We start from the raw sequence: 57,671 nt of genomic DNA on the forward strand, positions 1-57,671 counted from the left end.
CTTGACAGGGTTATGTGCATACCCGGTTCTTTTTTTATTATAAAATAATCGAAATATTTTGAAATAAAGGTATGTTATAACAGAAAAATGGAGAAGGTGATTTTAGAGGAGGTAGAGTGAGGAATGATTCAAGTCAAACTCTTTGACTATGAGCACGAAAAAGATTTGGAGCAGGAGATGAATGAGTTTTTGCAAGAATTAGATGAAAGACAAATTATTGATATTAAATACAATGTAGCAGCCCTTGTTGACCCTGATGAAGAACAGATCTATTGTTTTACAGGGATGATTATTTATCGGGAGAAAAAATCATGAGGAAGAACAGTAGTTTGATAGTATGTGTTCTTCCTACATTTTTTATCTTGAGAAAGTGGACCAACGACCCAAGGGAAGAGGACACTTATCAGGGGAAAGAGGACCACCCTTAAGAGAAACTGGACACATTTCGTGAAAAAGCAGAGTATCTGGACACATTCCCAATGAATGTGAACAGAACTCCGTAACATTTAGCATTTATCACTACTTTTTGCCCACAACGTAATCAATTGCTATTCAACGCCGCATTCATTCCGGCTAAGCGACCGGTAACAAGGGCAGCGGTAATATTGTATCCTCCCGTGTAGCCATGAATGTCTAAAATTTCCCCGCAAAAATAAAGTCCTTTCATCAGTTTAGATGCCATCGTTTTTGGTTCGATTTCTTTAACGGATACACCACCACCCGTGACGAACGCTTTTTCAATCGGTAACGTACCGTTGACTTGGAAGTCGAACTGTTTACATAAAGAAACAAACTGCCGCAGCTTATCTTTCGGAATGGTTGCACCTTGGGCATCAGGGTCGATGTCACTTTTTTTAATTAAAAATAGTAAGTAACGTTCAGGTAACATTCCTTTTAACATGTTTTTCACACTTTTTCGTCCGTCTTCTTTCATGCGGCGAATAACGTCTTGGAAAAGCTGTTCTTCGTTACGATCTGGTAAGGCATCAATGCGCATGGTTACGTGCGATAAATTCCACTTTTTCATCGCCTGGACGACAAATTGGCTGCATCGTAACACCGCCGGTCCGGAAATGCCAAAATGGGTAAAAATCATATCCATCCGATGGGTCACTAGAGGTTTTCCTTTCGGATTTAATACACTAAGTGCAATGTCTCTTAACGATAATCCTTGTAGCACTTTTTGTTGAATAAACTCCTCATCCGATGTGACAGGGACTTCGGTTGGAAACAGTTCCGTTACCGTATGGCCCGCTTTTTCTGCCCAGGCATAGCCATCGCCTGTTGAGCCAGTGTGTGGTACCGATTTTCCACCGACCGCGACAATTACCGATGAACAGGATAAAATTTTACCGCTTTGTAATTGAACTCCTACTGTTTGTCCATTGTCGTATAACACATCAGCGACCGGACAATTTGTTCGAATGTCCACCCCTAACTCTTGTAGTCTGCGCAGGAGGGCGTCAACAACAGACTGTGCTTTATCGGTGACAGGAAACATTCGACCGTGATCTTCTTCCTTCAATTGAATCCCTAAGTTTTCGAAAAAACGAATAATGTCTTCATTATTAAAAATAGAAAAGGCGCTGTACAAAAATCGCCCATTTCCTGGTATATGCTTAACAATTTCTTCCACAGGGAGGCGGTTCGTCACATTGCATCTTCCCCCACCGGAAATGGCTAACTTTCGACCTAATTTATTTCCTTTATCAACAAGCAGCACTTTCGCTCCATGTTCTCCTGCAGCGATGGCGGCCATTAAACCAGATGGGCCACCGCCAATGACAATTACATCGTACTTCATATTGTTCACCATCTTTTGTAAAAATGTGTGTTCGAATTGATTACAAAAACCAACCTTAATTGTATAAGTCTTAGCCTAAAAGATGCAATCATTCATAAAAAAATTGTCTTTCTTATGTTGAAGATGTAAACTACTGATAGTGTTTTTTCTAAAAGACTCGCGTAGGATGTGGAGTAACATGTCATCAAAATTAGTACGGGGAACGTTTCTACTTACGTTAGGAAGTTTTATCTCCAAATTTCTCGGAATAATATATTTAATTCCGTTTTATCAAATCATCGGTGGGGCGGGACCTGCAGCATTATATATGTTCGGGTATACACCTTATACGATCTTTATAAGTATAGCAACCGCGGGAGTTCCGCTAGCTATTTCCAAATTTATTTCTAAATATAACGCTCTTGAGGAGTATGAAGTGAGCCGACAGTTATTTAAAACTGGCATATTACTGATGAGTATAACGGGGCTTGTATCATTTTTATTGATGTATTCATTGGCACCGGTTTTCGCCTCGATAGTCTTACCGGAAAATAATAAAGTCTACACAGTAGCTGATGTTACCACTGTCATTCGGGCCGTTAGTTTTGCCCTTCTACTTGTACCAATCATGAGTGCGATCCGTGGTTTTTTTCAAGGACATCAATCGATGGGACCAACTGCTGTATCACAAGTAGTGGAGCAAATTGTGCGGATCGCATTCTTACTAGTCGGTACATACGTTGTTCTTCGCATCATGGACGGTGAGATGGTGACTGCAATTAGTGTGGCAACTTTTGCGGCCTTTGTGGGAGCGGCGGCAAGCTTAGCTGTTTTAGTTGTGTACTGGGTGAAACGAAAGCCTTATTTGGATGAATTACTCACGAAAAGCAAAGGACAACTAAACCCGTCGATTCCGAATTTGTTAAAAGAAATGATGATGTCTGCGATTCCTTTTATAGTCGTTGGGATTGCGATGTCTTTATATCAACTCGTAGACCAATCTACTTTTCTGCATGCGATGAGACTAAGTGATGTGAATGATGAAACGGCAAAAAACGCGCTTGGTGTGATGAACTTTACAACACATAAACTCGTTGTCCTTCCTGTCACGTTTGCGACTGCTTTCTCGCTTACACTAGTTCCTCTTATTACAGAATCATACGTTAATCAAGAGCGAGAAAAGTTAGTTCACAACTTGAATCAAGCTTTTCAGATGTTGCTATTTATTACGGTTCCTGCCGTAGTAAGTTTAGTCGTTCTAGCTGAGCCGATTTATGCGGTCTTTTATGAACAAAGTGAATTCGGTTCCCACATTTTAGCTGTGTATGCGCCAGTTGGCTTACTTTTTGGTGGGTTTTCCGTCACAGCGGCGATTTTACAAGGAATTAACCGACAACGATTTACACTGTTAAGCTTTCTTGTAGGTTTTATTACAAAAATTGTGTTAAACGTTCCGCTTATTTATTTGTTCCAAACTGAAGGAGCGATTTTGGCTACAGCCATTGGTTACGGAATAAGTGTTTCGTTGAATTTGTGGGCTATTAAACACTTTGCCCATTATTCGTTTACGTTAGTTATGCGCCGAGCCATCTTTATTTCGGCAATGAATGTCATCATGGGAATCGCAGCATTCGTCAGTTTAAAGCTCATCAGTCCGCTCTTCCATTTTTCGAGTAAATTTCAGTCGTTGATTGTTGTTTGTATCGCTGGAACCATCGCAGTTCTCGTCTACGTATATATCGGGTTAAGGTCCAAACTTATGGATCGATTGTTCGGGCAGAAAGTTACGAAATTACGAAATAAATTAAAAGCTTTTGGTTAATGGAGGAACATATGAGAATTGATAAAATATTAGCCAATATGGGTTATGGAAGCCGAAAAGAAGTAAAAAAAATGTTAAAGGATGGGGCAGTCAAAGTAAATGGCACTGCTATCACGGATGCCAAAACGCATGTTAATCCAGAAGAAGATACAATTGAAATATTTGGGGAAGAAATTCGTTATCGTAAATTTATTTACTTAATGATGAATAAACCGGCAGGCGTCATTTCGGCCACAGAAGACTTCTCCGAACAAACGGTAGTGGACTTGTTAGAAGTGGAAGATGCAGTTTTTGATCCATTTCCGGTTGGTAGATTAGATAAAGATACGGAAGGCTTATTACTGTTGACGAATGATGGGCAACTGGCTCATCAACTTTTGTCTCCGAAAAAACATGTCCCCAAAACGTATTTTGCCATTATTGAAGGGGAAGTCACTGACGAAGATGTTGTGGCATTCAAACAAGGGGTCATGCTTGATGATGGGTATGTTACGAAACCAGCCGAACTAAAAATTCTATCCTCAGGTCTCCGTTCCACGATTGAACTAACGATTACGGAAGGAAAATTCCATCAGGTTAAACGAATGTTCCAAGCGGTTGGGAAACGGGTAAAGTATTTGAAAAGGATTCAAATGGGACCGCTTCCTTTGGACGAATCGTTACAAGTAGGAGAGTATCGGGAGTTAACGGATGAAGAGGTCCAAATGCTGAAGGAATATAAACGTGAGGGATAATAGCCCTTTATCTTAAAGAAAATGTCATTTATAGCTATTGAAAAAACAAAGAAGGCTGACGAATCATCAAGTGATCATTCGTCAGCCTATTTTATATGTGAAGCATCTAGCTAGTTTATTGATCTTAAGAAGACATTTTAACTTTTCTGTTTGTTGTTGTCCATTTGCCACGACTTGGGCTTTTCACCAAGTTGTTGTATGCTAACACATTCAAATCTCTTTGAATGGTGCGAGGAGTGATACCAAATTCATCTACAAGTTCCTGAGTTGTCACCGTACCATTTTCTTTAATAAACATGTAGACGGCTTTGATACGAGTAAGCATACGGTTTGTTGAAGGTTTCAAAAAACCACTCCCTCATCTTTATTCCATAGGCAAGGACGACGGACGACACCTCTCGTTGAATAATCTTCAACAAACTATATGTAATTTTTGTTAGGCAGACAACTCCTTTACATAACAATATTGTCATTAGATGTCTGACAATTCTTATTTTACCGTTCTCCATGAAAAAATTCTAGTAAAAAGCGAAAATTTACAAAAATTTTATTCAGTGTACAGATTTTAACTATTTTAGGAAAACTTTCTTTACGTTCAGTATATGTATTTTTTAGGTAATTATGTTTGACTTGAACGTTGACATTTATTTTATTCGAGAGGATGATAAGGGTACAATAATGACATATGAAAAAGAGGGAGGGTGTACATATGACTATTCATTGGATGGAAGAAGTGGAGAAACGAAAAGACGATTTAATACACGATTTACAACGACTGTTACAAATCCGTAGCGTTCGAAATGAAGAAACCGCTTCTCTGGATGCTCCTCTAGGAAAAGAGGTAAAAGAAGCACTACAATTTATGTTAGACTTAGGGGAAAAAGATGGTTTCCAAACGAAAAATGTTGATCATTTAGCGGGACATATAGAGTTTGGGGAAGGGGGAGACTTACTAGGAATTTTATGCCATGTAGACGTTGTCCCTGAAGGAGATGGCTGGAGCGTTGATCCGTTCAAAGGGGAAATAAAGGACGGAAAAATTTTTGCTCGCGGTGCCATTGATGACAAAGGACCAACGATAGCTGCGTATTATGCTATGAAAATTGTGAAAGAGTTAGGACTCCCGTTGGAAAAACGGGTGCGGATGATCATCGGTACGGATGAAGAAAGTGACTGGCGATGTGTAAAGCATTATTTCCAAAAAGAAGAAATGCCGACGATCGGTTTTGCGCCTGATGCCGATTTTCCGATCATTCATGCGGAAAAAGGGATTTGTGACTTCGATTTTATTCAAGCGAAAGAATGGACAGACGATGAAGGGGCATCCGTTCAACTCCTGTCCTTCCGCTCCGGAAGAAGATATAATATGGTGCCTGATTTTGCTGAAGCGAAGTTAGTCGTACAAGAAGGTTCTACCGAACTTATCCAACAGTTTCAATTGTATATGAAAGATCACAAACTAGTAGGAAAAGCCTTTATCGATAATGGGGAATTAACATTGCAATTAGAAGGGGTCTCTGCTCATGGTATGGAACCGAATAACGGAAGAAATGCGGGCATATATTTAGCTAACTTTTTATCTTCGTTTTCACTTGATCGTTATGGTGCTCATTACGTGCAATGGATTACCGACTACTTTTACGAAGATTCCCGTGGGAAGAAGCTTGGGATTTCTTACGCTGATGACATAACTGGCGATGTAACGTTAAATGTAGGAAAAATGGAATACAAAAAAGGAGAACGAGGGCGGATTGGGGTAAATATGCGCTATCCAGTTACGTTTTCTTACGAGGAAGGAATGAAAACCATTCACCAAAAAGCGCAGGAAGAAGACTTTATTGTAGAAGTTATCGATCATTCTCCACCGCATCATGTGGCCAAAGACCATGAGCTCATTCAAACATTACGACACGTGTACGAACAACATACCGGTGATCGGTCCGAGCCATTAGCCATTGGTGGTGCGACGTATGCTCGTTCACTGAAGTCTGGGGTGGCGTTTGGAGCGTTGTTCCCGGGAAGAGAAGATGTTGCCCACCAAAAAGACGAGTACATGTTTATTGAAGACTTATTAAAAGCGACCGGAATTTATGCACACGCTATTTATGAACTTGCTGGGAAAAAATCATAATTGTTTTTACACTTTAAAAGGGGAGAGGAACATGGAGAAAGTGATTGTGAATGGACAATGGGTCGACCGACAAGCGGCAGTCGTCGATGTAGAAGACCGTGGATATCAATTTGGTGATGGCATTTATGAAGTGATTCGAGTGTATAACGGTAAATTATTTCAAGCCGCTCCCCATTTGCAGCGACTTGTAGAAAGTGCGAAAAAAATTGGTATTGAACTTCCGTTTCAACTAGATGACCTATTACAAAAAATGAACCAGTTAGTAAAAGAGAACAATTTAGAACTTGGAATTGTGTATTTGCAAGTAACAAGAGGAGTTTCTCTTCGTCAGCACGCTTTTCCGAAAGAAAAAGTGAAACCTAGCCTTGTCATGTATACACGGAGTTATCCTCGGCCGGAAAAAGAAATGGAGCAAGGGGTCAAAGCTCATTTAGTGGACGATATTCGTTGGCTGCGTTGCGATATTAAAAGCTTAAACCTACTTGGCAGCGTCTTAGCGAAACAGCAAGCAAGTGAACGTGGGTGTATGGAAGCGATTATGCATAGGGATAACGTGGTTACGGAAGGTTCGTCGTCCAATGTTTTTATTGTTAAAGAAGGAACAATTATCACCCATCCAGCTACCAACTTCATTTTAAATGGCATTACTCGACAAACAGTGCTGCAAATTTGTGAAGCGAAACAATGGGCGGTGGAAGAACGAGCGTTTACAACGGAAGAGTTGCTCACCGCTGACGAGGTGTTCATCACAAGTACGACCTCTGAAGTTATGCCGGTGATTGCCATTGATGAACATCCTATTGGGGAAGGAACACCTGGTCCGATTACCCAGATGTTACAAGCGATTATCGATGAAGAAATACAGCGAGAATGCAAGTAATTTAAGCCCTGTTTGGTACAACCAAACGGGGCTTTTTTATCGCTCATAAAAATTTTACGATTCGAACTGGAATAAATCGCTAGATAAATACCTTTCACCCGTATCGCACGCAATACAAACAACAACATCATCCGGAGTTAACGTTTTCGCTACTTGAATAGCAGCGAAACAAGCGGCGCCTGAAGATGGTCCGACTAAAATTCCTTCTTGGGACGCCATTTGCCGTGCAGTCTCATACGCTTCTTCATCTTGAATGCGATGAATGTGATCATACACGTTTTGGTTTAAAATCGGTGGGATAAACCCTGGGCTTGTCCCAACTAGTTTGTGTTTTCCTGGCTTTCCTCCTGATAACACCGGTGAACCTGCCGGCTCTACAACATGAATTTGTAGGTCCGGATAATGTTCTTTTAACACTTCTCCCGTCCCGGTAATCGTCCCCCCCGTACCAGCAGTGGCCACAAATGCTGTTAAATCTTTTCCAACTATATTCATGGCTTCAATAATTTCTAGAGCCGTTGATTTTCGATGGGCGTTTGGGTTCGCTTCGTTTTCAAATTGCATTGGCATAAAACTATTTGGGATGCTTGCTGCTAATTCTTGAGCTTTCAGAATCGCTCCCGGCATTTTTTCGTCACCTGGCGTTAAGACCACTTCTGCTCCGTACGCTTTCAATAAATTAATTCTCTCCTGGGTCATGGTGTCAGGCATGACTAAAATCGCTTTATACCCACGTGCCGCGGCATTCATTGCTAGACCAATACCGGTATTTCCACTCGTTGGTTCAATGATTGTTGCTCCTGGTTTTAGTTTGCCAGCCTTTTCGGCTTCCACAATCATGTTAAAGGCAGCACGGTCCTTTACACTTTTACTTGGATTATAAAATTCTAATTTTACATATATCGTCGCACCATTTTTTGGTGCGATGCGGTTCAATTTCACGAGTGGTGTATCGCCGATTAATTCTGCGATATTATTTACAACCTTCATCCAACAGCCTCCTTATTCTCACAATATATTCATAATGATACCTGTTGGACGACATCCAATCAAATATACGTACTTCCGATAATATTTGGTAAAATAGAAAGTAAGATTTGGTAAAGTAGGAGGAGCGTATGAATCACTCATTTCATTATTTTTTCGCTTTGTCACTACCATCGAATATAAAAGAACAAATCCGTGAATGGATGGATTCATATAAAACAGAGTTATCCTTCTATAAATGGGTACATCAGGAAGACTATCATTTAACATTAGCCTTTTTAGGTGCGGCTACGGACGATCAGCTATATAAAGTGACTTCCAAAATGGAAGAAGCACTTGCCATGATTCCGTCATTTCCGCTCACCATTTCTCATCTTGGCACGTTTGGAAATCAACCATCGCCACGTATTTTTTGGATTGGAGTAAACGAAGACGAACGGTTACATCAAATACGTGAAAAAGTGTATCAAGTGTGTGAACAGGTCGGTTTTCCATTGGACAAACGACCGTTCCGCCCACATATCACAGTGGCACGAAAGTGGATAGGCGATCACCCGTTTTCAATCAAACTTGTTCAACAAACTCCTTCCAAAACAATGGATTGGACGTTTCAGGCTGACACGGTCACGTTGTATCGAACCCATATGAACCGGACGCCTAAATACGAAGCCGTTTGGCAGAAGAAACTATCATTTTCATGACAAGAAATTTTTACGTTCATACAGGATTGTTGCTCGTAGAAAGGAAAGGGATGAATGGATGGCACAATTAATTAAACTACAAGACTATGTTTCCCGTTACGAGATTGATATTTTCAAGTATCCCATTCAATTCGTTCGTTTGAAAAAACAGCATTGGACAAAAGTGTTCGACCTGTGGAAAAATGGGTATCTTCATGAGCCAGTCGAATTGTGTGAATGGGAAGAACAAGAAAACGATGAAAAAAAAACGTGGAAGAATCGATTGTTTCATTTGTTCAAACGGGAAAAAGAAGAGGAAGAACGTGATCATGCAGTTGATATAAGGAGAGAAGAGGAGTTTGCCTTTGATTCTAGCCGTGCGGAAGCCATTACTTCTGAACAAGAGTTAAAACAACATTTTCTCGATCAGCTATTTCATTTTCAACTCAAATGGGCGAGTTCGACCTTCTCAGAAAAATCGTACGTTGATTTAAGCTATTACAGTGATGAAACGTTACGATTTTTATTACAGCGTTTTCCGGATACGGTGTTACTGATGTATCATCCAGTATTTAAATTAAAAAAAGCACCGGTCGATTTGGAAGTTTTACTAATTACTCCGACGCATTTATGGTGTATCACGTTTTTAGAAGAAGAGAACGAAGCTACATTTGTTGGCTCAAAAGATCGATTTTGGGTGAAAAAATGGACGGATACGGAGAAAAAAGTATTGAATCCACTCATTTCACTTAATCGGATGGAGCATATTGTTACCTCTATCTTTAAAAAAGCTAGTGTAGAATTACCGATTCAAAAAGCTGTTATTTGTCGAAATGGTTATATTGATTACCCAACGGCACCTTATGATGTAAAACTGATTGATAAACGAGTATTTGACGAATGGTTTCAGCACATGCGAACCGTTCGTTCCCCGTTAAAACACATGCAATTAAAAGGGGCAAAAAGCTTACTCGACTATTGTCATACCACTTCTTTCAAAAGAAATTCAGCTGTATTAGATATGGATATTGAAGAACATTGGGATGAAGAGGAACTAGAACAATGAAGAAGCTCATATTTATCGTGAATCCGAAAGCAAAAAACGGGAAAGCCCTTGGTACGTGGCGGAAGGTAAAAGCTCGATTAGATGCTCGAAACGTTCCGTACGAAGCGTATTTTACCAAGTATCCAAACCATAGCCCACGTTTAGTAAAAGAGATTTTAGCCCATCATAAATTGCAGCAAACAGTCATTGTCGCCATCGGAGGAGACGGGACGGTCCATGAAGCCATCAATGGCTTAGTCGGTTCGGAAAATGTCGCATTTACTACTATTCCTGCAGGGTCAGGAAACGATTTCGCCAGAGGGTTTCATCTCTTATTTGATGTAAAACAAGCAACTGATCAGATTTTGCAACTGCTACATACCGACGGTCAACCTGTTGATATTGGGGAATATAAATGTTCTCAGTACCAAAAAGGGTATTTTGTGAATAATATAGGAGCAGGACTCGACGCGCTTATTGCCAAAAAGGCCAATGAGTCTCGCTTAAAAAAATGGTTAAATAAGTTAAATGTTGGAAATCTTATATATGTATTTTATTTTTTAAAAGAAATTATGACATATCGCCCGGTTCATGTACGAATTACTGTTGATGAAACCGAATACGAATTTTCAAATACTTGGCTCGTAGCGGTATGTAATCAACCATACTATGGGGGAGGAATGAAAATATCCCCTCAATCCAACTATAACGATGGATTGTTAGATTTAGTCGTCATCAGTAATATTCCCCGTTATCAACTGATTACCCTTTTTGCGAGCGTTTTCTGGGGCGGACATACGGGGTTAGACGGTGTGACCGTACTGAGGGGAAAAGAGTTTCATATTGAGAGTGAACGACCACTATTCATCCAGGCTGATGGAGAAACGGTAGGGAATACCCCTTTTCATGTTCGCTGTCGATCGAAGGCGTGGACGTTATTACGATAAAAAAAGTAGGTGTGAGGAATGAGTGGTGTGAACCGTTTTTTTCAAGCATATTTAGACGACATCTCGACCATTACGATTTTATTGCCATTTGATTATTTTGGCGGTCATTCTTCCACCTTTACCTTAAAGCAAGATCACCAAACAGTTCCGCTATCAATTGAACAAATTCATCATTTACACGATGCTATCAAATATGTTTGTAAATGTCCGATCACTCCATCATTTTGGAAAACGGTATATGTCATGGATGAAAGAGGCATTAAAACCAATTTACAAATCGGTGCTGTCATTCGAACAGCCATATTTGATGAAATGTTTTATTACGATGGAGATGATTTAGGGGCAAATTATCATCCGGAAGAAACCACTTTTAAAGTATGGGCGCCGACGGCTACGGAGGCGACCCTTATTATAAAAAAAGACGTATTCAGTGAAGAAGAACTGGTACCAATGACGCGTAAGGAGCGGGGGGTTTGGCAAGCGATCGTTTCAGGAGATGTAGAAACATATCTATATCAATACGAGGTGTGCGTAAATCAAGTTCGAAATCGCGTGGTAGACCCATACGCCAAATCGGTTTCGTTAAATAGCGAATGGGGCTATGTCGTGGATATGAAAAAAACGAAAAGGCCTGTAGTTTCACTTCCACCTTTATCCTCCCCATTAGACTCCATCATTTATGAGATGCACGTCCGTGATTTCACGAAACATCCGAATAGCGGTATTTTAAAAAAAGGAAAATATTTAGGAGTAATTGAAAAAGATCGACAAGGAAAAGGCGGTTCGAAAACTGGTCTCGATTATTTAAAAGAATTAGGAGTCACACATGTGGAGTTGTTACCAGTAAATGATTTTGCTGGAGTGAGTGATGATCAACCTGACAAGCAGTATAATTGGGGATATAATCCGCTCTTTTTTAATTGTCCGGAAGGAAGTTATGCTACAAATCCATCCCATCCGTACAATCGAATTGTGGAATTAAAGGAAATGATTCATACGTTACAACAAGAAGGTATCCGCATCATTCTCGATGTCGTGTATAACCACGTTTATTTGCGTGAAGAGTCTTCTTTTGAGAAGCTTGTACCAGGGTATTATTTTCGCCATGATGCGTACGGTCATCCAGCTAACGGCACTGGTGTAGGCAATGATTTTGCTTCCGAACGGTTAATGGCACGTAAATTTATTTTAGACTCGGTTTCTTTTTGGTTAAATGAATATCATGTGAATGGCTTTCGGTTTGATTTAATGGGCATTTTAGATGTAGAAACGATGCAGGAAATAAGAAAACTAGCCGATCAATATGATTCGTCCATCCTTTTAATAGGGGAAGGATGGGATTTACCAACCCCGCTTCCATCGGAACAAAAAGCGTCAATGAACAACCATGAAAAGTTACCAGGCATCGGATTTTTTAATGATCGTTTTCGAGATGTGGTAAAAGGAAGCTCTTTTGATTTAAATCATCGCGGTGTAGCGCTTGGAAATACCTCTAGTTTAGATGATGCGATTGAAGTGTTTACAGGAAGTGTAGGATATAAGCAAAACGGTCTTTTTTCATCCCCAACACAAACGGTCAATTATGTTGAGTGTCATGATAACCATACATTATGGGACAAATTGATTCATATTTTTTCGGAAAATGATAAATGGCTAGAACAACGCCACCGACTAGCAACATCGTTTGTACTTCTTGCTCAAGGTATCCCGTTTTTGCATAGCGGACAAGAATTTTTTCGGACAAAATACGGAGACGGAAATAGCTATAAAAGTCCAGATGAGGTGAACTGGATAGATTGGGACCGTATGGAACAAAAGAAAGAGAATGTAGAATATGTAAAAGGGCTCATTCGTTTACGAAAAAGTCACGGAGCTTTTCGGTTATCAACTAAAGAATTGATTCAATATCATTTAGATGTAGAGGCGATTGATGGTACGTTGACCGCTTATTTTAAACAAGTAGGTGCGTACGGAAAGTGGGAATATTTGTATTTGATTATTCATCCCCTTGAATGGGAGCGGGAGTTCGTCTTGCCAAATCAACGCAAATGGTATTTAATTAGTGACGGAACAACGTTTTTTTCCACACCGGTTCCATGGACAAAAGAGGTATATCAAGTACCTCCTGTACGATGTGTCATTTTCGGTGGAAATAAATAAGATTGTCGAAAATTGAACCTACTTGACGAGGAGAGTCTATTAGAGATAAAATTTATTGAGATAGCTATTGTCGTGTTTGTCGAAAAGTATCAATAGCTGTCTTTTTTATTTCAGCTAGATTTTATAGCGAAACAATTGAAGGTGAAGGAAGTTGGAACATTTATTTGGTCAAGGGTGGGAAATCAGGCCAGCAGGAGGAGCAACTGGAGAAGCTTTTTTTGCCCAATATCAAGAGCAAAAATTGTTTTTAAAACGAAATTCCTCACCATTTTTAGCTGTACTCTCCGCTGAAGGAATTGTCCCTAAATTAATTTGGACAAAGCGACTTGAAAATGGAGATGTGATTACAGCTCAAGAATGGTTAAATGGCCGGGAATTAGAACCCAATGAAATGAAGCATGAACGAGTGGCAAGGCTACTTAAAAAAATACACAGCTCAAGTCCCTTGTTGACGATGTTGAAACGGCTAGGGAAGACACCTTTTGAACCAGAAATGATGCTAGCTGAAGTGGAAACGAGATTAGATCGAGAAACGTATCAAATCTCGATTGTTCAGCAAGCCATTCAATTTTTACAAAAGGAGTTACCTTGCATTAAGCCGGATGAATACGTCGTTTGTCACGGAGATGTGAATCATAACAATTGGTTATTGTCTGAACGTGATGAGCTTTATTTAATTGATTGGGATGGAGCGATGATTGCTGACCCAGCCATCGATATCGGCCTGTTGCTTTATTGGTATATTAATGAAGAGCAATGGGAAGAATGGCTTTCCCAGTATGGCTTGCCGTTAACGAAGGAGTTAAAGGTTCGGATGAAATGGTACGTCATCTCCCAAACGCTATTATCAATCCAATGGCATAAAGATAAAGGGCGCGTTCGGGAAATGCACTATTGGATTGATTATTTGCATTCCATTTTATAAAAGTTGATTCATTCCATCGATCCATTGCGATAACTGATTTTGGTGTGAATGAATATGCACTTTTAAATCTGAGGAATTCTTCCCATCTTGACTGTATCGATAAATTTCTTGCAAGATTGGCTTTATATTTTCATGGATATTTGTATTTACCATTAGAGATTTAATTAATCGTTCCAACTGTTCGCATTCGGCTATCGATCCACAACAATCCATTTGTTGGTTCGTTAATATATCGAGTAACAACTCTATTTGGTTGTTATGTGTTAATGGCATTTGGCCACAACCTTTCATGAAAGATTCGGAATTCACATTTAGCTTGTGAATTCCGTTTTTAATTATTCATGTAAAATCGAATTTCGGCTTGCGCCATAAAAAAAGGCGTGGTATGGTTTGAACGATAAAACGAAAATGAGGTGTCACTATGCGTTTACGGAACAAGCCTTGGGCAAAAGATAAAATCAAACAGTATCCGCAATACATTATTCCTACTCCAGAACAATATAAAGGAAAATGGAACGAACTATTTGGGAATACCAATCCATTGCACATTGAAATTGGGACTGGTAAAGGTCGCTTTATTACCGAAATGGCGAAAGCAAATCCCCATATTAACTATATTGGAATTGAACTGTACGAAAGCGTGATTGTTTCCGCATTGGATCGCTTAATTGAAGCAGAATTACCAAACGTAAAGCTGTTAAATGTAAATGCAAAAGACTTAAAAGAGTATTTTGCAAAAGGCGATGTCGAGCGGATTTACTTAAACTTTTCGGACCCGTGGCCGAAAAAACGACATGCTAAACGTCGGTTAACTTATAAATCTTTCTTAGAAATTTACGAAGATATTCTCGTTGATGAAGGCGAAATTCATTTTAAGACCGACAATCAAGGGTTGTTTGAGTATTCATTGATCAGCTTTTCTGAATATGGGCTCTTATTAAAATTTATTAGTTTAGACTTACACAACAGCGACTTTGAAGGTAATATTATGACCGAATACGAAGAAAAGTTTTCGTCGAGAGGACAACGGATTTATCGCTGTGAAGTGAAATATGTAAAACGGTAACCGATGGGTCAGCGCCCGTCGGTTTTTTACATTAAAAAATCGGCCCTTCTATCTGAATTTGCTGAATGTTACAATTATAATAGAAAAGGAGGATAGGATAATGGACAAACTCACACACGGTTCATTAACTTTTACATGGTTAAACGGTGGGGTCACTCATTTAGATGGCGGTGCTATGTTTGGGGTTGTTCCAAAACCGCTATGGTCGAAAAAATATCCTTGTAACGAGAACAATCAAATTGAGTTACGGACCGATCCGATTTTTTTTGAATGGAATGGCAAAAAAGTGATGATTGAGTCAAGTATCGGTGTAGGGAAATTAACTGATAAACAAAAACGGAATTATGGAGTTACCGAAGAATCGTCTGTTGATCAAAGTTTGGAACAACTAGGCTTTACACGAGAAGACATTGATATTATTTTAATGACGCATTTGCATTTTGATCATGCATGTGGATTAACGATGTGGGAAGGAGACAAACTTGTTTCGGCTTTTCCAAATGCAAAAATTTATACATCCCGAGTGGAATGGGATGAAATGAGAGATCCGAACATTCGGTCCAGAAATACGTATTGGAAAGAAAACTGGGAGCCCATTGCCGACCAAGTGATTACTTTTGAAGAGGAAATGGAAATTGATGTAGGTTTAAGAATGGTGCATACGGGCGGTCATAGTGACGGGCATGCTATCATTCTCTTGGAGCATGAAGGTGAAACCTTTGTTCATTTAGGAGATTTGTTACCAACCCATGCGCATCGAAATCCGTTATGGGTGTTGGCATTCGATGATTATCCGATGGATTCGATTCACCAAAAGCAAAAATGGATTCCTTATACGATTGAAAAAGATGCATGGATTTTGTTTTATCATGACGCATTTTATCGTGCCATTAAATGGGATGAAGAGGGAAATATCACACAATCCATTCCACGCACAAAATAACCCCCTAGTCTTTCGGGGGTTTTTTGTTTGTTAAATTTTATAAACATCCATAATAGCGCCGGTATAAGCATCCGCTATAAACTCGTATTGCTCCACACCATCAGACACCGTACGGGAGATCCCTCCGCGGTACACTTTCGTTTGTAAAGCCGATTTCGTATACGGTTCCGGTGTTGTCATAATCCAAGAGCCATGAACAGGTCCTTGCGCCTTAAACATTTTTTTAACTTTATTTAGGACGAGTTCAGAAGAAACATACGTTTTTTCATTGATGGCTCGTTTAACGAAATACGTAGCGGCTAATCCTAGAGTGAGACCGTAAATAAATGATTTCCACTTCAATGAATCGTTCCTCCCATCCCTAAATTTTGATGAGGATGTATATCCGCACCGAGTTCTCCCATTTATTTTACCATACATATCCTCTCTTATCCTTTACTACAATAAGGATTCATATTTTTCTGATGTTTAACCTTTGTTATGGTTTCGAAAGTTCTGTAAAATAGAACATGTACATAAAAGATAATCGGGAAACTAATGAAAAAAGGAGATTAAACATGAATCACGAACTGTTTAAAACATTAACTGAATTGCCTGGAGCTCCAGGAAACGAACATGCTGTTCGAAAATTTATGCGTGAACAGTTGGAAAAATATGCGGATGAAGTGGTACAAGATCGTCTAGGTAGTATTTTCGGTGTGAAACGAGGTAATGAAGAAGGACCAACGATCATGGTCGCCGGCCATATGGACGAAGTTGGTTTTATGGTGACCTCTATTACGGATAACGGGATGATTCGCTTTCAACCGTTAGGCGGATGGTGGAGCCAAGTATTATTAGCTCAGCGCGTGCAAATTATAACAGACAACGGACCAGTCATTGGTGTCATCGGTTCGATTCCTCCGCATTTGTTGAATGAGGAACAACGAAAAAAACCGATGGAAATGAAAAATATGTTGATTGATATTGGAGCCGATGACCGTGAAGATGCTGAAAAAATTGGTATTAAACCAGGTCAACAAATTGTTCCAATTTGTCCATTTACACCAATGGCGAATGAGAAAAAAATTTTAGCAAAAGCGTGGGACAACCGATACGGATGTGGTTTGTCCATTGAATTGTTAAAAGAATTGAAAGATGAGACATTGCCAAATATTCTTTATTCAGGTGCAACGGTGCAAGAAGAAGTCGGTCTTCGCGGAGCACAAACGGCGGCAAATATGATTAAGCCAGACTTGTTCTTTGCTTTAGATGCAAGTCCAGCGAACGATATGACAGGCGATAAAAAAGAATTCGGTCATTTAGGAAAAGGAGCACTTATTCGTATTTTAGACCGCACGATGGTTACACATAAAGGCTTGCGAGAATTTGTCCTCGATATGGCTGAAACGCACGATATTCCATATCAATATTTCGTGTCTGCGGGTGGCACGGATGCTGGACGCGTTCATACGTCTAACGACGGGGTACCTAGTGCGGTCATTGGTATTTGCTCACGCTATATTCATACACATGCGTCCATTATTCATGTAGACGATTATTTAGCGGCGAAAGAGTTGCTCATTCGTCTTGTGAAAGCGTGTGATGCATCGACCGTTGAGACCATTAAACAAAACGGTTAATGAAAAGGGAGATACCGGGGTAACCCGGTTTCTTTTATCCTGATAGAAAGCAGGGGTGTCATTATGCTGATTGCCATTGGTTCAACAAATCGAACGAAAATACAGGCAGTGAAAAAAATTTGCTCGCATCATTGGAAGGACGTCACATTCCTAGAAGTGAAGGCACCTTCTCAAGTAAACGACCAACCATTTTCCGATGAAGAGACAATTAAAGGAGCCATTCATCGAGCCCAATATTGTCTAGAACATACGGATGCCTCCCTTGCCTTTGGATTAGAAGGTGGAGTAGCGGAAACACCGTTTGGCCTGTTTCTTTGTAATTGGGGGGTACTTTTAACAAGAGAAGGAAAAGAGTATATTGCCGGGGGGGCTCGGATACGTTTACCGGAAGTGATTGCTGAGAGGTTACGAAAAGGGGAAGAATTAGGTCCAGTGATGGATGATTATAGCCAACAAACTGGAGTGAGATTTAAAGAAGGGGCGGTTGGCATTTTAACTGGGGGACTTATTACCCGTGATGTGATGTACGAACATATCGTGCAATTATTAGTAGGTCAGTGGAAACAAAAACGTGGAGGGTGTTAATTGGCCCTCCACGTATTAAATTTTTATTCTTCAAACACATAGGAAAGGACGTCTAACGCTTGGTCAATCGTTTCGACGGTAACATTTGCTTTTCGAGAAAGTTCTTTTAACGGATGATGAAGGGATGCTGGACGAATTAATATGAGCGGTTTTCCAAGGGCAGCTGCTGCACTCGCATCCATGGCCGTATTCCATTGCTTATATTTTTCACCAAATAGCGCAATGACAACATCCGCTTTTTGCATTAAAATTTGAGTCCGTAAATTGTTGATGCTAGATGCGGCTTCGTCACGATAAATCGGATTCGGTTGTGGACCTAAAATCTCTTCACCGATGAGATCCGAACGGTCGTGATTTTCCATCGGACCGACAAAGCGTAGTGGGAGGTTTTTCGCTTCTGCTTTTTCTTTTAATTGTTTTCGCCAATCACTATGAATTTCTCCAGCTAAATAGACGGTTAATTCCACTGGAATCCCTCCATATGTTGAATTTTCCATAATATTGTATCATATAAGCTCGGATGGTTCATGGATTCTTTTATGCTAGTTGTCAAATTATCCAGAACAGTTGTATGATTAAAAAAGTGAATGTGTACGAGGAGGCAAATCGATGAAGAAGCTGTTTTTATTTTTCCTCATCCTGTCAATGATGTTAGCCGGTTGCAGTATGAGCGAGGCTGATGTAAAAAGTAAGGCTCCTTTAAAGGTTCAAAGTGAACTTGCGAAGGAAGGAATGGAGCCAAATGAAAAAATCGGTTCGTATCAACTATTCTTACCGTTTGGCATGAAAGTGAAAGAGAACACAAAAAATAATATATTTTTAAAAAAAGGCTCTCAAACATATCTGTTGTTTATCAATAAAAACGAAGGGCCCGATAGCCAAGTATTGTATCAACAATCCGCAATGCAAGATGATGATGTAATCGTCAATGAAACTTTTGAAAAAGAAGGAAAGTTCGGCTACTTGCTTGTTACAAAGGTTCAAGAAAAAGAATATGAAGTGATCGTGGGAATTGGCGGAATAAAGATGACAACTGTAACAACATTAAAAGATGTTGTAGAACAAGCAGAACTTATGATGCGTGTCGTGGATTCCATTCAATGGTCGTAAATGATGAAGGAGGTCCGTTTTAAGGGCCTCTTTTTTATTTTGCTCTGTTAAACGATACTGTTTAAATTTATACATTTCGCTTGTGGCGGACGCTTTCCGCGGGCAAGCCGCAAGCAGCTTCCCTCGCTACGCTCAAGTAACGGTCTTGCGGCTTCTTGTTCCCGCTGAAGTCGCCGCCTTTCGCTTCAGTGCTAAAAATCAACAATGAAATATAACATAGCCTTTATTTTAACAATGAAATATAACATAGCCTTTATTTTAAAAAATGGAGAAATTCTTGAGGAAAACTGGACAAATTTGTATAAAATCAAAAAAGATGATAGACAAATTAAACAGGTGTCTTTACACTAGTAATGTATCAAAAAGAAGGAGGAACGTCGATGAAAGCATTTTTACAGAAAAAAGGTGTGCATTTATCGGCAAAAGTGTATTTTGTCGATGCGCTTAGTTATATGGCACTCGGTTTATTTGGTTCTTTAATTATCGGACTTATTATAAAAACGATTGGTGTTCAATTAGGATTGCCTTTTTTTACTGAAATGGGTACGCTGGCGATGAGCTTAATGGGTCCTGCTATCGGGGCTGCGGTAGCGTACGGGCTTGGTGCACCGCCGCTTGTGTTATTTGCAGCTGTCGTGACAGGGGCGGCGGGAGCGACACTTGGAGGACCTGCAGGAAGCTTTGTTGCTGCATTAATTTCGACGGAAATCGGTAAGTTAGTCAGTAAAGAAACAAAAATTGATATTATTTTAACTCCGTTTGTGACGATTTTTGTTGGATATGCCGTCGCCTCTTTTATTGGCCCTGAAATTGATGCATTTATGAAAATGTTTGGTAGTTGGATTAGCTGGGCGACAGAACAACGACCGATTGTGATGGGAATGCTCGTGGCGATATTAATGGGCTGGGCGTTAACCGCTCCGATTTCGAGTGCGGCCATTGCGATCATGCTTGATTTAAGCGGAATTGCTGCCGGGGCAGCGACCATTGGATGTAGTGCACAAATGATTGGTTTTGCCGTAAGTAGCTATCGGGAAAACAAATTCGGTGGCTTCCTTGCCCAAGGATTAGGAACATCGATGCTGCAAGTACCAAACATTGTTCGTAATCCGTTGATTTTAATCCCACCTACCGTAGCCGGACTTGTTCTTGCCCCAATCGGAACAACGGTTTGGGTGATGGAAAATGTGGCTGCAGGCGCTGGAATGGGAACGAGCGGCTTAGTTGGTCAAATTATGACCCTTGAGACGATGGGCTTCTCTGTTGATGTCTTAATGAAAGTTCTTCTGTTGCATTTTGTTGGACCTGCCGTCATTAGCCTGTTAATATCAGAATATATGAGAAAGAAAGGCTGGATTAAACCAGGTCAAATGACCATTCAAACAGGAGGAAATTAACATGGAAAAATTAATATCGATTGAACAATTCCAACAAATAAAAGAAGAAGGAAAGACGATTTTCCTCTTTTCAGCAGATTGGTGTCCAGATTGTCGCTTTATTGAACCAGTATTACCTGAAATTGAAAATAAGTATACGGGCTACCAATTTGTTTACGTTGACCGTGATCAATTCATTGACTTATGTGCTGAACTAGATGTGTTTGGCATTCCAAGCTTTATTGCCTATGAAAACGGCAAAGAAATCGGTCGATTCGTCAGCAAAGATCGGAAAACGAAAGAAGAGATTGAACAATTTATCGAAAGCTTATAATTATTCGCCGTGGTTTTATATCACGGCTTTTTTTATTTTGTTCGAACAAAAAATTAGTGTAAAATGGATGGGGTAGTACATCGCCTATCTCCTAAGAGGAGGTTTTTTTCTTGAATGTGAGAACATTAAAAAATAAACTACAAAAACGGTTGGAACATCCAGAGCGGACCTTCCATTTTGATTCCAAAAAAGATACGTTGCGAATTGAAAATACGGAAACTCAAAAAGGAATTACGATTTCGTTACCACCCATTGTAGCAAAATGGGAAGATGTTGGGGACAAAGCCATCGATGAAGTGGTCTATTATGTGGAAGAAGCACTTAGCGTCATGGGAAAAGAGCAAACAGTGAATGATGAGGAAAAAAAGATTTTCCCTGTCATTCGCTCGACCTCATTTCCTAAAGAGGCGAAGGAAGGGGTTTCATTCGTATACGATGACCATACAGCTGAAACCCGGATTTATTATGCGCTCGATTTAGGTTCGACGTATCGACTGATCGATGTTGAATGGCTCGAAAAGAAGGGATGGAGTCATGAACATGTGCGTCAAACCGCCTTGTTCAATGTCCGATCTTTACCGACACCGGTGAAAAAAGATGAAGTAGCCGGAAACGTGTTTTACTTTTTAAATACAAATGATGGATACGATGCAAGCCGTATTTTAAACCAATCTTTTTTAAAAGAAATGGAACAGAAAATCAAGGGTACGATGGCGATTGCCGTTCCACATCAAGATGTTCTCATTTTTGCGGATATTCAAAATGACCAAGGATATGACGTCCTCGCCCAATTAACAATGAGTTTCTTTACAAATGGGCATGTTCCAATTACGGCACTTTCCTTCTTATACGAAGAAGGGGAACTTGAACCGATTTTTATTTTAGGTAAAAATCGTAAACGATGAAAGGAGATACTGAAATGAACGTTTTTTATAACAAAGAAGGAATTGGGGATACGCTCATTATTACGTTAAAAGATGTGGCTAAAGACGATTATGCTTACGAAAAGAAAGGAAATGTTGTACGCATTTATAAAGAAGAGACGAACGAAACAACTGGGTTCAACATTTTCTCGATTTCTGAGTATATGACCATCGAAGCCAATGGAACGGTCGAATTGAACGAAGAAATGTTACATAAAATCAATGACATAATTAAAGAAGCTGGCTTTGATGAAACGATCAAAACGGACTTGTCTCCTAAATTTGTTGTTGGCTATGTGAAAGAAAAAGTGAAGCATCCGAATGCCGATAAATTAAGCATCTGCCAAGTGGATGTTGGCAATGAAGTACTACAAATTGTCTGCGGCGCACCAAATGTGGATACTGGTCAAAAAGTTGTTGTCGCTAAAATTGGTGCGGTTATGCCGAGTGGAATGGTCATTAAACATGCAGAACTACGAGGCGTTCCTTCTAGCGGGATGATTTGTTCTGCACGCGAATTAAATTTACCAAATGCTCCACAAGAAAAAGGCATTCTTGTACTATCAGATGAATATGAGGTTGGTCAACCGTTTCAATTTTAATCACGCTTGACATACATCGGGGGACATGTCTCCCGATTTTTTTATTTCATTCGAGTATGCTGGTTGATCCATAGGAAAACGAACATTATGGTGAAAAAAATGGACAATGAACGCCATTCAATCAAAATCGGTCTAATGTCTTAAAAATATAGGTGGAAAGGCATCTTTTTCACCTATTATTGGATTCCTTTCCCACAAAAGGCGTGAAATTGTTAAAATAGTAGTGAATACAACAGAAAGAGTGATTACATATGAATTGGTTAAAGAAAATGATCGCCTTTTTCAAAGCGGAAGATATATATGAATCAATTGAAGAAGTTGCTCCGGCGAAAGAACAACCAATCCAAATAACTCAACAGATTGAAAAGAAAAAAGATATAGAAGCCCGAGTTGCTTACCACTATCCGAAAGGGCAATTTCGGTTTCCGCTCATTCCAGATGAGGAACCAAAGCGAAAGCGTCCACCACGAAAGGCATCACATGTAAAAGAAGAAAGAAACACTCGTCCTGTGTCAAGTTCAGAATTATCATCAACATCGGAACGAAAGGAATCAATCTCCGTTCAACGTAAGCCGTTTCAGCCGACGGAAATTCCTTCACCGATCTATGGATTTCAGCGTCCAAAACAATTGCAAACGGTGGAGCCGATGTTTAGAAAAGCTCAAGAGGTAGAACCGGCATCTAAGCCAATCTTGGAGGAAGTGGTCACCCAAACTAAAAATGAAAATGAACATGTATTGCCGGTGACCGAATCAATTTCACACCAATATGAACAAGAAACGACCGTTTATCAAGAAAAACCATTTGAACATCCTGTCGCCAAGGAAGCTGGACGACAAGCTACCAAAATCGTGAAGAACGACGTAGAACAGCGTGAACAACCGGTTGAACAACTGCAACCAAAGGCAATAGAACTAAAAGACGAAACCGAGGTAACAGTCCAAGAACCCAAAATTGCAGCTGAAAAGCTAGAAAAAGAACGGCCACGACGAAAAACGATTCCGTTTAACGTTATCATGTTAAAGCAAGATAAAGAACGGTTACAAAAACAGTCACCCATCCAACAAACTAAACGTCCAATAGAAAAACAAGATGAAAGACAACCAGCGCCGTCTTCTCAGCCGACCCATACGAAGGTAAGTAACGAAGGAGATTACCAGTTACCGTCGATTCACTACTTAACCCCACCTGTTCAAACGACCGTTGATAAAGAATGGGTAAACAAGCAAGCCCATCTTCTAAATGATACGTTAAAAAACTTTAACGTACGGGCGAAAGTCGTTCACGTTACTCAAGGTCCATCGGTAACAAGATTTGAAGTACAGCCGGAACCTGGGGTGAAAGTCAATAAAATTACAAATTTAGCAGATGATATTAAATTAAGTTTAGCTGCTAAAGATATTCGAATTGAAGCACCGATACCTGGAAAGCATACGATCGGAATTGAAGTACCCAATCGGCAAAGTCGTCCGGTATTTTTAAGTGAAATCATCGGTAAGCCCATGTTCCAAGAAAACGAATCCCCGTTAACGGTAGCACTTGGATTAGATATCGCCGGTCAGCCGGTTATTGCTGATTTGCAAAAAATGCCTCACGGGTTAATAGCTGGAGCGACCGGTTCAGGGAAAAGTGTATGTATTAACACAATGTTAGTTAGTCTAATATTTAAAGCTACACCAGAACAGCTCCGGTTATTGTTAATTGATCCGAAAATGGTGGAACTCGCTCCGTATAACCGAATTCCACACTTGATTAGTCCAGTCATTACCGATGTGAAAGTAGCGACAGCAGCTTTAAGATGGGCGGTTGAAGAAATGGAACGTCGCTATGAACTATTTGCCCAGATCGGAGCTCGTGATTTAAAACGCTATAATCAGCTAGCTGAGAGGGAAGGTCGTGAACATCTCCCATACATTGTGATCGTCATTGATGAATTAGCAGATTTAATGATGGTTTCACCAGCAGATGTCGAAGAAGCGATCTGTCGAATTGCTCAAAAAGCTCGGGCGTGCGGCATTCACTTAATTGTTGCAACACAGCGACCTTCCGTTGATGTTATTACCGGTTTAATTAAAGCGAATATCCCGACACGAATTGCTTTTTCCGTTTCCTCACAAGCAGATTCACGAACCATTATTGATATGGGCGGAGCAGAAAAATTATTAGGAAAAGGAGACATGCTATATTTAGGAAACGGATCGTCCAAACCCGTTCGTTTACAAGGAACGTTTGTCTCTGATGAAGAAATAGATGAAATTGTACAGCATGTGCGCAAGCAGCGAGAGCCATCGTATTTATTTGCACAAGAAGAATTAATGAAAAAGTCTCAATCGTTTGAGGAAGAAGATGAACTGTTTTATGAAGCGTGTGAGTTTGTCGTTGAGCAAGGTGGGGCCTCTACATCCAGTTTGCAACGACGATTCCGAATTGGATATAACCGTGCCGCTCGGTTAATTGACATGATGGAGCAACACGGCATTATTTCCGAAGCAAAAGGAAGCAAGCCACGGGACGTGTTAATTTCAGAACAAGATTTGGAAACCATCTTAGATACTAGTACAATATCGTAAAGCATGGTATTCTATATTTTGTGTATGTAAAAGCTTTCTTCCATTTCGTTTGCGCCTGTGGCCTTCTTTTTCGTAGGAAATACTTCGGATGGTAAGGGGATCAAAAATATGAAAGAAATAGAGTTAAAGATGCAAGGAAAAATAAAACGGTTAACGAATAAAACGTTTAAATTCGATGAGCGGATTAAGGATGGATGGTTTTCTGCTGTTTATTTTTTAAAAACGCGCGAAATTGTGAAAAAATATTGTCCTGATAATATTGTGACGATGCAATTTTTCCAAAAGAAGCACGCCGTCCTATGTGGAACGGATGAAGTCATAGCGCTAGTGAAAACGTTTGCTGATAATCCAGACGATTTAGAAATTTATTCGTTAAAAGATGGCGATAAAATCAGTCCATTTGAGACGGTGTTAACCATTACCGGTCGCTATCAAGATTTCGGCTATTTAGAAGGAATTATTGATGGCATTTTAGCTCGTCGTACATCCGTGGCAACGAACGTTTATAACGTCGTAAAAGCGGCTGGCATTTCAGGGAAACAAAAGCCTGTCATCTTTATGGGGGACCGCGACGATCACTATACACAGCAAGCAGGAGATGGATACGCAGCTTATATTGGAGGTTCTACCGCTCAAGCTACTCACGCGATGAACGAATGGTGGGGCAAACAAGGAATGGGAACGATGCCTCATGCGCTTATCCAGCTATTTAATGGGGATATTGTCGCTGCCACGAAAGCGTATCATGAAACATTCCCAGATGATGATTTAATTGCGCTTGTCGATTACAATAACGATGTCATCACGGACGCGTTAAAAGTCGCACGTGTGTTTGGTGATAAATTAAAAGGAGTTCGTGTCGATACCTCTCGTACGATGATTGATAAATACTTTTTACGGAATCAACATTTACTTGGAACGTTTGATCCTCGTGGTGTCAACGCAGAGCTTATTTTTGCTCTTCGAAAAGCATTAGATGATGAAGGCTATCATCACGTGAAAATTGTCGTATCCGGTGGTTTTAACGAAGAGCGTATTTTAGAATTTGAAAAACGTGGCGTTCCGGTGGATATGTATGGGGTAGGAAGCAGCTTATTAAAAATAAACATCGGTTTCACTGGTGACAATGTCATGCTGAATGGAAAGCATCAAGCAAAAGCAGGTCGTCGCTACCGTCCAAATCCACGATTAGAAAAAGTAGACTAAAAATATCATTGGGCCCAAAGCAACAGATGGGCTCAATTTTTTTCCATTGAACTAATAAAAAAACAGTGATATGTTAACGTTGAGTTTAATAGCACAACCGTTTCTTCAAATGACTCTCATGGTCATACATCAAAAAAAGTGGTATAATGAGTCAGTATAAAAGGAAACAATGTAATGATTAGCGAATGTCGTACGGATATCATTTTTCAAATGGTGTCATATACTGCTTAATGATAGACAATTGTTGGAGGTTCAATATATGACAGTATACCATTTTGTAGGGATTAAGGGTTCTGGGATGAGCGCGCTTGCACAAATACTTAACGATATGAAGTATGATGTGCAAGGGTCAGATTATGAAAAATACTTTTTCACTCAGAAAGCCCTTGAAGAAGCAAATATAAAAATCCTACCATTTCAAAAAGAAAACATTCAACCAGGAATGACGGTCATTGCAGGAAATGCGTTTCCAGATACCCATGAAGAAATTGAAGAGGCAAGGAAATTAGGAGTTCCTGTGATTAGGTACCATAAGTTTTTAGGCGACTTTATGCAAAAATTCACCAGTATTGCTGTAACCGGAGCTCATGGAAAAACCTCAACAACAGGTCTTCTTGCTCACGTGATGAAAGGAGCAAAACCGACGTCCTATTTAATTGGAGATGGTACGGGAAAAGGAGAACAAGATTCACAATACTTTGTGTTTGAAGCGTGCGAATATCGACGCCATTTCTTGTCATACTTCCCTGACTATGCCATCATGACGAATATCGATTTTGACCATCCAGACTATTTTGCGAACATAGATGATGTGTTTTCTGCCTTCCAAGAAATGGCTTGGCAAGTGAAGAAAGGAATCATTGCTTACGGAGACGACGAATATTTACAAAAAATTCAAGCAAAAGTACCTGTCTTATTTTACGGGTTTGGTGAAGAAAATGACTTCCAAGCGCGTAACGTTGTGAAAGAGACGACTGGGACGACTTTCGATGTGTTTGTCCGTAATACGTATTTTGCGACATTTAAAATTCCAGCGTTTGGTGACCATAACGTTTTAAATTCTCTAGCCGTTATTGCCTTGTGCCATTACGAAGATATTGATTTAGACATTGTGAAAGAACGGCTAGCGACGTTTGAAGGAGTGAAACGTCGTTTTACAGAAAAAACGGTAGGTGACCAAATTTTAATTGATGATTACGCTCATCATCCAACCGAAGTAAAAGCAACGATTCAGGCGGCTCGTCAAAAATATCCAGACCGTGAGATTGTCGCGGTATTCCAACCGCATACGTACACAAGAACGCAAGCCTTTTTAAACGAATTTGCTGAGAGCTTACGTTTAGCTGATTACGTCTATTTATGTGAGATTTTCGGTTCTGCTCGCGAACATGTCGGAAAGCTCTCCATTGATGATTTGCAGGAAAAAATTGACGGCTCACGCATATTAAACGAAGATGATCCGTCGATATTAGAAACCCATCGAAATAGTGTTCTTTTATTTATGGGAGCGGGCGATATTCAAAAGTTTCAACAAGCGTATGAACAATTTTTAGCTCAAAAAAATCAATAAGATACAACGGCCTTTTCTCGGAAGTTCGTCGAGAAAAGGCCGTTGTTGTTGAAAAAGGATAGTTGAAAAAAGTGTCTTAAAAAAGAATATGACTGAACCTGATATCCCATGTATCTTATTTTAAGTTTTCTGGGTTTAAACACTCTAATTCTGGAATAACGAAGCGTCCGTCTTTTCGAATTAACACATCGTCAAAGTAAATTTCTCCGCCGCCGTACTCCGGACGTTGAATCATGACCATATCCCAGTGGATGTTGGAGTGGTTGCCGTTGTAGGCATCGTCATAACATTGTCCTGGTGTAAAGTGGAAGCTGCCGTCGATTTTTTCATCGAATAAAATGTCTTGCATCGGATGTAATATGAACGGATTGACACCAATCGCGAATTCACCGATGTATCGAGCACCTTCATCTGTATCAAATATGTTGTTAATGCGTTCTGTGTCGTTGGCAGTGGCTTCGACAATTTTTCCGTCTTTAAACGTTAGTTTGACGTTTTCAAAGGTAAATCCTTGGTATGGAGATGGAGTATTAAACGAAATGACGCCGTTAACGGATTCACGAACTGGCGCAGTATACACTTCTCCGTCTGGAATGTTCATGCGACCGGCACATTTCACTGCTGGAATGTCTTTAATGGAGAACGTTAAATCCGTACCGGGACCGGTAATGCGTACTTTGTCAGTTTTGTTCATTAAGTCGACTAACGCATCCATCGCTTTGTCCATTTTGCCGTAATCTAAGTTACATACATTAAAATAAAAATCTTCAAACGCTTCGGTACTCATTTTCGCTAATTGAGCCATGGATGCGTTTGGATAGCGGAGTACGACCCATTTTGTTTTTGGTACGCGAATATCCCGATGAACTTTTTTCTGAATGGTATTTCCGTGAATCTTCATTTTTTCGTCAGGTACATCGGCTAGTTCGTTAATGTTATCCCCGGAACGTAAGCCGATGTATGCATCCATTTGTTTCATCACTTGGGCTTCAAATTGAGCCATCATTTCAAATTGCTCTTCTTGGGCCCCCATTAACAAAGCGCGATCGACTTGATGGTCTTTTAGTAAAACGAACGGATAGCCTCCTGCTGCATACGCCTCTTTTACAAGGGCGGTCACTAATTCGCGCTGAAGTCCGAAGTTTTCAATTAACACTTTTTCGCCTGGTTGTAGCTGAACGGAATAGTTGATTAAATTTTTCGCTAACGTTTCAATACGTGGATCCTTCATCATCATTCCTCCAATGTATGTATTCATCCAACTTCTATTCTAACCGAAAACGACGAAAAATTTGAAGAATACATTCGAAATAGATCGAATATTGAGGAACGAATAATGGAAAAAAATGCAGGAATTTTCATTTCGCTCAAGAATGTATTAAAATCAGGTTAAACCTATTACATAAGGGAAGAGTCATAGTGGAGGTGTCAGAACGATATGAGCATCATATTGTATATAAGTGTAGCCATTTTTGCCATAGCGTTTGCCGTTTTAGTTGTATTTTTATCACGTACGCTACAATCTTTACAAAAGACATTAGATCGCGTGTCCACTACGTTAGAAGGACTTGAGCGTCAATTAGAAGGGGTAACGAGTGAAACGAAAATTTTACTTTCGAAAACAAATGAGTTAGCCTCTGATTTACAAAAGAAATCAGAGCGTTTAAATAGCGTAGTCGATGCAGTAACAGAAACAGGAACGGCGATTCGTAAAGTAAATGATTCCATTCAACAAGTATCAGCTACTATACAAGGAGCCGTCGAGAAAAATCAAGAAAAAATCTCACAAGTTGTTCAATGGGGAAATGTGTTGCTTGAATTAAAGGACAAATGGAAGCAGCGAAAAGAAAAACGTGCATTTACATCAAAAGATGTTGAACATACACCACAACCATCGGGAGTTTCCCAACGATCCAATTAAAATTTATAAGGGGAGGAATTTTTCATGGAGAAAGAACTAGAAAAGAAAGAACAAACGAGAGAACAAACAGTTCATGTGAAAGAGTTTCTTATTGGTACGTTTGTCGGTGGGCTAGTTGGAGCTACCACAGCACTCTTATTCGCACCAAAGTCAGGAAAAGACTTGCGCCATGATATTCAAGAACAAAAAGATCTTCTCCTTAACAAAACGAATCAGTATCGTGAACTAGTCGTTGAAAAAGGCAGTGAGTTAGCCGCTGCGGCGAAAGAAAAAACGGTAGCGCTAACAGATGCCGTGCAAAGTCAATCAAAAGATTTGTTAAACAAGGTAAAGCCGCTTCGTGCAAAAAATGAAGATGCGCCTGTACAAGAAGAAGTACCTACTGAAGAAGAGGTGCAACAAAAGCTAACCGAAACGGAGCAAGCGTTAGAAGAAGTCGAAAACCAATAACAGAAACAAAGTTAATTATTTGCCAAAAAAGTAGTGAAGTGCTATGATGACTTCACTACTTTTTTTAAGGGGAGGATTATATGGAGCGTATTCGCTCGATTGAGGAGTTTCTATCTCTCATTGAATCTGAAGACAATTTTTACTTTTTAAAGCATAGCGCCACTTGTCCCATCAGTATGAATGCGTATCGTGAGAACGAATCTTTTGTTGCGGATGAACAAGTTAAAGGATACTATCTTGTTGTCCAAGAAGATCGTCCGTTATCTAATTACATTGCGGACACGTATAGTATCCGGCATGAATCACCTCAAGTTTTCCTCTTCCAAAACGGCAAGCCGGTTTGGCATACATCTCACTGGAATATTACAAAGGAACAACTGCAAAAAACGACAAGATAATGAAGAAGGCAGCCTCTGTATACTGAAAAGGGGCTGCCTATCATTTATTTTATGTTGTTTTCGTTGATTTCCATTTTAATTCTAATTCGTCACCATGTTGAATCGGTTCATAGAAAGTACATTCTACTCCATTTTTTAATATCGTAAACGAACGTTGTTCCGTTGAAGGTCGATTGACCTCTACATATCGGAACAAATCTTGGAAAATAAAAGGTTTCGTTGGAAGTATATCGATTTGAAGCGAATCACCAATATACATGCGCTCTTCTCCTGTAAGTTGTTTCCCATCCCGTATGACTGAAACAATTTGTTGCTCTAATGTTACCCGTTCTCCGTTAAAGAGTACCACAATGGTATGTTTCATGTTTAATTGTTTCGTTTGAAGTATTTCACTTAATGTCGGATGCTGATATGGGACAATATCAATGACGTCCCCGTCTTGGAACGGACTGGACGGTTTTACTTGACGATCGTTTAACAAGAGTTGTCCCGAAAACTTTGGAAAAAAGGTCGCTTTTCCATTCCATTGTACATAAAACGGTCTTATTTTTTCTTTTAATTGGGTAAGCTGTAATTGATCTAATAGTTGTTCAATCGTTTTTGGAAACCGAACTTCTACAACATCTTTATCAACAAGAACTTGATCTAATGAAGCTTTTCGACCATTTACTTCAATAACTGGATGAATCGTATATGGTTTCCCTTGAATCGTTACCGTTTTAGCGGCAAACGTTTCATCAAACAGGTCATTTAACGTTACGCGAGCTGATCGTCCGTCTATTCCAGGAATGATGGTAATTTTATCTCCGTTTTTCACGGGAGTGTCAAAGGAGGCTTTCGTTCCGTTTAGTAATATCGTTGGCGGGTGTCCGTGTTCACCAGGTAGAGTGAGCGACTGTCCATTAACCGTGATGATGGACGCCATTCCTGGTTTACCGTATAGTTTTGACACTTTTAGACCAGCTGTTAATACACAGTCTCCAATAGTTAAAGACTTCACTTCAAATACGCGAACAGGTTGATCATTGACATAAACGGTTACGTATTGAACCGGCGACTGTTGTGCAGCGATTGCAATACCTATAGGTGTGACAAATTCAGGACCTTTCGGTAAATCGTTTTCCATGACTAGCTGCTGAATCGCCTCTGTTCCACGAATGGCTACCCGATTTTCAGGTAACTGTAATTGTTGAGCGATTGTTTTCGGTAAATGTGGTGTTAAGCTTCCACCACCTACGAGCATTACCGCTTTTGGTGGTTTGTTGTTATTTAGACGTAAAATTTCTTCACAAATGGATTTGGCTAGTTTTTCAATGGAAGGGGATATTTGTTGAATCACTTCTTCTTTTGGAATTGTTGTTTCAAATCCTAAAATATCGGTGATCGTAATCGAATCCTTCGCAATCAGTTCTCTTTTCGCTTGTTCTGCTTTTGGGAAATCGAGTAAGTATTGGTCGCTAATAGCTTCTGTAATTTCGTCTCCGGCAACTGGTACCATCCCATAAGCGATGACAGTTCCTTCATCGGTAATGGCTATATCAGACGTACCTGCACCAATATCAACAAGTGCTACATTTAAGCGACGCATCGATGGAGGAATCAGCACATTAATGGCCGCAATCGGCTCCAACGTTAACGCTTCCATTTCTAATTTAGCACGTTGGAGTGCGGTTATTAATGATTCGACTACCACTCTCGGTAAAAATGTAGCAATGATTTCAACCGATGCGGTATCTCCTCTTTGGTCAATTAAGTTTCCAATCTCTTCATCGTCTAAGTAATAATGAAGAACGGAATAGCCGACACAATAATAATGTTTGCTTGAATCTTGGACAAAGTTTTCAGCCGCTCTCACTTGAGCAGCTTGGACGGCGGACAATTCTAAATGAAGAATATCATCTTTTTGCAATATTGGTTTATTTTTAATGGAAATGGTGGCTTTTGAACGCTCTGTTCTTAAAGCGCGACCAGCAGCGGCTACGCACACTCGTCGAAGAGGACCGTGTGTTTTTTCCAGTTCTTCTTTGATTTCTTTAATAATTTTTGATACCGACATGACATCATGAATTTGTCCATCAAGCATGGCCCGTTCTTGATGCTCTTTTATGACTGTGTCCTTAATGTAATAATTTCCTTCTTTTACTTCCATAATAATACCAACAACGGAACGAGTACCAATATCGAGTGAGAAAATAATATTCTTCTGTTCCAAGACGATGCACCTTCTTTAAATTTTATTCATAGAATACTTTATCGCTTAAAAGCGTTTAATTATTAAAGATTTTTTTAGTGACATTTGGAAGATTATCCTATATAATTATCCCTAATATATTAGAAAATGTAACACAATTTAACTGTGCGGGGAAGAATTCATATATAGAATTATATGAATCTTTACTCAAGAACATGTACACTTGTTCATGAATGAACAAATAGAAAGGATGGAAACGATGAGTAACAAGGAGCTTGACCAATTACGTGAACAATTAGACGAATTAAACTTGCAAATTTTGAATTTAATTAATGAACGAGCACGTCTTGTTCAGGAAATTGGAAAAGTAAAAGAAAAGCAAGGGGTCAATCGCTATGACCCTGTACGTGAACGGAAAATGCTTAATTTAATTAAAGAGAACAACAGTGGACCGTTTGCAGATTCAACCATTGAACATATCTTTAAAGAGATCTTTAAAGCAGGATTGGAACTACAAAAAGACGACCATCGAAAGGCATTACTTGTATCTCGTAAGAAAAAGCCAGAAGATACGATTGTAGAAGTGAATGGAGAAAAAATTGGCGACGGCAATCCTCATTTCATATTTGGACCATGTGCCGTCGAATCGTATGAACAAACAGCACAGGTTGCTGCAGCTGTTAAACAAAAAGGGCTGAAGTTACTACGTGGCGGGGCGTTTAAACCACGGACATCACCTTACGATTTCCAAGGACTAGGTATCGAAGGGCTTAAAATTTTAAAACAAATTGGGGACGAGTACGGTTTAGGTGTTATTAGTGAAATTGTAAACCCTGCAGATATTGAACCAGCCCTTGAATACTTAGATGTTATTCAAATCGGTGCAAGAAATATGCAAAACTTTGAATTGTTAAAAGCGGCAGGACAAGTTAATAAACCAGTACTATTAAAACGTGGATTGGCAGCAACGATTGAAGAATTTATCAATGCAGCTGAATACATTATGTCTCAAGGAAACGGTCAAATTATTTTATGTGAACGAGGCATTCGCACATATGAACGCGCTACTCGAAATACACTAGATATTTCAGCCGTTCCAATTTTAAAACAAGAAACTCATCTACCAGTGATTGTTGATGTTACTCATTCTACGGGTCGTAAAGATTTATTGTTACCTGCTGCTAAAGCGGCCATTGCGATTGGAGCAGATGGAGTAATGGCGGAAGTTCATCCAGATCCAGCTGTCGCATTATCCGATTCAGCTCAACAAATGGACCTACAGCAGTTTGATGAATTTTTTGAAGCGTTAACCAAAAGTATGCCTTTAAAAACGTTATAATAAAGAAAAAGGTGACCTTGTGAAGAAATACGGCTTTACAGGGTCACCTTTTCCTATATGAAAAACAATGGATTCGTTGCACGTTTATATCGTCTATAATATGATAATTTACATGATTGTATGAAAAAATTCATGATTAACACGCGTACTTTTACGTACATTCATGTAAAATAAGACTATCAAGAAATCGATTAGAACGTGATAAAGGAGTTGGACCAATCAATGAATGTAACAATATACGATGTAGCAAGAGAAGCAAATGTATCAATGGCAACGGTTTCGCGTGTGGTGAACGGGAACCCAAATGTAAAACCAGCAACTCGAAAAAAAGTCATGGAAGTGATTGAACGGTTAGGTTATCGTCCAAATGCGGTAGCACGAGGCTTAGCAAGTAAAAAAACAACGACAGTTGGTGTGATTATCCCAGATATTTCGAGTATCTTTTATGCCGAGTTAGCTCGAGGTATCGAAGACATTGCCACGATGTACAAATACAACATTATTTTAAGTAACTCTGACCAAAACAAAGAGAAAGAACTTCATTTAATTCAAACAATGTTAGCCAAACAAGTAGATGGCATTGTATTTATGGGTGGACAAATTACGGAGGAGCATGTAGCAACATTTGAACAATCACCTGTGCCTATCGTCTTAGCTGGTTCTATCGAACAATCGAAACAAATTCCTTCCGTTAATATTGATTATAAAACAGCTTCCTATGAGGCAATAAAAGAATTTATTGATAAAGGACACAAGCGTATAGCATTTGTCAGCGGCCCATTCCATGAAACCATTAATCGTGAAGAAAAATTAGCCGGGTACCAAAAAGCCCTAGAAGAAGCTGGCATTTCATATGATGAAGCTCTTGTGGTAGAAGGGGATTACACGTATGATTCCGGCGTAGAAGCATGGGAAAATTTATCTCAACTTTCTGAGCCACCAACTGCTGTTTTAGTTGGTAGCGACGAAATGGCGCTTGGTGTGATTCATGGGGCTCAAGATGACAACGTAAAAATTCCTGAGCAATTAGAAGTGATCAGCTTTGACAATACGCGTTTAGTACAAATGGTTCGCCCTACACTCTCATCTATCGTGCAGCCTTTATATGATATCGGTGCGGTAGCAATGCGCTTATTGACTAAATACATGAATAAAGAAGAAGTATCTGACCAAATTGTCGTTCTTCCACACCGTATTGAACATCGAAACTCAACAAAATAAAGATAGTGCCGATATAAACGATAGATTCAATATTTCTAGGGAGAGTAACCATGAGAAAGCTTGATGTTCTAACACCAGTAGGTCTCGTTGTCGGTGTAGTCTTATTAGCATTTGCCATCATATCAAACGGCGGAACGGAAGGCTTTATTTCCTTTATTCATATTCCGTCTCTACTCATTGTCTTTGCGGGATTATTTTCAGGTTTACTTGTCAGTTTTTCTCTTAAAGATTTACGACACATGTTTGTCGTTATAAGACAAGCGTTCCAACAAGAGGAATATAATTTATACGAACTCATTCAAACGTTTGTTCGTTTATCCGAGCGAGCACGTAGGGAAGGACTTTTAGCGTTAGAAGCGGAAGTAGAACAGGTGGAAGATTCCTTTTTGAAGAAAGGAATTTTATTAGCGGTGGATGGCATTGAGCCTGATGTGATTGTAGATATTATGAACGCCGAAATTTCTGCGTTAGAAGAACGTCATCGCAAAGGAAGAAGTATTTTAGAGAAAGCGGGTGAATATGCTCCTTCTTGGGGAATGATTGGAACGCTTGTAGGTCTTGTCTTAATGTTAAAAAACTTAAACGATCCGAGTACATTAGGTCCGAACATGGCTGTCGCTTTATTAACGACATTTTATGGTAGTTTATTGGCAAACTTAGTATTCCTTCCAATGGCTTCAAAATTAGCGATTAAAACGGAAAAAGAAGTTTTTTACAAACAAATTATTATTGAAGGAGTCATCGGTGTTCAGTCCGGTCAAAATCCAAAAATATTAGAAGAAAAATTGACTGCCTTCTTGTCAAATAAGGAACGGGTTGTTCATCCGGTACAGGACGAGCAGGGGGCCGTAACGTATGAAGCGTAAACGTACGTTACCTCCTTCTGATAAAGGAGCACCGAAATGGATGGTTACGTATTCGGATTTAATGTCTCTCGTCTTAGTGTTTTTTATTTTACTTTTTTCGATGTCACAAATTGATATTATTAAATTCAAGGCGATTGCCGAGTCCTTTCGTCAACGGCAAGTTCTCGATTTTTACCCTTCTGTTATTCCGTCTGAGAACCCTTCGGCACAACCTGAGATAACAACCAATGATAGCAATGAAACAAATGATTCTTTACTAAGTAACGAGAATGAACAAGATTTATTGGAGCAATTACTTGTGGAAGTTCAACAATATTTAGAGGACAACGGTTTATCCGATGTGGCTGTGGCCACTCGAACAGAGCGAGGTGTTGTTCTCGTCTTACAAGAAAAAGTATTGTTTCGGACTGGAGAAGCAGAAATTATTCCAAGCGCATATCCTTTTTTAAACAAGGTTGGGACATTATTAAAGAAAATTCCAAATGTCGTAAAAGTAGAAGGACATACGGATAATCGTCCGATCTCAACAGCAAAATACCCATCTAACTGGGAACTATCCACTGCTCGTGCAAGCAGTGTCATTCGCTTTTTAATTAAACAAAATCATTTAGATCCGAAACGATTTATGGCCGTCGGATACGGAGATACACGACCAATTGCTCCTAATGACGGTCCTGAAAATTGGCAAAAAAATCGCCGGGTAGAAATTATTATCTCAGATCCTTCTTATAATGAAAACGAACCCTGAACGGTAAAAGGAACGTTCAGGGTCGTTTTATTATTACTCTAATTCGATTCTACGTTACGGGACCATTGCCGAATAGGAATAAGAGCACGTTCTAACGTTTGCCTGTTTTTCTCTTCAATTTCTTGTTTACGTGGAATCGGTTGATACATATTGGATGGATCTTCCCACGTTTTAATAAGCGGGACAGGAGCCTGTTGTTCCCAATGATGAATCCATTCTTCAGGTAAAGAACCAGAAACATGGGCGTTTTCGGTCATTTCTAACCAGATGTAAGCCCAAGCTCGCGGAACGACTCGCCAAATATCATATCCACCCCCACCGACGGCGATCCAGCGACCGTTGCAATATTGATGAGCAATCTCGTGGGCAAGCTTTGGAATTTCTCGATAGATTTTGATTGTTGCTGATAAATGGGTTAATGGGTCAAAATAGTGGGCATCCGCACCGTTTTGTGTAACAATCACATCCGGCCTAAAATAGTCAGCGATTTCACGAAAGGCAGTTTGATAGGCATAAAGCCATGATTCATCTTCGGTAAATGCATCGACAGGAACATTAAATGAATAACCATACCCTCTTCCAGCTCCTCGTTCGTTCACATTTCCGGTTCCTGGAAATAAATATCGCCCCGTTTCATGAATAGAGAACGTACATACATTCGGATCATCGTAAAATGTCCATTGAACCCCGTCCCCATGATGAGCGTCGGTATCCACATATAATACTCGGGCCCCATATTTTTGTTGAATGTATTTAATCGCAACGGAGCTGTCATTGTAAATACAAAAGCCAGATGCCTTTCCACGGAACCCATGATGCAGTCCCCCGCCTAGATGGAGCGCATGTTCACTTTTCCCTTCCATAACGTAATCGACCGCAGTTAACGTTCCACCGACAAGGTAGGCGCTCGCTTCATGCATGTGTGGAAATATGGGGGTATCTTCCGTTCCTAGACCGTAGCTTTCCGCTTTTTCAGGCGATATCAATCCATGGCCTGCATCTTTAACGGCTTGAACGAACGATCGATCATGGACCAGGTACAACTCTTCGTCAGTAGCCATTCGTGGAGGAACAAGATCATCGTCATCTATGGCCTTTAGACTTTTTAATAAATCAAGGGTTAATTTCAAACGAAGTTGATTAAATGGATGCTGATCGGAAAACTTGTACGAAAGTAGCTTGTCGGAATAGACAAATACCGCTCGTTTCTTTTTCATGACGTAATCCCCGGAACGTATGGCCATTGGACATGATAGCCGTTTATTTTCAAGTCTTCAATGATGCCAACAGGGTTCATTGTCCGTACACGAAACACTAAAATTTTATAATGTTCATCTTCCCGATCCGGGTATACAAGTACGCTATGAATATTCGCATTCCGTTTTCGAATAATGCCGGCCACTTCGTATAACATTCCGGCCTTATTCGGTACGCGTACTTCGATTTGGGAACCGGGTTGATGAGCCCCTGTTAGCTCAACAAATGTATGTAATAAATCGGTTTCCGTAATGATTCCAACAAGCTTTTGATTTTGAATAATCGGCATACAACCGATGTGATGTTCATAAAACATGGCCGCTACTTCTTCGACAAAGTCGAGCGGATGCCCAGTAATAACTTCTGTTTTCATAATCGTTTGGAGAGGCTGCTTCAAAATATCTTTATTTGAATGCGTTTCCAAAATAGAAGGTGTGGCCTCTTTAATATCCCGATCAGACACAATACCAACTACTTCGTTTTCGTCATTGACAATAGGTATGTGGCGAATTTTTTTCGTTCGCATGACTTCAATCGCTCGTTGGATGGAGTCTGTTGGGAGAAGGGAAGTAACATCTTTGTTCATTATTTGTTCAACAATCATTCCGAATTCCTCCTATTAATACATAAACCGATTTTTAAATCGTAGCCGATCAAACTTTTGGATTGATTCTTGGTCGACTCTTTTGCCAATACGAGCCATCAGACAGTTGGCTGGATGGGAGCTAATTTCCGGATCATCAGTGGCATACCACTCTAGTCCTCCGGCATTCATCATTTTTTCCATCACTTTTCTATACTCCCATACGTTCAGTCCCGTTCCTTTTAAATCCCAATGCCAATAATACTCGGTCGTTATGATAATATAGTCTTCCATCGCATCGTCCATCATGGACACTTTTAATAAATTTTTTCCGATTGAAAAGCCCCGGTATTTCGGAATGACCTCAATTGCTCCTAGTTCAATTAAATTTTTCATGTTCCCTTCCGACCATCGTTCAAGTGGATCAGGATACAGATAAGTGACGTATCCAATAATGGTATTGTTTTCTCTGGCGATAATAATTCTTCCTTCTGGTAACTTGGCAATTTCAATAAGAGCTTGATGTTGTTTCGCTGGAGGCCGAAAAGCCACTAAATCTTGGTGGAATTCTAGCCGTTCTAGCTGTTCAGAAGGAATCGGACCTTCAATGATAATCGGTCCATGTGGAGTTTTTATTTCCTTCGCATTATACGTTTTTTTATGTTCCATGCATACACCACCTTATATGTTCCTATTTCTATTATACAAAAATCTGAATCTTTTGACGTTGTTAGGAATCGATAATTTTACTATTATGTAAATAATTTAAAAAGTGTTCAAATGTAAATTTGTTACAATGTTAATAATGGAATGTTGATGTAATGAGGAGAAATTAGTAGATGTACACTTTAATTCTCTATGTATTACTCTTAGCTTAATTAAGTAGAAAGAAATAAAGCATTATTAAAATATCGAGTAGAGATGGGGAATGTCCAAAATGTTGATTTACAAAGTCCATTCTATAGTGGCATTTTTCGTTACATGGTTTATTGAAATAACGCTTCATTTTTTCACTCAAACATATCTATAAAAAAAGGAAAAATTTATAGTGAACGTTAATTCTTTTATCGTTCTATTTCTGCTCAGTTTTGTTATTTTTCTTTTAATAATATTTTTTTAACTATATATAAACAAAATGTTTAAAAAATTGAGAATATAGAAAATATCCTATATAATAATATTATCAATTATTACATAAAGGGGGAGAAGGTCAAATGAAGGTGGAAACGCTACCAGTTACAAAAGGAGAACACAACTTAAAAAATTATGAGGAAACGTATGCTTCGTTTCAGTGGGAAGAGGCTGAAAAGAACTTTTCCTGGTACGAAACGGGAAAAATAAATATGGCATACGAAGCGATTGACCGTCATGCACTGACGGAAAAAAAGAATAAAGTCGCACTTTATTATCGTGATCAACATCGTTATGAAAAATATACGTTCAAAGAGATGAGAGATTTAACGAATAAAGCAGCAAATGTATTAAAGCAATATGGGGATGTGGAAAAAGGGGATCGTGTTTTTATTTTTATGCCACGTTCACCAGAGCTCTATTTTGCCTTACTCGGTGCAGTGAAACTCGGCGCTATTGTCGGTCCACTGTTTGAAGCGTTCATGGAAGGGGCCGTGAAAGACCGTTTAGAAGATAGCGGGGCGAAAGTATTGGTGACAACTCCTGAATTGCTCGGTCGTGTCCCTGTTCAAGACTTACCTGAATTAAAACACATTTTTTTAGTAGGCGACGATGTGAAAGAAGAAGGAAATTATTACGACTTTAAAAAGCGATTAAATGAGGCGAGCAAAGAGCTCAACATTGAATGGGTAGATAAAACAGATGGACTTATTTTACATTATACATCTGGCTCAACAGGTAAGCCGAAAGGTGTGTTACACGTTCATCGTGCGATGATTCAACACTATCAAACTGCTAAATGGGTGCTTGATTTAAAAGACGATGACGTTTATTGGTGTACAGCCGACCCTGGTTGGGTAACTGGTACAGCTTACGGTATTTTCGGCCCTTGGCTTGTTGGGGCTTCGAATGTCATTGTTGGTGGTCGCTTCGCCCCAGAATATTGGTATCAAACGATTGAAGATTTTGGAGTCACCGTCTGGTATAGTGCTCCAACAGCGTTTCGGATGTTAATGGGTGCTGGCGATGAAGTGGTGAAAAAATATGATTTATCCAGCTTACGTCATATTTTAAGCGTCGGTGAACCGTTAAATCCTGAGGTTATTCGTTGGGGGTTGAAAGTATTCAACTTACGTATTCACGATACATGGTGGATGACAGAAACGGGAGCTCAACTGATTTGTAACTATCCTTGTATGGAAATTAAACCTGGTTCAATGGGGAAACCAATTCCAGGTGTAAAAGCAGCTATTGTCGATGATCAAGGAAACGAATTGCCACCATATCAAATGGGGAACTTAGCCATTAAAAAAGGCTGGCCATCAATGATGTATACGATTTGGAATAATCCGCAAAAATATGAATCCTATTTTATGCCGGGAGATTGGTATGTTTCTGGCGATTCCGCTTATATGGATGAAGACGGCTACTTCTGGTTCCAAGGTCGTATCGATGATGTTATTATGACTTCGGGAGAGCGGGTCGGCCCGTTTGAAGTAGAAAGTAAATTAGTCGAACATCCAGCGGTTGCTGAAGCAGGGGTCATCGGCGTTCCAGATCCAGTTCGTGGCGAAATTATAAAAGCATTTATTTCATTAAGAGAAGGATACGAACCTTCGGATGAATTAAAAGAAGAAATTCGCTTATTTGTAAAACAAGGACTAGCAGCCCATGCTGCGCCGCGTGAAATTGAATTTAAAGACAAATTGCCGAAAACGCGCAGCGGAAAAATTATGAGACGTGTATTAAAAGCTTGGGAGTTGAATTTACCTACTGGGGATTTATCTACAATGGAAGATTAATGAAAAAGGATCCTGTCCCTTATTGGTCAGGATCCTTTTTATTAGTATTGTCGCTGTTTGAAGGGGGTTGTTCAGTTTCTTCTTTATTTCCATTTCCGTTATTACCCTCAGCTGGTGAAGATGTATCCCCATTATTTCCACCATTATTGTTGCCTGAATTGGACGGTGGTTGTTCTTCATTTGGTGGATCTGTTGGGTTTTCTGAAGGATTATTCGGTATTGAACCGATTTGAACTATGTTGGAAGGGCTGGATTCTTTTCCAGCAACATCTACAGCTTTCACCATATATTCTCCATCCGGAAGCGAAATTCTTAATGGCTCGGATGATTTCACACTTGCCACTTTTTGGCCAGCTTTTGAGTAAATTCGATAGCCGATAACGTCTTTGGAAGCGGATTTTGTCCAAGAAATAATTTTCCCCGACACTTTCGCTTGGACTGGAGCTGGATTTTTACCATCATCTTTAAAAATTGCTTCAGGGATTAAAATTTTCTCCCATTTTGGATTATCCGGTATTAATTGTTCTAAGTCATCTAAACGACCTCCGGTAATTTCTGCGATAAACTCAGGGTTGAGCATGAGCCCCGGCTCAGTAAATTCTGGAGGTGTCGACTCTAAAGCTACGTATTTTTTTCCATCAATGGTTACATAGAAACCGTTAATTAAGCTATTGTCTACTTTATTTGGTACAAATTTTGCGTTAAAGATGTCGGTTTCCACTAACCCTGCTTTTGAACAAGCTTCCGATGGTAGTAAACCAGATACCGCACAATACGATCGGCGAACAATTCCACCTGGCATTTTAAATCGGCTTTTTGGAGCGATTAACTCTGGTTCGATGTCATAAGCGGCATTAATTAATTGTGCCCATATTTTTAAGTTTCGAATACTATAGTTTTCATATCCAGCTGCTTTTAAGCTGCGTGGGGTGTCATATCCAATCCATGTTCCGAATGTCACATTCGGATTAGTTGCGACAAACCAAGCGTCATGGAAGTTCTGACTCGTTCCTGTTTTTCCAGCCCAGTCGGCAGAAAACTTTAACATTCGTGGTACCGACGCCGCTGTTCCGTATTTTAAGACGTCACGCATCATATCGATGGTTAAGTAAGCAGTTTGTGGACTAAATACATTCACTGGTTGTGATTCATGTTGATAAACAACGTTTCCGTTCTTGTCGATAATTTTTTCGATTAAATACGCATCAACAAACTGTCCCCCGTTCGCAAACGTGGCGTACGCATTAACGTTTTCCTCAACGGTGACTCCGTTCGTGATAGATCCGAGTGCAATCGCTGTAGTCGTATAGTCCACATCTGTTAAGGAAGTAAAGCCCATTTTTGCTAAATATTCAACTGGACGGTACTGCTTAATATCTAAATAAATTTTCGCAGCTGGCACGTTATACGATTTCGCTAACGCATAGCGAGCAGAGACAAGCCCGTAATAACTACCAGTATAGTTATTTGGTTTCCAAATTTCTCCATTACCAGCACGGATGCTCATTTCCGTATCCGGAATAATTGTCCCAGGTGTAGCAGCTCCAAGTTCCAGCGCCGGTGCATACACAAGTAGTGGTTTCATCGTTGACCCATTAGAGCGTCTACCTTGTGTAGCATGGTTTAATTGCTCAATACTAAAATCTCTTCCACCGACAAAACTAATAATTCGACCAGTAGTGTTTTCAATTAAAATAGCTCCAATTTGAACAGGCTCGACAACTGTTTCTCCATTTTTTTGCACCTTTACGTCAGGACCGTAGTTTGTATACGCATCCTTCACTTCCTGCATTTTGTCGTAAATGTCTTTATGAATGGTTGTATGAATTTCGTATCCATTTTGACGTAAATCCCTGTCAGCCAAGGTTAAATACTTTTCGTATAGCTTATCATTTTCCTTGACTTCCTCTTTTGTGTACCCATCTTTTTCTGCTAATATAAGCGCCAAAATTTCGGTTGCGCGGCTTTCAATTTCCGCTGTTAACCATGGATACTTTTCCGTTGGGTTTTCTTTCGGAGGAATAAAATCGCTGACGATATCATAATTGAGTGCACTTTCGTATTCCTCCTTTGTGATGTATCCAGCTTCATACATCCGTTTCAAAACGGTTTTCATTCGATTCAATCCTGGCTCAAGATTTTCTTTAAGTTCGCCTTTATTTGTAAACGGCGTATAACCAAATGGGCTTTGTGGCAGTCCTGCAATAAAGGCTGCTTGTGGTAAGTTTAAATCTTTGGCGTCCACACCAAAAATTCCTTTGGCGGCTGATTGCACACCTGCAATGTTTCTTCCGGAAGAATTTCTACCAAAAGTCGCCACGTTTAAGTAAGCCTCTAATATTTCATCTTTATCAAAAAACTTTTCTAAACGTAAAGCGAGCAGTATTTCTTTTGCCTTTCGTTCAAACGATACTTCGTTTGTTAAAATTTGGTTTTTAATTAATTGTTGGGTTAATGTACTACCTCCCGTTCGGACAGAGGAGTTAGTAAATTCTTGGAAAAGAGCGCGTAAAATCGCTTTTGGCACAACGCCATCGTGTTCATAAAAGTATTCATCTTCCGTAGCGATGACAGCATTGATTAAATGTTTAGAAACTTCATCGATGGACACTTCTTCTCGTTCTAAATCCGAACGAAGCTTTCCGAGGTAAACGTTATTCGCAAAGTAAAGGGTGGAGGTTTCTTCGTAGTTGTAAATATCTTTTTTCATACTTTCATAGGAGCGAATCTTTTCATCTTTTACTAAGGAAGCAAAATATCCTGCTCCCACTCCTCCGGCAAATGCAAATCCAAGAATCATGACGATAATCATTATTAAAAACAAATTCCATGTCACTTGGTACGTAATACGTGCTTGACGTTGAACTTTTTTATTTGAAAAGAAACGAATGAATGGCTGTAAACGTTCCTTTACTTTGATCCATATATTTTTCATATACAATCCCCCCAAAGAATCACATCCATTATAGCATAAATAAAGACAGAAAAAGGGAACTTTCTTTTTTAATCCTTCAAAACTAGGCCTTAAATCATACCTTTTGGCAGGTATAAGGAGTTGACAATGAAGGATGGAATATGTTAAATATCTTTTAAGTAAAACATAAGAATACAGAACAAGCTATGAAAGGATTAAGTAGTCACCTATCCCTGTTAAGAAGAGAGTCGATGGTTGGTGCAAATCGACACAAATAGTGTGACGAATTACCCCCTGGAGCTTTTACCGTGAACGTAAGGAGCACAAGTAGCGGTAAACGGTAGTAACCGTTATCGGAAAAAGTGGAGGAGTAATATCCTCAAGTTGGGTGGTACCGCGATGAAAGATCGTCCCTTCGTTTTCGAAGGGATTTTTTTATTGAAAAAATAAAAGGAGTGAGAAGAGTGAATTTACTTGAAGATTTAAAGTTCCGTGGACTAATTAATCAAGTGACCGATGAAGAAGGATTGGAAAAATTATTAGCAGAAGAACGCATTAGCTTATATGCAGGATTTGACCCAACAGCAGACAGTTTACATATCGGTCATTTACTTCCGATTTTAATTTTACGCCGTTTTCAACTAGCTGGTCATAAGCCAATTGCGCTTGTCGGTGGCGGGACAGGTCTTATTGGTGACCCAAGTGGTAAAAAGGCAGAACGGACGTTAAATTCTAAAGAAGTAGTTGCTCAATGGAGTGAACGAATTAAAGAACAGCTGTCTAAATTCCTTGATTTTGAAGCGGAAGAAAATCCAGCAAAAGTAGCAAACAACTACGACTGGATTGGCAGCATGGATCTGATTACATTTTTACGGGACGTAGGGAAAAACTTCGGACTTAATTATATGTTAGCGAAAGACTCAGTTCAAAGTCGACTTGAGACAGGTATTTCGTTTACAGAATTTAGTTACATGATTTTACAGTCATTAGACTTTTTAAAATTATATGAAACCGAAAACTGTAAGCTTCAAATCGGTGGAAGCGACCAATGGGGAAATATTACAGCAGGTTTAGAATTAATTCGTAAATCACACGAAGAGGCGAAGGCATATGGTTTGACAGTTCCTCTTGTCACTAAAGCCGATGGAACGAAATTCGGGAAAACTGAAGGCGGCGCCGTTTGGTTAGATCCTGAAAAAACAACCCCTTATGAGTTTTACCAATTCTGGATCAATACCGATGACCGTGATGTGATAAAATACTTAAAATACTTTACGTTCCTATCAAAAGAAGAAATTTTAGAACTAGAAAAACAAACAGAAGAAGCGCCAGAAAAACGTGCGGCTCAAAAAGCGCTAGCAGAGGAAATGACGCGACTTGTTCATGGTGAAGAAGCGTTAAAACAAGCCATTCATATTTCTGAAGCGCTATTTAGTGGAAACATTAAACATTTAACGGCGAATGAAATTATGCAAGGTTTTAAAGATGTACCTTCCTATGAACATGAAAGCGGAGAACCAATTGGACTTGTCGACTTACTAGTAAGCGCGAAAATTTCATCGTCTAAGCGTCAATCACGTGAAGATATTCAAAATGGAGCTATTTACATCAACGGGGAGCGCATAACTGCTCTTGATTATGTGGTTGATAAAAAAGACCGCATCGAAGGAAAATTTACGATTATTCGTCGCGGAAAGAAAAAATATTTCTTAATTAAATACTAATTGACGAAGTGGTGAGCTCCTTGGCGGGGACTTGCCACTTTTTTGTTCAAGAGATTTTTGTTGAAAGTGAACTGAGTGGTACAAACGTCTTTCCAATGCATATAAGATTTTTCTTGGTTACAGCCATCATTTCCTACAAAAATCTTGTCTAACCATAGTGCTTAATTTTTTATAAAGTCTTCATTCCACTTTTACATTTAATAAAAAAAACACCCGCTCAAACGAACGGGTGTTACGATGATGAAGATTAACGAGAGTAGAACTCTACGATTAGTGCTTCGTTAATTTCTGCTGGAAGTTCAGAACGCTCTGGTAAACGAGTGTAAGTACCTTCTAACTTTTCAGGATCGAAAGTTAAGTACTCAGGTACATAGTTGTTAGCTTCAACTGCTTCTTTAATAATTTGAAGGTTGCGAGATTTTTCGCGAACGCTAATTGTTTGGCCAGGTTGCACACGGTAAGATGGAATGTCTACACGGCTTCCATCAACAAGGATATGACCGTGGTTAACAAGCTGACGAGCTTGACGACGAGTACGAGCTAAGCCAAGACGATATACTAGGTTGTCAAGGCGAGACTCAAGAAGAATCATGAAGTTTTCACCATGTTTACCAGGCATTTTACCTGCTTTCACGAACGTGTTACGGAATTGACGCTCGTTTACTCCGTACATATGACGAAGTTTTTGTTTTTCTTGTAATTGTAGACCGTACTCAGATAATTTTTTACGTTGGTTTGGACCGTGTTGACCCGGCGCATAAGGACGTTTTTCTAATTCTTTACCAGTGCCGCTTAAAGAAATACCAAGACGGCGAGAAATCTTCCAGCTTGGACCAGTATAACGAGCCATCAAGGACTCCTCCTTTATCGTTTATTTTCGGTAAAATAAACAGTTGTTTACAACATTTATGACCATTTTGTTTTCATGTACCTTCGCCCTAGCAGCAGAGGGTTACGAGATACAACTCATAATGAGCAACAAAATGGGAACATAAACTTGTAAACATAGGCTGCAATATTTTACACAAAGGACATTATATAATTTTCAAAAAGGGAAGTCAAGAACAAAATGGGTGTTTTAGCTATAAATTCATAAAAATCTTAATAAAATTATAACATACCGATTTTTAGTGTGATATAATACAATATTGTAGGCAAATTATAGAAATTTAGAAGAAGCATGATTTTTTTTGAAAAAATACGAACAAACATGTAATTCGTCTTTTATTAATCATTCTTCGGTATGACAATCGTCGGAATTGTGACGTAGGATGATGAAATGACAGAGGAGTCTCCAATTCTACAGGTAGTTATTACAGCAATCACCCAATGCCCGAATCTCTTTGGCTAACCAACGGACAGATTTTAACGACTTCTCATTGTCTATCTAATTTCCAGTATTAGTAAAAATGGAACTTGATGATCTAGTTGGTGAGTTAAAAAAGGAAGTAACGGAGATGGACTTTTGACACAAAGGAATAACCATTGGTACTATTTTACCCCTACTCTACAATTAGAAAAACGATCTCCAAATAAACATAGTTCCTTCATAACCACCGGTATCCCATTTCAAGTAACTGATACAGAGAAGATATCAAAACGTATATATATATATATATATATATAAAGAAGTGATGAATAATTCGATCGAAGTGGATGTACTTTTCTTCCATTCATCCGTTGGATACTAAAAAAACTGTATGGTTATTATCATATCCGCAACATGTCAAAATTGCTGTGATGAAATCAACAATACATTAATGTAGCATAGCGGGTGACTGAAATGAGCAGAGCAAATGAAAAATTGGTGAATCAATTAAAGTCCCGTTTTTATGACTTTTTACAGTGGGAAGATAATGAACAACATTTCCAAAAAATGTTACCTCAATGGGTGAAATGTATTGCTAATGCTTTAAATGCCATACAAGCAGCTTTGTATCGAACAGATGGTGGAGATTGGAATCGGTTGTATTTAAGTAGTTGTTTTAAAAATAATCAGAATCTTCCTAATCAATTAACGAGAATTGAGATTGAAAAGTACGTTCATCATCATTCCGTTTATATATCGAAAAATCCACTTATGGATCCCCTTTCTCCTTTTAACACTGTTTTGCAATTTCGGGTCGAAGAAGGAGAGTACTGGTATTTATTTTTGTATTTATCGAAAGAGTGGATGACGGAAGATCGTCACTCACAGTTGTTAGCCATCCAGTCTCTTTGTGAAACATTTATTAAAAACGTTGTGAAAATGGAAAGGGTAATGGATGAAGAGCGACAATTTAAAGAACTGTATCAATTTACGGAAAAAATTCATTCAACAATGGACATTCATTTTGTATTAAAAGAAATCATTGGAACGTTAAAACGGGTGTTTCCTAATTATTCTTTTACGTTAATGCTAACCAATGATCACGAATCACTTGAAGAACTTCCGGTAGAATATTTAGAGTTTGATTCGGATGATGACGTGGCTCTACAAGCATACGTTGAGGGAAAAGTTTTAATCGCTGATTCGTATCATCAGGTGGCTACCAACCTTTATGCCCCGCTCAAAGGAAATCAAGGGGTGTATGGGGTTTTAAAAGTAAGTGCTCCTTATTCCATCATCTTTCCGAAAACACAATTGGAGTTTATTCGTCTTCTCGTTAATACAGCTGGTAGTGCGTTAGAAAACGCTAAATTATACGAGCAATCGAAGCGATTAATAGCTGATTTACAGTTAATTAATGAAACTTCACATAAATTAAATTCGAATTTGCGATTATTAGATACGATACAATTTTTGCATCAACAAATAACCGATTCATTTCATTCTTCCGCTACAGGTTTTGTCTTTTGTTTTGATGATCATAACAAAGTCATTCCAGGTAGTTCTCCGTTTTTTAAAGAAGAAGTTGGAAAATGGTATATTTCCTATGTAAGAAAACAATTCGATCGTGACAGAGAAGCGTTGCTAATTGGTGATTTGTTAGGGAAGTTGGATTCGGAAGTACCGTTTCGTTCACTAATGGCTGTCCCAATGAGACATAGTGAAGAATTAATCGGGCTTTGTATCACTTTGCATGAACAGCCGTACCATTTTACCTTTGAGATGTTTAAACTACTTCAGTCACTCATTCATCATTCGACGCTAGCCTTATCCAATTCAATGCTTCGAGAAGAGCTAGAAAAAATGGTTATTACCGACCACTTAACGAAGCTTTATTCACGAAATTATTTAGATGAATCGGTTATCAAATCGATGACGGAAGATGAACAAGGGACGTTTATCGTTATCGATATTGATAACTTTAAACAAGTCAATGATACGTACGGTCACCAAGTTGGGGACAAAATCATCATACAAGTTGCGAATATTATTAAAAATAACATTCGAGCTTCAGATATTGGTGCACGATGGGGTGGAGAAGAGCTAGCTGTCTATTTACCAAACGTATCGTATATCATCGGCTATACGATTGCTCAGCGGCTTGTTGAAAAAGTAAGGATGGAAACAAAACCAAGAGTAACGATATCTTGTGGTGTTTCTTATTGGAATAAAAGTAAGAAAGATTCGCTTGAGCGTCTCTTTCATCGGGCGGATATGGCGCTTTATGAAGCCAAAAATAGAGGAAAAAACCAAGCTATACTACAAAAAGATATTTAAAGGAGTTTTTCCTCCAAAAAGAGGGAAACTCCTTTTTAATTTTTTCATAATAGGCAAAGAATACCGTACCGAAAACGGTAAGAAAACGCTTTCATTTATGAGCTTTTTGTCATATCCTATAATTGTAAGGGAAGGGGGAACAAGGGAGACATGAAATCAAAACGTATAGAAACGGTCCTAATTCATGAAGGGTATCATCCATCAAAATATGAAGGAAGTCTAAATCCACCTTTATTTCAAACATCGACGTTTACGTTTGAACATGCTCTTCAAGGGGAGCGGCGATTTGCTGGTGAAGAAAAAGGGTATATTTACTCGCGCTTAGGAAACCCAACGGTACAAATTTTAGATGAACGAATGGCCGTATTAGAACAAGGGGAAGCTGCACTATCATTTGCGTCCGGTATGGCCGCAGTGTCCAGTGTGTTATTTGGGTTATTGAAAACAGGTGATCATATTTTATGTTCTCAAGGAATCTATGGTTGTACTTACGGCTTATTGCAGTTAATGAAAGAAAAGTATGGCGTTTCCCATGATTTTTCGCCGATGGATAATGAAGAAATGTTGAGAAGTCAACTTCGTCCAACCACCCGATGTATTTATATTGAAACACCAATCAATCCAACAATGAAAATCATTGATTTGGAAATGGTAGTGAAAATTGCAAAAGAAAAAGGAATTATCGTAGTTGTAGATAATACATTTAGCTCTCCTTACCTACAACAGCCGTTAACATATGGATGTGATATTGTTATCCATAGTGCCACGAAATATATTGGTGGACACGGTGATGTCATTGCCGGTATTGTCGTTGGTAAGAACGATTTTATAAATGAAATTCGAATGACGACCCAAAAAGATATTGGTGGGGTCATTTCTCCATTTGATGCGTGGCTGCTATTACGTGGATTAAAAACATTACACATTCGCATGGATCGGCACTGTGAAAATGCTGAGAAAGTCGTTTCATTTTTAAAGAAGCATCCGCAAGTGGAAAATGTTTTTTATCCGTTTGATCCAGAACACCCACAATATGGAATTGCTAAGAAACAAATGAAAAGAGGGGGAGGGGTGCTTTCCTTTACGATTAACGGAACGAAAGAGGATGCTCAACGATTGATGAATCACCTACAAACGATTCGCATTGCAGTAAGCTTAGGCGATGCGGAAACGTTAATTCAACACCCGGCTACGATGACGCATTCGGTCATCCCGCAACCAGTAAGAGAGTCGATGGGGATTTATGACCATATGTTACGGATGTCCATTGGATTAGAAGCATGGGAAGATATTTGTGCTGACTTAGACCAGGCATTAAATTCATTTAAACATACAAAAACCGTCCAAAGCTAATGGACGGTTTTTCTTATAGGTATTGAACTAGTACCTCTACAAACTCTTGCAGCTTTTTTTCATCCGTTTCGTCAAAGCGGTCTTTTTCTGGACTATCGATATCTAATACACCGATAACGTTTCCGTCTTTTATCATTGGAATGACGATTTCGGATTGGCTTGCTGCATCACAAGCGATATGCCCTGGAAATTGATGTACATCTGGGACGCGTAATACCCGTTTTTCTTGTGCCGCCGTACCACATACGCCTTTGCCAAGCGGAATACGGACACAAGCAGGAAGTCCTTGGAATGGCCCTAATACAAGCTCATTTCCTTCCATTAAATAAAATCCCACCCAATTGATTCGCTCTAAAAATTGATTTAATAAGGCGGCGGCATTACTTAAGTTAGCAACTTGGTTGGTTTCCCCTTCAATGAGCGCTTTCAATTGTTTTTTTACTAATTCGTAATTTTCTTCTTTTGTTCCGTTGTACATTTCGACATGAAACATTTTTTTCACCCAATTCATGAAAGAATTTGTCGATAGATTTTTAAAGGACACTTCCTATTAAAAACGAACTAAGATAATAATAATATTTTTTGCTAAGTTTGAAATATTTGTAGCATAAAAGATGGTCATTTGCAACTATTTTATACCAATCATAAAGGAGCGATGGCGTTGATGCGGGACAAAGCTCGGACGAAAAGAAAAATTGAGGAAGCAGCCATTATTTTGTTTAATGCCAAAGGATACCATGGTACATCAGTACGCGATATCGCTCAAAAGGCAAAAGTGAACGTGGCAAACATTTCTTATTATTTTCGCCATAAACAGGGTCTATTGGAAGCGTTAATTACGTCATACTTTGAACGGTATTTGGCCATTTTAGAAGAAGAAGTCCGGCAATTAACTCATACTCCCCCCATCGAATGTTTTAAACGCGCCGTAAAAGAAATTTTATTGTTTCATCAAGAAAACTATTTGTTGACACGTCTTGTCATGCGGGAATTAACGGTTGATTCGCAAGTCGTTAGAGAAATCATCGGTACGTATATGATGAAAGAGCGCTTTTTGTTCAAACAGCTTGTGGAACCAGTTTTTTCTACTCATCACCGCGCTCCTATGCTGACCTCAATGATAATCATTCAATTAAAGGGAATGTTAACGACTCCTTTTTTAAACAGTCAATACTTGCGGGAAGTTTGGTATATGCTCCCGCAAGAAGGGCATTTTGTCGATACGTATTATCACTTTATCGTTCAATGGATTAACGGCTGGAAACAATCATCTTCAAATGATAGAGGTTTGGTTCCAATGACTATGACGTTGTAATTCCCCACATCAAATCTCTTCCTTGGTGTAAAGCGGAAACAGAATGGGCATCTGAACCATATACGAGCGGAATGTTCCATTCTAAAGCTTGTTGAATAACTGATCTAGGGGGATAAGTTTCTTGACAGAGCGGCTTGTTTAAACCAGCAGCGTTATAGTCGAGTTCATAATTTCGACGCTTAATTTCTAATAATATTTCTTTTTGTTGTGTAGAAAAATCCTTGTTACAAGGATATTTTTTTTGGAATTTTTGAACAAGTGTCATATGTCCAATTCGCTTTGGTTTATAAGGGCCTAAGTCGGCTTGTATCGATTTTAAGACCGTCTCATAGTACTGTTTGTATACATTTTCAACACTACCAAACGAATCGATCATTTGCCGAAACATGTCTGGGCTATAGTCGATGCAAAACCATGTTTCGTCCTTTTTTAAAAAATGTACAGAAAGTATTCCGTCGTCTAAGTACGGCCCATATTCATGTAACATAGAAGCAGTTTGATCTTCAAATCCTTCTAAATAGTCTACTTCTAATCCACATAAAATGTTTATATCCTGAAGATACTCCTCTTTTAATCGCCATACATCTTTTATATATGACTCAAGATGTTCTTTTTTCATGGCGCTATCTTTTTTAGGTGTCGGATCAGTAAATCCATCCGGGAAAGGAGCGTGTTCTGTAAAAGTCATTTGTTGATAGCCAAGAGAAATAGCTTTTTCTACATATTGTTTAAACGAATCAGTTGATCCATGTGGGCAATAAGGGGTGTGGACATGTCCATCAATGAGCACCGTCATTCCTCCCTCTTTAAATTTTTACTCTATTATAATTGAAAAATGCTAGAATGATAGTAAGTAAATGAACTTCTATAAAAAATTTAGAAATTAATAGTCAAAAATTGTCGTTTACATGGTATCATTAAATCATTAAAGGGATTAGTACGTTAATTTGAACAGGAGGCTTACGATGGAGTTCGTCATCGGCGCAATCTTGCTATTGATTGGATTCTTTATAACTGGATTTTTCATCCGGAAAAATTATTATCGTGAAATTGACCAATTAGAGTCGTGGAAAATCCAAATAATGAATCGACCGGTTCTAGAAGAAATGTCTAAAGTAAAGAAGCTAAATATGGTCGGGCAAACAGAAGAAATGTTTGAGCGTTGGCGGAGAACATGGGACGAAATTGTAACCGTTCAGCTTCCTGATGTTGAAGAACTATTATTCGATGCAGAAGAATTTGTTGATAAATTTCAGTTTCAAAAGGGGAAAGCGGTTTTACAAAATATCGAACAAATTTTAAAGGAATCTGAACAAAAAATTGAACAACTAATGATGGAAATTAATGAATTGGTCGGTAGTGAAGAGCAGAGTCGGGCAAGCAAAGAAGAAATTGAACGTAGTTTACGTGAAGCTAAAAAACAACTATTAGCACATCGCCATACGTTCGGTGTAGCGATTCAATATCTTGAAAAAGCAGTCGAAGAAATTGCAACGGAACTAAAAGCGTTTGATGAGTTAACAGAGAACGGTAACTATATTGAAGCCCGGGAATTAGTAGAAAAATTAGCACAAGAAATGAATAGGCTACAACATTACATAGAAACAGTTCCGGCGTTATTAACAGAGTGTCTGTCCGTTCTTCCTTCTTCTATTGAAGAGTTAGAGGAAGGGTATGCTGAAATGGAACAACAAGGATACCGATTGGAACACTTGCAAATTCAAGATGATTTAAAGGAAATGAAAGAAGAGATCCAGTCGTTTATTTGTCAATTAGAAGAAGGTGCTATTGAGACTGTTGCAGAAGGTGTCCAACAAATTAAAGACAAAATTAATACCATCTATGATTTATTAGAAAAAGAGGTGTTGGCGAAGCAATACATTGTGCAACATGAAGGTAAGTCGAAACACTTATTGATGGAATTATTAAAAAGTAATGAAGCGTTAAAGCATGAAACAGAGATGGTACGGATGTCTTATCAATTGGACGAAAAAGAATTAAATATACCAAAACGAATTGATCAATCGTTAAAACAACTTTCTAAGCGCTTAGATATGTTAAGCGTAAAAATTAATGGCAACGAAACGTCTTATTCTTTACTACAAGAAGAACTGGAAGATATAAGAGCACAACTTGAAGAATTGCAAAAAGAGCAACAACTGTTTAACGAGCAAATGCAAAATTTAAGAAAAGATGAATTAGAGGCCCGTGAACAGATTAAAGAATTGAAAAAGAAAATTTCTGAATCCATTCGCTTAGTGAAGAAAAGTAATGTTCCTGGTCTGCCCCAAGAATATCAACTTGTGCTTGAGCAAGCGCAATCCTCTATTCAAGAAGTACTCGAAAGTTTAGAGGAAAAGCCGTTAAATATGAACAATGTTAACTATCGTTTAAAAGAAGCACAAGCGGATGTCGAATATTTACGAGAGAAAACAGAAGAAATGGTCGAACAAGTGATTCTAGCTGAGAAAATTATTCAATACGGAAATCGCTATCGTAGTCGATACGAGCATGTTCGACAAGGATTGCAGGAAGCAGAAGTGGCCTTTCGTACATACAACTATCGAGGAGCTTGTGAACAAGCGGCATCAATCGTAGAAGAGATTGATCCAGGTGCATTAAAACGGATTGAAGAATGGGTAAATGAGGAGCTAATTCATTGGAAAGAAGATTATTGAATGACCAAATGAGTATCGATGTAGTATTACAACTTTTGTAGAATAATGAATAACCGACCAGTATTTATAGCTGGTCGGTTATTTATTTTTCTAGATCTTGAAAGAAGTTCATCTTAGTTATTTCGTTATAACCGTCTTTTTGCCATTGATAGAAACAATGAGCCAACCCATGAACGCACCAGTGATGGCTGGAACTAACCATCCAATCCCTTGCTCAAACAATGGTAAAATAGCAAAAATATTAGTAAGCGCAGAAACGTCTAAACCAGCAATTTGTAATCCGTCAAGTAAGCTGACAATAAAAGTTGGGATTAAAGCACCAAGATACACAGCCGAATATCCGTTAAACCATTGATGAATAAATGAAAGTAAAATAAGTACGATGGCCAATGGATAAATAATAATTAAAACTGGAAGAGAAATGGTAATTAATTGGGTTAATCCTACATTGGCAACAATCATACTAAATGCTGAAAGGATGATGACAAACGTTCTGTATGATACGTTTGGCAAAAGCTTAGAAAAATACTGGGCACAAGAAGAAACAAGGCCGACAGATGTTGTGATACAGGCGAACGTTATGGCCAATCCTAAAATAATTGCTCCGCTTGATCCAAATAAATGAGCCGCAGCTTGTGATAGAATCGATCCACCGTTTTGCTGTACACCAATTGCTTCTGTACTTGTTGCCCCGATATAAGATAAAGATAAGTAAACTAGACTCAAGCCAATAGCTGCAATTACCCCAGCATACATACACACCTTTGCAATAGTTGATTGATCTTCAATTCCTTTATCTTTAATTGCGGAAATTACCACAATTCCAAAAACTAGTGCTGCAATCGTATCCATTGTTAAATAACCTTCGATAAACCCTTTAAAGAACGGACCATCAATATAATCTCCTTGAGGAACTTGAGGTGTTCCCATTGGAGTAATTAAGCTTTTTACAACTAATATGGCTAAAATGATTAAAAGAGCTGGTGTTAATAGTTTTCCGATTCGATCGACCAGCTTCGACGGATTCATTGATAACCATGCTGTGACCGTAAAGAAAATAATCGTATAAATAAATAATGGTACGCCGTACTTGTCCATTGAATCAGGTAAAAATGGAGTAACACCAATTTCGTAAGCTACTGTACCTGTACGTGGAATTCCGAAAAATGGCCCTATTGCTAAATACATCACCAAGGTGAAAACGATTCCAAAAAGAGGTGAAACACGGCTTGCTAACGTTTGTAAATCGCCACCAGTTTTCGCAATAGCAATAACTCCTAAAAGTGGTAGACCTACTCCAGTAAATAAAAAGCCAACAATACCGGTCCATACGTTTGTACCTGCTTGCTGCCCTAAAAATGGTGGGAAAATCATATTTCCAGCACCTAGAAAGAGGGCAAATAACATTAAGCCAATAGCAACCATTTCATTTCCTGATAGCGCTTTCTTGCTCATTTCTATGTCCCCCTATTTCATTCTGCTAAAACGCAAGTAACATAATAACATAGTCCGTAAAAAAATTGTTGAATATGACAAAAGTCTTAATTTTTAAAATTGAAAGAAGGGTCGGAATTCTAATATCGGTTACATTATCCATCTTTCTACAAATGGTATCAATTCGTTTTCATATAGGAAAGAATATGTTATTATAAACAGTTGGCAAAGGCTTTATCTAGTAAGCCACAATTCAAGATGTCAGTAAAACAAAAAAGGTTAGGGCTGGGGCAACTACCTGAAAAGGTCCGATTAATTCAACTAATCAATCGTAGGGGGAAGACCTCCTACGATTGGAAGTTTCACTTATCTCTCAGCGAAGGGTGTAGCAATATGATTTATTTTGATAATAGTGCAACGACAAAACCTTATTCGGAAGTCATTGATTCATTTGTAAAAGTGTCCACTGAGTTTTTCGGAAATCCATCTTCATTGCACAAATTAGGTGGAAAATCCGAAAAGTTGTTAACGCAAGCACGAGAACAGATTGCCTCTTTACTTGGTGTAAAATGGAATGAAATATTGTTTACTTCTGGGGGGACAGAAGCGAACAACTTAGCCATTAAAGGAACAGCCCTTCAATATCGAGAAAGAGGAAAACATATTATTACTTCAAGCATCGAGCATCCGTCCGTTTAT

The 57,671-nt window shown here is 39.1% G+C and carries 52 protein-coding genes and 1 other annotated feature (1 of these 53 running past the window's edge); of the genes, 36 read left to right on the top strand and 16 right to left on the bottom strand.

Annotation, left to right across the window (positions count from 1 at the left end):
- The first annotated feature begins 123 nt into the window (after nt 1-123).
- A complete protein-coding gene (locus ABES52_RS09005; protein WP_429650823.1) occupies nt 124-315 on the top strand; it encodes a sporulation protein Cse60 in 192 nt (63 codons plus the stop codon).
- 226 nt (nt 316-541) lie between these two features.
- Here ABES52_RS09005 and ABES52_RS09010 read toward each other — a convergent pair whose 3' ends face one another.
- Nucleotides 542-1,804, bottom strand: coding sequence for a BaiN/RdsA family NAD(P)/FAD-dependent oxidoreductase (locus tag ABES52_RS09010; protein ID WP_429650824.1), 1,263 nt, complete (start codon nt 1,802-1,804; stop codon nt 542-544).
- A gap of 178 nt (nt 1,805-1,982) precedes the next feature.
- Between ABES52_RS09010 and ABES52_RS09015 the strand changes: the two genes are divergently transcribed.
- Nucleotides 1,983-3,605, top strand: a complete 1,623-nt coding sequence (locus tag ABES52_RS09015; protein ID WP_429650825.1) for a putative polysaccharide biosynthesis protein — start codon at nt 1,983-1,985, stop codon at nt 3,603-3,605.
- Between the two features lie 11 nt (nt 3,606-3,616).
- Entirely contained in the window at nt 3,617-4,339 is a 723-nt protein-coding gene (locus tag ABES52_RS09020) for a pseudouridine synthase (RefSeq protein ID WP_429650826.1), read from the top strand.
- A 124-nt stretch (nt 4,340-4,463) separates the two neighbouring features.
- Here the strand turns inward: ABES52_RS09020 and ABES52_RS09025 are convergent, their stop codons facing one another.
- Nucleotides 4,464-4,685: a DeoR family transcriptional regulator gene (locus tag ABES52_RS09025; protein ID WP_429650827.1), complete on the bottom strand. Its 222-nt coding sequence runs from the start codon at nt 4,683-4,685 to the stop codon at nt 4,464-4,466.
- A 363-nt stretch (nt 4,686-5,048) separates the two neighbouring features.
- Between ABES52_RS09025 and pepV the strand changes: the two genes are divergently transcribed.
- Nucleotides 5,049-6,470 (top strand): dipeptidase PepV, encoded by a 1,422-nt coding sequence (gene pepV, locus ABES52_RS09030; RefSeq protein ID WP_429650828.1) that lies wholly within the window; start codon nt 5,049-5,051, stop codon nt 6,468-6,470.
- Nucleotides 6,471-6,501: 31 nt separating this feature from the next.
- The gene (gene dat / locus ABES52_RS09035; RefSeq protein WP_429650829.1) at nt 6,502-7,350 is read left to right on the top strand and encodes a D-amino-acid transaminase; all 849 of its coding nucleotides are present in this window, start codon (nt 6,502-6,504) and stop codon (nt 7,348-7,350) included.
- A gap of 54 nt (nt 7,351-7,404) precedes the next feature.
- On the opposite strand, the gene cysK is transcribed toward dat, so the two are convergent.
- Entirely contained in the window at nt 7,405-8,340 is a 936-nt protein-coding gene (gene cysK / locus ABES52_RS09040) for a cysteine synthase A (RefSeq protein WP_429650830.1), read from the bottom strand.
- A 128-nt stretch (nt 8,341-8,468) separates the two neighbouring features.
- Here cysK and thpR point away from each other — a divergent pair, with 128 nt between their 5' ends.
- From thpR to ABES52_RS09065, 5 genes are all read left to right on the top strand, one after another.
- A complete protein-coding gene (gene thpR / locus ABES52_RS09045) occupies nt 8,469-9,038 on the top strand; it encodes an RNA 2',3'-cyclic phosphodiesterase (RefSeq protein ID WP_429650831.1) in 570 nt (189 codons plus the stop codon).
- Between the two features lie 58 nt (nt 9,039-9,096).
- Nucleotides 9,097-10,083: an NERD domain-containing protein gene (locus ABES52_RS09050; protein ID WP_429650832.1), complete on the top strand. Its 987-nt coding sequence runs from the start codon at nt 9,097-9,099 to the stop codon at nt 10,081-10,083.
- Nucleotides 10,080-11,009 (top strand): diacylglycerol/lipid kinase family protein, encoded by a 930-nt coding sequence (locus ABES52_RS09055; RefSeq protein ID WP_429650833.1) that lies wholly within the window; start codon nt 10,080-10,082, stop codon nt 11,007-11,009. The genes ABES52_RS09050 and ABES52_RS09055 overlap by 4 nt, the downstream gene beginning before the upstream one ends.
- An 18-nt stretch (nt 11,010-11,027) precedes the next feature.
- The gene (pulA, locus tag ABES52_RS09060) at nt 11,028-13,169 is read left to right on the top strand and encodes a type I pullulanase (protein ID WP_429650834.1); all 2,142 of its coding nucleotides are present in this window, start codon (nt 11,028-11,030) and stop codon (nt 13,167-13,169) included.
- A gap of 151 nt (nt 13,170-13,320) precedes the next feature.
- Nucleotides 13,321-14,094, top strand: a complete 774-nt coding sequence (locus tag ABES52_RS09065; protein WP_429650835.1) for a phosphotransferase — start codon at nt 13,321-13,323, stop codon at nt 14,092-14,094.
- Here ABES52_RS09065 and ABES52_RS09070 read toward each other — a convergent pair.
- A complete protein-coding gene (locus ABES52_RS09070) occupies nt 14,089-14,367 on the bottom strand; it encodes a YtzH-like family protein (protein WP_429650836.1) in 279 nt (92 codons plus the stop codon). The genes ABES52_RS09065 and ABES52_RS09070 overlap by 6 nt on opposite strands.
- A 148-nt stretch (nt 14,368-14,515) precedes the next feature.
- Here ABES52_RS09070 and trmB point away from each other — a divergent pair, with 148 nt between their 5' ends.
- Together trmB and ABES52_RS09080 are read left to right on the top strand one after the other, a co-directional pair.
- On the top strand, nt 14,516-15,160 hold the full coding sequence (gene trmB / locus ABES52_RS09075; RefSeq protein WP_429650837.1) for a tRNA (guanosine(46)-N7)-methyltransferase TrmB: 645 nt from the start codon (nt 14,516-14,518) through the stop codon (nt 15,158-15,160).
- 100 nt (nt 15,161-15,260) lie between these two features.
- Nucleotides 15,261-16,103, top strand: coding sequence for a YtnP family quorum-quenching lactonase (locus ABES52_RS09080; RefSeq protein ID WP_429650838.1), 843 nt, complete (start codon nt 15,261-15,263; stop codon nt 16,101-16,103).
- Between the two features lie 30 nt (nt 16,104-16,133).
- On the opposite strand, the gene ABES52_RS09085 is transcribed toward ABES52_RS09080, so the two are convergent.
- Nucleotides 16,134-16,445 (bottom strand): PepSY domain-containing protein, encoded by a 312-nt coding sequence (locus ABES52_RS09085; RefSeq protein WP_429650839.1) that lies wholly within the window; start codon nt 16,443-16,445, stop codon nt 16,134-16,136.
- A 215-nt stretch (nt 16,446-16,660) separates the two neighbouring features.
- Here ABES52_RS09085 and ABES52_RS09090 point away from each other — a divergent pair, with 215 nt between their 5' ends.
- Together ABES52_RS09090 and ABES52_RS09095 are read left to right on the top strand one after the other, a co-directional pair.
- Nucleotides 16,661-17,725: a M42 family metallopeptidase gene (locus ABES52_RS09090; protein WP_429650840.1), complete on the top strand. Its 1,065-nt coding sequence runs from the start codon at nt 16,661-16,663 to the stop codon at nt 17,723-17,725.
- A 63-nt stretch (nt 17,726-17,788) separates the two neighbouring features.
- Entirely contained in the window at nt 17,789-18,310 is a 522-nt protein-coding gene (locus ABES52_RS09095) for a DUF84 family protein (RefSeq protein WP_429650841.1), read from the top strand.
- A 23-nt stretch (nt 18,311-18,333) separates the two neighbouring features.
- Here ABES52_RS09095 and ABES52_RS09100 read toward each other — a convergent pair whose 3' ends face one another.
- A complete protein-coding gene (locus tag ABES52_RS09100) occupies nt 18,334-18,777 on the bottom strand; it encodes a YtoQ family protein (RefSeq protein ID WP_429650842.1) in 444 nt (147 codons plus the stop codon).
- Nucleotides 18,778-18,919: 142 nt separating this feature from the next.
- On the opposite strand from ABES52_RS09100, the gene ABES52_RS09105 reads away from it, so the two are divergent.
- The 8 genes from ABES52_RS09105 to murC all read left to right on the top strand — a co-directional run bounded on the left by ABES52_RS09105 (nt 18,920) and on the right by murC (nt 28,001).
- Nucleotides 18,920-19,420, top strand: coding sequence for a hypothetical protein (locus tag ABES52_RS09105; protein WP_429650843.1), 501 nt, complete (start codon nt 18,920-18,922; stop codon nt 19,418-19,420).
- Between the two features lie 380 nt (nt 19,421-19,800).
- The gene (locus ABES52_RS09110) at nt 19,801-20,817 is read left to right on the top strand and encodes a PTS sugar transporter subunit IIC (RefSeq protein WP_429650844.1); all 1,017 of its coding nucleotides are present in this window, start codon (nt 19,801-19,803) and stop codon (nt 20,815-20,817) included.
- A gap of 1 nt (nt 20,818) precedes the next feature.
- On the top strand, nt 20,819-21,130 hold the full coding sequence (locus tag ABES52_RS09115; protein WP_429650845.1) for a thioredoxin family protein: 312 nt from the start codon (nt 20,819-20,821) through the stop codon (nt 21,128-21,130).
- A 110-nt stretch (nt 21,131-21,240) separates the two neighbouring features.
- Nucleotides 21,241-22,035 (top strand): DUF1444 domain-containing protein, encoded by a 795-nt coding sequence (locus ABES52_RS09120; protein ID WP_429650846.1) that lies wholly within the window; start codon nt 21,241-21,243, stop codon nt 22,033-22,035.
- Between the two features lie 14 nt (nt 22,036-22,049).
- Entirely contained in the window at nt 22,050-22,655 is a 606-nt protein-coding gene (gene ytpR, locus ABES52_RS09125) for a YtpR family tRNA-binding protein (protein WP_429650847.1), read from the top strand.
- Between the two features lie 251 nt (nt 22,656-22,906).
- Nucleotides 22,907-25,225: a DNA translocase FtsK gene (locus ABES52_RS09130; RefSeq protein ID WP_429650848.1), complete on the top strand. Its 2,319-nt coding sequence runs from the start codon at nt 22,907-22,909 to the stop codon at nt 25,223-25,225.
- A gap of 108 nt (nt 25,226-25,333) precedes the next feature.
- Nucleotides 25,334-26,431, top strand: coding sequence for a nicotinate phosphoribosyltransferase (locus ABES52_RS09135; protein WP_429650849.1), 1,098 nt, complete (start codon nt 25,334-25,336; stop codon nt 26,429-26,431).
- 259 nt (nt 26,432-26,690) lie between these two features.
- Nucleotides 26,691-28,001, top strand: a complete 1,311-nt coding sequence (gene murC, locus ABES52_RS09140) for a UDP-N-acetylmuramate--L-alanine ligase (RefSeq protein WP_429650850.1) — start codon at nt 26,691-26,693, stop codon at nt 27,999-28,001.
- Between the two features lie 115 nt (nt 28,002-28,116).
- Here the strand turns inward: murC and ABES52_RS09145 are convergent, their stop codons facing one another.
- Nucleotides 28,117-29,232 (bottom strand): aminopeptidase, encoded by a 1,116-nt coding sequence (locus ABES52_RS09145; RefSeq protein ID WP_429650851.1) that lies wholly within the window; start codon nt 29,230-29,232, stop codon nt 28,117-28,119.
- A 207-nt stretch (nt 29,233-29,439) separates the two neighbouring features.
- Here ABES52_RS09145 and ABES52_RS09150 point away from each other — a divergent pair, with 207 nt between their 5' ends.
- The 3 genes from ABES52_RS09150 (at nt 29,440) to ytxJ (ending at nt 30,770) form a co-directional block, all read left to right on the top strand.
- Complete coding sequence (locus ABES52_RS09150; protein ID WP_429650852.1) at nt 29,440-29,922, top strand: DUF948 domain-containing protein; 483 nt, start codon at nt 29,440-29,442, stop codon at nt 29,920-29,922.
- Between the two features lie 24 nt (nt 29,923-29,946).
- On the top strand, nt 29,947-30,372 hold the full coding sequence (locus ABES52_RS09155) for a YtxH domain-containing protein (protein ID WP_429650853.1): 426 nt from the start codon (nt 29,947-29,949) through the stop codon (nt 30,370-30,372).
- An 80-nt stretch (nt 30,373-30,452) separates the two neighbouring features.
- Complete coding sequence (ytxJ, locus tag ABES52_RS09160; RefSeq protein WP_429650854.1) at nt 30,453-30,770, top strand: bacillithiol system redox-active protein YtxJ; 318 nt, start codon at nt 30,453-30,455, stop codon at nt 30,768-30,770.
- A gap of 49 nt (nt 30,771-30,819) precedes the next feature.
- On the opposite strand, the gene ABES52_RS09165 is transcribed toward ytxJ, so the two are convergent.
- Nucleotides 30,820-32,982 (bottom strand): cell division protein FtsA, encoded by a 2,163-nt coding sequence (locus ABES52_RS09165; RefSeq protein WP_429650855.1) that lies wholly within the window; start codon nt 32,980-32,982, stop codon nt 30,820-30,822.
- A 238-nt stretch (nt 32,983-33,220) separates the two neighbouring features.
- On the opposite strand from ABES52_RS09165, the gene ABES52_RS09170 reads away from it, so the two are divergent.
- The 4 genes from ABES52_RS09170 to motS all read left to right on the top strand — a co-directional run bounded on the left by ABES52_RS09170 (nt 33,221) and on the right by motS (nt 37,135).
- Nucleotides 33,221-34,300, top strand: a complete 1,080-nt coding sequence (locus ABES52_RS09170; RefSeq protein WP_429650856.1) for a bifunctional 3-deoxy-7-phosphoheptulonate synthase/chorismate mutase — start codon at nt 33,221-33,223, stop codon at nt 34,298-34,300.
- 222 nt (nt 34,301-34,522) lie between these two features.
- Entirely contained in the window at nt 34,523-35,521 is a 999-nt protein-coding gene (gene ccpA, locus ABES52_RS09175) for a catabolite control protein A (RefSeq protein WP_429650857.1), read from the top strand.
- 50 nt (nt 35,522-35,571) lie between these two features.
- Entirely contained in the window at nt 35,572-36,387 is an 816-nt protein-coding gene (gene motP, locus ABES52_RS09180; protein WP_429650858.1) for a flagellar motor protein MotP, read from the top strand.
- Entirely contained in the window at nt 36,377-37,135 is a 759-nt protein-coding gene (gene motS, locus ABES52_RS09185) for a flagellar motor protein MotS (protein ID WP_429650859.1), read from the top strand. Before motP ends, motS begins: the two co-directional genes overlap by 11 nt.
- Before the next feature lie 38 nt (nt 37,136-37,173).
- On the opposite strand, the gene ABES52_RS09190 is transcribed toward motS, so the two are convergent.
- The 3 genes from ABES52_RS09190 to ABES52_RS09200 are packed head-to-tail and all read right to left on the bottom strand — an operon-like array spanning nt 37,174 to nt 39,644.
- Entirely contained in the window at nt 37,174-38,352 is a 1,179-nt protein-coding gene (locus ABES52_RS09190) for an acetoin utilization protein AcuC (protein WP_429650860.1), read from the bottom strand.
- Nucleotides 38,349-38,996 carry an acetoin utilization AcuB family protein gene (locus tag ABES52_RS09195; protein WP_429650861.1) on the bottom strand — a complete coding sequence of 216 codons (648 nt, stop codon included), beginning with the start codon at nt 38,994-38,996 and terminating at the stop codon, nt 38,349-38,351. The genes ABES52_RS09190 and ABES52_RS09195 overlap by 4 nt, the downstream gene beginning before the upstream one ends.
- 15 nt (nt 38,997-39,011) lie before the next feature.
- Nucleotides 39,012-39,644: a GNAT family N-acetyltransferase gene (locus ABES52_RS09200; protein ID WP_429650862.1), complete on the bottom strand. Its 633-nt coding sequence runs from the start codon at nt 39,642-39,644 to the stop codon at nt 39,012-39,014.
- A 545-nt stretch (nt 39,645-40,189) separates the two neighbouring features.
- Here ABES52_RS09200 and acsA point away from each other — a divergent pair.
- Complete coding sequence (acsA, locus tag ABES52_RS09205; protein WP_429650863.1) at nt 40,190-41,908, top strand: acetate--CoA ligase; 1,719 nt, start codon at nt 40,190-40,192, stop codon at nt 41,906-41,908.
- A gap of 19 nt (nt 41,909-41,927) precedes the next feature.
- On the opposite strand, the gene ABES52_RS09210 is transcribed toward acsA, so the two are convergent.
- Complete coding sequence (locus ABES52_RS09210) at nt 41,928-44,843, bottom strand: transglycosylase domain-containing protein (protein ID WP_429650864.1); 2,916 nt, start codon at nt 44,841-44,843, stop codon at nt 41,928-41,930.
- 176 nt (nt 44,844-45,019) lie between these two features.
- Nucleotides 45,020-45,240, top strand: a binding site (T-box leader).
- Nucleotides 45,241-45,286: 46 nt separating this feature from the next.
- Here ABES52_RS09210 and tyrS point away from each other — a divergent pair.
- On the top strand, nt 45,287-46,546 hold the full coding sequence (tyrS, locus tag ABES52_RS09215) for a tyrosine--tRNA ligase (protein ID WP_429650865.1): 1,260 nt from the start codon (nt 45,287-45,289) through the stop codon (nt 46,544-46,546).
- Between the two features lie 247 nt (nt 46,547-46,793).
- Here tyrS and rpsD read toward each other — a convergent pair whose 3' ends face one another.
- Complete coding sequence (rpsD, locus tag ABES52_RS09220; RefSeq protein ID WP_429650866.1) at nt 46,794-47,396, bottom strand: 30S ribosomal protein S4; 603 nt, start codon at nt 47,394-47,396, stop codon at nt 46,794-46,796.
- Between the two features lie 933 nt (nt 47,397-48,329).
- Here rpsD and ABES52_RS09225 point away from each other — a divergent pair.
- Both ABES52_RS09225 and megL read left to right on the top strand, forming a co-directional pair.
- The gene (locus tag ABES52_RS09225) at nt 48,330-50,192 is read left to right on the top strand and encodes a sensor domain-containing diguanylate cyclase (protein ID WP_429650867.1); all 1,863 of its coding nucleotides are present in this window, start codon (nt 48,330-48,332) and stop codon (nt 50,190-50,192) included.
- Nucleotides 50,193-50,342: 150 nt separating this feature from the next.
- On the top strand, nt 50,343-51,545 hold the full coding sequence (gene megL / locus ABES52_RS09230; RefSeq protein ID WP_429650868.1) for a methionine gamma-lyase: 1,203 nt from the start codon (nt 50,343-50,345) through the stop codon (nt 51,543-51,545).
- Between the two features lie 13 nt (nt 51,546-51,558).
- On the opposite strand, the gene ABES52_RS09235 is transcribed toward megL, so the two are convergent.
- Nucleotides 51,559-52,038, bottom strand: a complete 480-nt coding sequence (locus ABES52_RS09235; RefSeq protein WP_429650869.1) for a GAF domain-containing protein — start codon at nt 52,036-52,038, stop codon at nt 51,559-51,561.
- A 129-nt stretch (nt 52,039-52,167) separates the two neighbouring features.
- Here ABES52_RS09235 and refZ point away from each other — a divergent pair, with 129 nt between their 5' ends.
- Nucleotides 52,168-52,860: a forespore capture DNA-binding protein RefZ gene (refZ, locus tag ABES52_RS09240; protein ID WP_429650870.1), complete on the top strand. Its 693-nt coding sequence runs from the start codon at nt 52,168-52,170 to the stop codon at nt 52,858-52,860.
- On the opposite strand, the gene hisJ is transcribed toward refZ, so the two are convergent.
- Nucleotides 52,847-53,650, bottom strand: coding sequence for a histidinol-phosphatase HisJ (hisJ, locus tag ABES52_RS09245; RefSeq protein WP_429650871.1), 804 nt, complete (start codon nt 53,648-53,650; stop codon nt 52,847-52,849). The two genes, refZ and hisJ, sit on opposite strands and share 14 nt — an antisense overlap.
- Before the next feature lie 175 nt (nt 53,651-53,825).
- On the opposite strand from hisJ, the gene ezrA reads away from it, so the two are divergent.
- Complete coding sequence (ezrA, locus tag ABES52_RS09250) at nt 53,826-55,538, top strand: septation ring formation regulator EzrA (RefSeq protein ID WP_429650872.1); 1,713 nt, start codon at nt 53,826-53,828, stop codon at nt 55,536-55,538.
- Nucleotides 55,539-55,655: 117 nt separating this feature from the next.
- On the opposite strand, the gene brnQ is transcribed toward ezrA, so the two are convergent.
- Nucleotides 55,656-56,993, bottom strand: coding sequence for a branched-chain amino acid transport system II carrier protein (gene brnQ, locus ABES52_RS09255; protein WP_429650873.1), 1,338 nt, complete (start codon nt 56,991-56,993; stop codon nt 55,656-55,658).
- A 372-nt stretch (nt 56,994-57,365) separates the two neighbouring features.
- On the opposite strand from brnQ, the gene ABES52_RS09260 reads away from it, so the two are divergent.
- Nucleotides 57,366-57,671, top strand: partial view of a cysteine desulfurase family protein gene (locus ABES52_RS09260; protein WP_429650874.1) — the beginning only. Its footprint extends 846 nt past the window's final position; 306 of the gene's 1,152 nt are visible here — the first part of the coding sequence; the start codon lies at nt 57,366-57,368; the stop codon falls past the right edge of the window.

The sequence above is a fragment of the Aeribacillus pallidus genome, from assembly GCF_050478865.1.
Classification (GTDB): domain Bacteria; phylum Bacillota; class Bacilli; order Bacillales; family JACDOC01; genus JACDOC01.

Bases quoted from the DNA above. Each gene is read 5' to 3' on its own strand.
- rpsD (WP_429650866.1), bottom strand. From the start codon at position 47,396: ATGGCTCGTTATACTGGTCCAAGCTGGAAGATTTCTCGCCGTCTTGGT.
- dat (WP_429650829.1), top strand. From the start codon at position 6,502: ATGGAGAAAGTGATTGTGAATGGACAATGGGTCGACCGACAAGCGGCA.
- ABES52_RS09155 (WP_429650853.1), top strand. From the start codon at position 29,947: ATGGAGAAAGAACTAGAAAAGAAAGAACAAACGAGAGAACAAACAGTT.
- ABES52_RS09010 (WP_429650824.1), bottom strand. From the start codon at position 1,804: ATGAAGTACGATGTAATTGTCATTGGCGGTGGCCCATCTGGTTTAATG.
- megL (WP_429650868.1), top strand. From the start codon at position 50,343: ATGAAATCAAAACGTATAGAAACGGTCCTAATTCATGAAGGGTATCAT.
- ccpA (WP_429650857.1), top strand. From the start codon at position 34,523: ATGAATGTAACAATATACGATGTAGCAAGAGAAGCAAATGTATCAATG.
- ABES52_RS09020 (WP_429650826.1), top strand. From the start codon at position 3,617: ATGAGAATTGATAAAATATTAGCCAATATGGGTTATGGAAGCCGAAAA.
- ABES52_RS09235 (WP_429650869.1), bottom strand. From the start codon at position 52,038: ATGTTTCATGTCGAAATGTACAACGGAACAAAAGAAGAAAATTACGAA.
- ABES52_RS09145 (WP_429650851.1), bottom strand. From the start codon at position 29,232: ATGAAGGATCCACGTATTGAAACGTTAGCGAAAAATTTAATCAACTAT.
- motP (WP_429650858.1), top strand. From the start codon at position 35,572: ATGAGAAAGCTTGATGTTCTAACACCAGTAGGTCTCGTTGTCGGTGTA.
- ABES52_RS09005 (WP_429650823.1), top strand. From the start codon at position 124: ATGATTCAAGTCAAACTCTTTGACTATGAGCACGAAAAAGATTTGGAG.
- ezrA (WP_429650872.1), top strand. From the start codon at position 53,826: ATGGAGTTCGTCATCGGCGCAATCTTGCTATTGATTGGATTCTTTATA.
- ABES52_RS09110 (WP_429650844.1), top strand. From the start codon at position 19,801: ATGAAAGCATTTTTACAGAAAAAAGGTGTGCATTTATCGGCAAAAGTG.
- ABES52_RS09105 (WP_429650843.1), top strand. From the start codon at position 18,920: ATGAAGAAGCTGTTTTTATTTTTCCTCATCCTGTCAATGATGTTAGCC.
- ABES52_RS09190 (WP_429650860.1), bottom strand. From the start codon at position 38,352: ATGAAAAAGAAACGAGCGGTATTTGTCTATTCCGACAAGCTACTTTCG.
- ABES52_RS09115 (WP_429650845.1), top strand. From the start codon at position 20,819: ATGGAAAAATTAATATCGATTGAACAATTCCAACAAATAAAAGAAGAA.
- ABES52_RS09135 (WP_429650849.1), top strand. From the start codon at position 25,334: ATGAAAGAAATAGAGTTAAAGATGCAAGGAAAAATAAAACGGTTAACG.
- motS (WP_429650859.1), top strand. From the start codon at position 36,377: ATGAAGCGTAAACGTACGTTACCTCCTTCTGATAAAGGAGCACCGAAA.
- pulA (WP_429650834.1), top strand. From the start codon at position 11,028: ATGAGTGGTGTGAACCGTTTTTTTCAAGCATATTTAGACGACATCTCG.
- ABES52_RS09225 (WP_429650867.1), top strand. From the start codon at position 48,330: ATGAGCAGAGCAAATGAAAAATTGGTGAATCAATTAAAGTCCCGTTTT.
- ABES52_RS09050 (WP_429650832.1), top strand. From the start codon at position 9,097: ATGGCACAATTAATTAAACTACAAGACTATGTTTCCCGTTACGAGATT.
- ABES52_RS09095 (WP_429650841.1), top strand. From the start codon at position 17,789: ATGCTGATTGCCATTGGTTCAACAAATCGAACGAAAATACAGGCAGTG.
- ABES52_RS09200 (WP_429650862.1), bottom strand. From the start codon at position 39,644: ATGGAACATAAAAAAACGTATAATGCGAAGGAAATAAAAACTCCACAT.
- trmB (WP_429650837.1), top strand. From the start codon at position 14,516: ATGCGTTTACGGAACAAGCCTTGGGCAAAAGATAAAATCAAACAGTAT.
- ABES52_RS09195 (WP_429650861.1), bottom strand. From the start codon at position 38,996: ATGATTGTTGAACAAATAATGAACAAAGATGTTACTTCCCTTCTCCCA.
- cysK (WP_429650830.1), bottom strand. From the start codon at position 8,340: ATGAAGGTTGTAAATAATATCGCAGAATTAATCGGCGATACACCACTC.
- ABES52_RS09130 (WP_429650848.1), top strand. From the start codon at position 22,907: ATGAATTGGTTAAAGAAAATGATCGCCTTTTTCAAAGCGGAAGATATA.
- ABES52_RS09015 (WP_429650825.1), top strand. From the start codon at position 1,983: ATGTCATCAAAATTAGTACGGGGAACGTTTCTACTTACGTTAGGAAGT.
- ABES52_RS09150 (WP_429650852.1), top strand. From the start codon at position 29,440: ATGAGCATCATATTGTATATAAGTGTAGCCATTTTTGCCATAGCGTTT.
- ABES52_RS09170 (WP_429650856.1), top strand. From the start codon at position 33,221: ATGAGTAACAAGGAGCTTGACCAATTACGTGAACAATTAGACGAATTA.
- ABES52_RS09070 (WP_429650836.1), bottom strand. From the start codon at position 14,367: ATGCCATTAACACATAACAACCAAATAGAGTTGTTACTCGATATATTA.
- ABES52_RS09055 (WP_429650833.1), top strand. From the start codon at position 10,080: ATGAAGAAGCTCATATTTATCGTGAATCCGAAAGCAAAAAACGGGAAA.
- acsA (WP_429650863.1), top strand. From the start codon at position 40,190: ATGAAGGTGGAAACGCTACCAGTTACAAAAGGAGAACACAACTTAAAA.
- ABES52_RS09080 (WP_429650838.1), top strand. From the start codon at position 15,261: ATGGACAAACTCACACACGGTTCATTAACTTTTACATGGTTAAACGGT.
- ABES52_RS09090 (WP_429650840.1), top strand. From the start codon at position 16,661: ATGAATCACGAACTGTTTAAAACATTAACTGAATTGCCTGGAGCTCCA.
- pepV (WP_429650828.1), top strand. From the start codon at position 5,049: ATGACTATTCATTGGATGGAAGAAGTGGAGAAACGAAAAGACGATTTA.
- ABES52_RS09210 (WP_429650864.1), bottom strand. From the start codon at position 44,843: ATGAAAAATATATGGATCAAAGTAAAGGAACGTTTACAGCCATTCATT.
- ytxJ (WP_429650854.1), top strand. From the start codon at position 30,453: ATGGAGCGTATTCGCTCGATTGAGGAGTTTCTATCTCTCATTGAATCT.
- murC (WP_429650850.1), top strand. From the start codon at position 26,691: ATGACAGTATACCATTTTGTAGGGATTAAGGGTTCTGGGATGAGCGCG.
- ytpR (WP_429650847.1), top strand. From the start codon at position 22,050: ATGAACGTTTTTTATAACAAAGAAGGAATTGGGGATACGCTCATTATT.
- thpR (WP_429650831.1), top strand. From the start codon at position 8,469: ATGAATCACTCATTTCATTATTTTTTCGCTTTGTCACTACCATCGAAT.
- brnQ (WP_429650873.1), bottom strand. From the start codon at position 56,993: ATGAGCAAGAAAGCGCTATCAGGAAATGAAATGGTTGCTATTGGCTTA.